Consider the following 57,671-nt stretch of genomic DNA (forward strand, 5'->3'; position numbering starts at 1 on the left):
TGCGCTCGCCTCGGGGGATGGACCGGATACTACGGAAAACCCGGCCCCGTCGTCATGCTTCAGGGCTGGCTCGAAATCCAAACCGCCAAGCGCGCCGTCCAAACCCTCGCCGCACACCTCAATGTGTGAATCTAGTAGCCCCCAAGGGAGAGGGGGCGCAGGGGCCGAAGCCCTCGGTAAGTCAGCTACCGCCGTTTGAACACCGGTGCCCGCTTCTCCTTGAACGCTGCCCGGCCTTCGCTCGCATCCTCGGTAGCAAAGCAGATTGCCTGAAGGTCGCGCTCGTAGCTGATGGCGTTGGCGATCGAGAGCTCCCAGGCGGCGCGGAGGTTCAGCTTCGCCGTCTCGGCGGCAATCGGGGCGCGTGAGGCAATGGTGGCGGCGAGGCGTTTGGCTTCGGCCAACAGTTCAGTGCGTGGCACGATGCGGGAGACGAGGCCCCAGCGTTCGGCTGTCGCGGCGTCAACGGAATCGCCGGTCATGATCATCAGCGCGGCATTGGACGGGCCCACCGCATGGGCGAGGTTCACCGCCATGCCGCCGCCGCCGATCCAGCCGAGCTTGATCTCCGGCGCCGCGAAACTGGCATTGTCCGATGCAATGCGGATGTCGCAGGCCATGGCGGTCTCGAGTCCGCCGCCGAAGGCATAGCCGTTCACGGCGGCGATCGAGGGCTTCAGCAGGGCGCGGATGGCGTCGCAATAATCCGGCCGGTTGCGGAAATTCCAGGCGCTGTCGTAGTCGTCGAGGGTGCGGATGTCCGAGCCGGCGGAAAATGCCTTCTCGCCGGCGCCGGTCAGCACCACGGCGCGGATGGCGTCGTCGGTGTTGAACTCGGTGGCCGCGGCAACCAGCGCCGCCGCCATTTCCGGCGTCATGGCGTTGAGCTTTTCCGGCCGGTTGATGGTGATGATGCCGACGAAGCCGTCGCGCTCGACGAGAATGTTCTCAGACATGGCTTGTTCCTGACTGAAAGATTGGCTGCCCCCTCCACCGGCTTCGACGGTCCCCCTGCGGTGAGGGCTTGGCCCTCATCCGGACCCCGCCCCGCGGGGGAGGATCACGGAGAGATCAGATGTCGTTCTCTGCCACTGCGCCCTTGGCCAGCAATTGTTCGATCGCTGCGTCGTTGAAGCCGGCTTCGAGCAGCACGTCGCGGCTGTGCTGGCCGACCACCGGGGCGCCGCGTTCGACCGTCGATGGGGTCTTCGAGAACCGGATCGGGAAGCCCGGGGTTTTCACATGGCCTTCGGTCGGGTGGTCGTACTCGACGAAGGTGCCGTTGTGCTTGATCTGTTCGTCCTCGACCAGGTCGGCATAGCCATAGACCGGGCCGCACCAGATGTCGGCAGCGCGCAGCAGCTCAAGCCATTCGGCCGTGGTCCTGGTCTTCAGCCGGTCGCGGGTTTTGGCAAAGATCTCGTCGCGCTTCGTCCAGGTGTCGACCTCGTCGTCCATCGTAAGGAAGCTCGGCTCGCCGATGGTCTGGCCGAGATTGGCCAGCTTGGGGAAGGCGACGATGATGAAGCCGTCGGAGGTGGCGAAGGCGCCGTAGGGGGCGCGGATATAGACATGGGCATGCGGCTCGGCCGAGCGCACCTGCGGCTTATGGCCGACGGTGAACACCGAGAGTTCCTGCATCTGGATAGTGGTGATGGCGTCGAGCATGTTCACCTGCACCAGCTGGCCCTCGCCGGTGCGCTCGCGATGCAGCAGCGCTGCAAGCGCGCCCTCGAAGGCGGTGTAGGCAGTGATGCCATCGACCAGGTACAGCCCCGCTGCATTGGGCGGTTCGCCCTCGCGGCCGGCCGACAGCATGGCGCCGGACATGCCCTGCAGCACCAGATCCTGGCCGGGCCGGTTGAGATAGGGGCCATCCTCGCCATAGCCGGAGATCGAAACGTAGACGAGGCGCGGATTGATCTTCGACAGCGTCTCGTAGTCGACCCCGAGGCGCTTGGCGACGCCCGGCCGATAGTTCTGCAGGAACACGTCGGCAGTCTTCACCAACTCGAGCAGCACAGCCTTGCCGTCCGGGTCCTTGAGGTCGACGGCCAGCGAACGCTTGTTGCGGTTGAGCGACAGGAACGAGACGTTGACCTTGTTGCCGCGCGCCCCGCCGGCGGCGGTGTGGCGCTGCCACTCGCCGGTCACCGGCTCGACCTTGACCACGTCAGCGCCGAGATCGCCCAGCCGCTGCGCGGCGAACGGGCCGGCCATGGCGATGGAGCAATCGAGAACGCGGTAGCCGGAGAGGATGCCCATGGGGTTAGTGCCTTATGCTTGAATCAGCTGGTGTGTGTCGTTGGGTATGAGCGCGGGGCACACCCCCACCCAGCCTCCCCCGTCGAGGGGGGAGGTGTCCGGCCGGTGTGACAGGCACGATCGAGCGCCAAGCACGGAGCGGCACCTCCCCCTCGACGGGGGAGGTTGGGAGGGGGTGCGCCGCACGCGCGAACCTTCCAGTCAGCACCGTCATGCTCATTCACATCAATGCATGTACCAGCCGCCATCCACATGGATGGTCTGGCCGGTGATGAATGACGCCGCGTCGGAGGCGAGGAACATCAGGATGTTGGCGATGTCGGCTGGCGCGCCGCGGCGCTGCAGGGCCTGGGCTTCATAGATGCGCCTTTCGTAGGCGGCGGGGTCGGGGTGGATCTTTTCGGCGTCGGTGGGGAAGGCGCCCGGCGCCACGGCGTTGACGGTGATGCCGTGCTTGCCGAACTCGCGCGCCCAAGAGCGGGTGAGGCCGACCAGCGCCATCTTCGATTGCACATAGGGCGTGAGGTCCGCCCAGCCGCCCGAAATGGTCACCGACGAGATGTTGATGATCCGGCCACGCTTCGTCGTCTTCATGTGCGGCAGCGCCACCTGGACGCAGACGATGCCGGCATCGACATTGATGCGCTGCACGAGCTGCATCTCTTCGATGCTGTAATCCTCGAACGGCTTTGAGGGATAGATCGCGGCGTTGTTGATGACCACGTCAAAGCCGCCGAGCTCGGCGGAGAGTTTTTGCAGCCCGGCGCGCAGCCCGGTGAGGTCGGCGAGATCGAGCTTGGCGACCGTCAGGCCGCTAAGGCCCTGGGCCGCTTGCAGCAGCGCGGCAACCTTGTTCGTGTCGTTGTCGATAGCGACGACTTTTGCGCCGGAACGCAGCAGCTCGAGCGTCGTTTCGAGCCCCAGCCCGCCGGCCGCGCCGGTATAGAGGATGGTCCTGCCCTTGAGCGAGCCGAAGTGGTCAGCACCCATCAGCGGCCGCCGATCGTCAGGTGGTTGCCGGAGGGCAGCGGATATTCACCGTCGGGTTGGCCGCCAATGGCGCGAATGCGCGCTTCGCTGGCGGCGATATCGGCCGCGCCGTCGAGGATACGGAAGGTGCTGTCGTAACGGCGCTCCTCGCCATGCTGCAGCCAGATCATCTCGCCGCGCTCGCGGGCGGCGTTGTTGCCGAGCACGTGGTTGGTGGATGGCTCGATGCCGAGGGCATATTGCCCGGCCTGCAGGTTCTGCCATTCGTAGAGGCAGGGGAACTGCGCCTTGCTGGTTGCGACCTCGAAGCCGAGCCCAAGACGATCGTTGACCAAGGCAACGAATTGCTTGCCTTCCGCATCGGTGGCGAGTTCGTGCTGCCAGACCTGCTCGTGGAAATCGAGCTTTGGGGCACTGAGGGTGCGGTAGCCGACCCCCTGCTTGCGGTAATCGTTGCCCGCGTGGGCCGCCCACACTACGTCATCGATCGGCGCGAGGTAGCGCGAGCCTGCGTCGAGCACCGGGTGCCCGACATTGATGTGGTAGCAGTACATGTGAGGCGTCCTGTAGAAGCCGTGGTTGACCACCCGGTCGCTGATCCGGATTGCGTTGCCGCCAACGTCGGCCTCGATGCGGCGGATCAAATGCAGGTCTTCGCCGAACACCGCCGATTGCTGCACGATACCCTCGGCCCACAGCACGCACGCGTCGCCATCCCACTCCTCGCCATAGCCGGTGAGCTTTGCCGGAATGGTGCCGACACGGCCGTGCAGCGAATGGCTGACAGTGGCCTTGGGCGAATAGACATAGCTGTCGGCCGGCACCTCGTTCATGAACAGGATGTGGTCGAGCCCGCAGGTGACGAGAAGCCCCGAGAACGAGCGAGCCCAGGCGAGGCCGCCTTCGCCCTCGTATTCATGAAGGCCCGGGTGGCGGAAGCCGGAAGGGGAGTTCCAGCCGATCGCCTGGCCCTTGAACTCGCAATCGGCGATATCGAGGGCGCGGTCGACCAAAGCAGTGAAGCGGAGGCCCGAACCGGTGCGGAACTCGAGCATGCGGATGCCGCGCTCGACTCCGTCGCTCAGTTCCATCAGCCGCACGCCGGCGAACTGGCTGAGCATGCCCGAGCGCTCGGCGATCTCGCGACGGGTATAGGTCCGGCCGTTGAGCGCAACCATGAGTAGGTCCTCAGTCGAGATGGTAGATTTCGGGGATCATGCTCCACCACTCGCCGGGGGAGGCAGTGTCGAGCGGCGCCTGGCACAGGTCGGTGAGGGCCAGCCACTGTTTGGTGATGGCCTTTTCGCCCAGCACCTTCATGTCGGCCTCGTAGTCCGACCCGGTATATTCCCAGTAGCCGAACAGCAGCATTTCGGGTTCGCGCAGGTAGATCGAGTAGTTGCGGATGTTGGCCGCGCTCAGCGCTGCGTTCATCTCCGGCCACGGCTCGGCGTGCAGGCGCTTATACTCGGCGAGCTTTTCCGGCTTCACGCCGATCACCATGCCCATGCGCTGGACCATGACCTACTCCTTGGTACCGCCGGCGGTCATGCCGGAAACGAGGTAGCGCTGCGCGAACAGGAAGACGAGCAGCACCGGGGCGATGGCGAGCAGTGTCGCCAACGCCAGCGCCGAGAGCGTGATGGTGGTCGACGCCGCATTGGTGGGGTTGAAGGCCGGCACGTTCGACAGCAGTTCCGCGAGGCCGACCTGGATCGGCGCCTTGCGGCCAGGCAGCGTCACATAGGGCAGGAAATAGTTGTTCCAGTTGCCGGTGAAGCTGAAGAAGCCGACCAGCGCGATCACCGGGGTCGACAGCGGCATGGCGATCTTCATGAACACCTGCCACTCGCTCGCCCCGTCGAGGCGCGCCGCCGAGAGCAGGTCGCGCGACACCGCGGTCGAGAAGTAAATGTAGGTGAGGTAGACGCCGAACGGATAGAACGAGAACGGCAGGATGGCTGACAGCGGATTGCCGATCAGCCGCACCGCGCTCAGTTCGAGAAAGATCGGCAGCACCAGCGCCGTCGACGGGATCAGCATGACGATCAGCGTCACCACCAGGAGGAGCTTGCGGCCGCGGAACTCGGTCATCGCCAGGGCGTAGCCGGCGGGGATCGAGATGCAGAGGGTGATCACCAAAGCGGCGACGCAGTAGAACACCGAGTTGCCGATCCAGGTCCAGATCAGCCCGCCCTGGAAAGTCATGAGACTCTGCCAGTTGCTCAGCAGGGTTCCGATATCGCCAAGGGCGAACGGGGCTTCGAGCAGCAGCTGGCGATCGGTCTTGGTTGGCGCGATCAGCAGCCAGCAGAGCGGCACGACGAAGAACAGCGCGAAGACGATGAGGATCAGGATGCCGAAGGCGCGGCCGAGCCAGGCGCCGGGCGTCAAGTCCTTCATGCGGGTACCGACGATTTCGGAGTTAGGCGCGCTCAAACAGGCCACCCTTGAAAACGAAGTAGATGGAAAGGGCGACAGCGACGGCCAGGAGCACCAGCGAGATCGCCGCCGAGCCGTTGAAATCGTTCTGCTTGAAGGCGTAGAGGAAGGCGAGCTGGTTCAGCGAATAGTCCTGCCCGACCACGCCGCGGCTCGCCTGCGCGAGGACGCGCGGCTCGACGAACAGCTGGGTGCCACCGGCAAAGCTCATGATCACCATGTAGGCGATCCACTTGCGCATCAGCGGGATCTGGATCGACCAGGCGATCCGCACCGGGCCAGCGCCATCGACGCGGGCGGCCTCGATCACGTCCTTACTGATATTGTTGAGCGCGCCATACATGATGACGATCCAGCCGCCGGCGCCGGTCCAGAAGGCGATGACGGCGAGGACGATGGGCAGGCGGCTCGCGTCCACGGCGCCGACGAAGCTCTGGATGCCCAAAGCCTGCAGCAGCCACGACACCGGGCTGACGGTGGGGTCGAGCACGAACAACCAGAGCATGACGCTCGAGGCGCCGGCCAGCGCGCCTGGGATGTAATAGACGAAGCGCATGGCGCCGGAGAACCACTTGAGGCCTATCGAGTGGACGAGGATGGCGAGGGTCACCACCAGCACCACCAGCAGCACCAGCCAGACGATGATGAAGATGCCGACATGCTCGACCGCCGGCCAGAACCGGTAGTCCTTGAACACCTTGAGGAAATTGTCGAAGCCGACGAAGGCGCCCTTCTTGGTGAAGGCGAGATAGATGGCATAGAGCGCCGGCAGGATGCCGAAGGCGATGAGGAACAGCGCGTAGGGCGTGGCGAACAGCACCCCGATACGGCCCTGGGCGCGCTCGACGCTCATGCCTTTCTTCGGGCCCTCGAGGGCGACGGCAGCAGTGGCAGCGCTATGGTCAATCGTGCTCACTTGGCGGCTCCAGGCACTAGACAGACGTCACTTGGGGTGGATGTGGCAGGACCTATCCCACCCACCAGCTGTCATCCCTGCGAAAGCAGGGACCCAACTCGCATCCCGCGCGGGCGGTGACATGGGTCCCTGCTTTCGCAGGGATGACATCGAGGACAAACGGAATGCGTCGATGCAGACTGCCAGGAGCGCTTCTGCGCGCCCCCGGCGAACTCAGGCTCAGACTCACTCCACCGTGTAGCCGACGACCTGGGCTTCGTTCTTCATTTCCTGCTGCCAGTCAGCCGACAGCTCGGTCATGGTCTTGCCGGCGGCGAGGCCGGGAGTGATGACCTTGGCCCAAGCGGTCTCGGGGGAGAAGTTGGGGTAACCCCAGCCGTTCCAGACGCTCGAGGCGGCGGTCTGGATAGCGGCCTTGAAGTCGCCGGCATAGAAGCCGCTCGCCGCCTGCGCGTCGAGCCAGGCATCGGCCGCCGCCTGGTAGGCGGGGAGACCGCCGGTGCCGGCAACCTTGGGGTCGGACGTGACGAACTTGAGGAAGGTCTTCACTGCCTCGGGGTTCTGGGTGTGGCTCGAGGCATACCAGACGCCGCCGCCGACATTGCCGGTGACCGCAGCGCCATCGGCCCATTTCAGCGGCGGCGCCGCGACCCAGTCGCCGGCCTTGGCGTTGACGCCGCCGGGGTTCTGGAACAGCGCGCCGGCGTACCACGCCGCGCCGGGGATGGCGACGAGCTTATCGGCGGTGGCGACGAAGTTGGCGCCGAACAGGCTGTCGAGCGTCAGGGTCTTGTTGGCCACCATATGGTCGATGAGGTTCGACACCTTCACCGAGTTCGGCGCCGCGGTGTCGGACTTGAAGGTCTCACCCTCGAGCTGGAAGATCGGCGCTTCGCCGCTCCAGTAGTAGACGTAGGGGCCGGGGAAGGCGTCGCCGATGGCGCCGAGGAAGTAGCCCGGGTGTTCGGCGGCGAGCTTGTCGCTCAGCGCCTGGTACTCTTCCCAGGTGGTCGGAGCGGCGTAGCCGAACTGATCGAGCAGCGTCTTGTTGTACCAGAACAGCACCGGCGCGAGGTCGTTGCGGAGGCCATAGACCTTGCCGTCGACGGTCACCGGATCGAGGGCGCCAGGGGTGAAGCCATCGAGGAAGGCCTGGTCGAGGAAGCCCTCGTTCAGCACCTGGGCGAAGGCCTGGGCGCCATTGTTCTCGCGCGCGGCCCAGGCAGCGTCGTTGTTCTGGGTGGAGAACACCACGTCCGGCCAGCCTTCATTGGCCTGGTCGGCGAGGCTGATCTTGGTCTGGAAGGTGCCCGAGGCGCCCGAGGAGCCGTCGTCGAGCACGAGGTTGACCGGCACTTCCGGATGCGCGGCGATGAACGCCTCGACCGCCGGCTGACGGGTGGCGTCGGCCCAGACGGTGATGGCACCGTCCTGGGCGAGGGCGGCGCTGGCGACGAGGATCGCCGAGAGCGCCACGGTGGTGCGCAGAAGATTCATAAGGATGTCTCCTCCCTGGATGACTGTAGATCGTTGGCTGTCAGGCCGCGCGCAGCGGCTTGGCGACGCGCGGATTGAACGGGGCTTCGCCGAGCTCGGAGCGCGGCAAGAGATTGGGGCGGGCCCAGTCGCGACGGGCGGTTTCGTTCAGGACCAGGCCGTGGCCCGGGCGATCGGGGGCGTAAGCCCAGCCGTCCTTGATCTCGACCGGCTGATCGACCAGATGGTCGAAGTTCTGGAACGAGTATTCGAGCCACTGCACTTCGGGCAGGGCGCAGGCGGCGTGGATGCCGACCTCGAGGAAGGTATTGCCGAGGCTTACGGGCACGCCGCGATCGGCGGCGAGCCAGCCGATCCGCATCACGTCGGTGACCTGGCCATGGACGTTGAGGATGTCGGTGGCGTCGGCTTCCATCAGCAGGCGCTTGCCATGAGCATCGAGATATTCGCCCGAGTTGATCAGCGTCCAGTTGGCCGCGTCCTTGAGCATTTTGAGGCCGGCATAGTCGTTGCGCAGGATCGGATCCTCGACCCAGAGCAGTTCGTGGCCGGCGTCGCGGATGGCGGTGAGCTTCACCAAAGCTTCCTTGGCGCCCCAGGCCTCGTTGGCGTCGATCATCACCAGGGCATCCTTGCGGACCACCTGTTTGAGGGTGTTCAGGCGGTTGAGATCCCAGTCGAAGTCGGGGTTACCGACCTTGATCTTGAAGGCGCGGTAGCCGATCGCGTCGGCATGGGCGAAGAAACGGGCGAACTCGTCGTCCGAGAGATGGTAATCGAGGCCCGAGGCATAGGCTTCGACCTTGTCACGGCGGCTGCCAAGCAGCTGGTGCAGCGGCAGGTTCACCTGCTTGGCGGTGAGATCCCATAGCGCCACCTGCAGCGCTTCATGGAAGGGCAGGGTGTAGGCGCGCTGGTTGCCGCCGCGCGGCCGCCCGACGCGGTGCACCAGGCCGGCTGGTGGCTGGCCCTCGAGGCCAGCCCAGACTTCCGAGCGGAATACCCGCTCGATCTCGGCCTGATCGGGCAGCGGGAAAAACAATGTCTGGATAAACCCCAGCCCGACCGCCCCGGTATCGGCAATCAGTTCGAGCGCCGCTATGTTCACGTCATCGGCGCGGACCTGGCTGTCGCCGATGACGCGGTCACGGGCAAACTGGAAACGGGTAATGCGGAATTCCGAAATGCGCATAGGCTGGCGATCTCTGATCGACTAACATGGACATCTGATATATCAGACGATGACGCTAATAGACCAAGGGAGGCAGGCGCACAAGTGGCTGTGAATGGGGATGCCGATATCGGTTTGGCGGAGGCGCAGCCGGCTGGGCGGCTGAGCGATCTGGCCTATACGCGGATCCTGGAGAACCTGTTCGATCGGCGGCTGCCGGCAGGCGCGTTCGTCTCGCAGAACGACCTGGTGAAGCTGCTCGGCATCCCGGTGGCGCCGCTGCGCGACGCGCTGCGCACGCTCGAGGTGGAAGGCATTCTCACCATCCATCCGCGCTCCGGCATCCAGTTCGTCAAGCCCGGGCTCGAGCTCACCAAATCGACCTACCAGTTCCGTACCATCATCGAACGCGCCGCGGTGCGGACGTTCGCCGAGCTCGGCGACGAGGACCTGATCCGCGACCTGGGCGACCGGCATCGCGCCGCCGCCCGGCACATCGAGGCGTCGGGGCTGACGGCCGACGTCATGGAAGAGATCGAGGCGCTGGAGAAGCTCCTGCATAACTCGATCATCGCCATTTTGAGGAACGCGCTGATCGAGACCAGCTACCGGCGCATGCACACCTATCTCAGACTGGTGCGGCTCGACCGCAAGCTCACGGCACCCCTGGCGCAGCGCTCGATCCGCGAGCACCTCGAAATCATCGAGGCCTGCGAAGCGCGCGACCCCGACCGCGCCGAAGCGGCGCTGGTGGCGCATTTCAACGCGGCGCTGCAGCGGCATCTGGGGATGTTCGTTTGAGGGGGTGGCTTGTCGCTCGTCGCTTCGCTCCAAGCGCGCATCGCTTTGCGATGCGATACCCCTCATCCGGCGCTGCGCGCCACCTTCTCCCTCAAGGGGAGAAGGCGATCACCTCCGGCATCTCAGTCAGGCCTTCTCCCCTTGAGGGAGAAGGTGGCCGAAGGCCGGATGAGGGGTACGCGGTGCGAAGCAGCGCCGATCCGAGCGGAGCGAGGAGCGACTAAGCGGCAAACGTCCGGTGGGTCGAGCCCTGGAAATGCGCTTCCATCGCGGCGATCGCACCGGCGACGTCGCGCTGCTCCAGCGCCGCGATCACCCGCATGTGCTCATCCACCGTATCCACCAGGTAACCGCGGAAGCCGGGGCGGCGGTGGACGCGTTGCGCCATGCGGATGTTCTCCTGCAGGCGCTCGTGGGTATCGAGGATGGCGCGGTTGCCGAGCGAGGCAACGATCTCGCGGTGCATGCGGCCATCGAGTTCGAGGAACGGGATATGCGCCGCCTCGAACGGGCTGCCGTCGGTGAGGCTGATGCGGCACTTCTCGTGGTTCGAACGCATGTCGGCCAGCCAGGCCTCCGAGACGGTGTCGCCGAAGCTCTTCAGTGCGAAGATCTCGATCATGATGCGGAACTGGTAGTTCTCGCGGATGAACGCCACCTCCGGATAGACGATCTTGATGCCGGCCCGCGGCTTGATCTCGACCAGCCCGAACTCTTCCAGCAGCACCAGCGTTTCGCGCAGCGGCGACAGCGACAGCCCGAGCAGCTCGCAGAGTTCGGATTGGGTCACCACCATGCCGGCTTCGAGCGTGCCGTCATTCATCGCCTTGCGGAAGCGGCGGTACCCTTCGTTGTCGTTGCGGACGTCAGACATGTTCACCGATGAATAGGTCGAGAGGCGTGTTCGGACTTTAGTATATCAACAGGCGATTTGAAAATCTCAGCAGAACGCCAGAGAACACAGGTTTCTGCGGAAGTTGCAAGCTACCAGATCGCCTCATGAGCGTGGCGCTGGGCGCTGTGAGCGAGAGTCGATGCCTTGACTTGAGATATCATTGGCGCTCAATAATATCTCAACGGAGGGGTCTCATGAAACTGGTGACGGTGTCGCGCTCGGCGAAGAGGGGCTGCTAGTGGCCGCGGTCGAGCTCAGGAACGTCCGCAAGTCGTTCGGAACGGTCGACGTCATCAAGGGCGTCGATCTCAGCATCGACAAGGGCGAGTTCGTGGTGTTCGTCGGCGCCTCGGGTTCGGGCAAGTCGACGCTCCTGCGGATGATCGCCGGGCTCGAGACGGTGAGCGATGGCGACATCCTGATCGACGGCGACGACGTGACCTTCGCCGAGCCGTCGGAGCGGGGCATCGCCATGGTGTTCCAGTCCTACGCGCTCTATCCGCACATGAATGTCTACGACAACATCGCCTTCAACCTGAAGCTGGCGCGGTTCGGCAAGGACGAGATCGACAAGCGGGTCAAGGAGGCGGCTCGCATCCTCCGCCTCAACGAGCTGCTCAGCCGTTCGCCGGCGCAGCTGTCGGGCGGGCAGCGCCAGCGTGTCGCCATCGGCCGCGCCATCGTGCGCAACCCCAAGGTGTTCCTGTTCGATGAACCGCTGTCGAACCTCGACGCGGCGTTGCGCGTGCAGATGCGGCTCGAGATCGAGCGGCTGCACCGCGAGCTCGGCACCACGATGATCTACGTGACGCACGACCAGGTCGAGGCGATGACGCTCGCCGACCGGATCGTGGCGCTCGACAATGGCCGCATCCAGCAGGTCGGCCCGCCGCTCGATCTCTATGCGCGCCCCAACAACCTGTTCGTTGCCGGCTTTATCGGCTCGCCCAAGATGAACCTGTTGCCGGCCAAGGTGCTGAGCTCGGCAGGAGGCAAGGCGACCTTTGGGCTCGACGCCAGCAAAGCCACGCAACTGGATCTCGCCGCCAATGGCGCCGGTGTCGGCGATGCGGTGACGCTCGGGGTGCGGCCAGAGACGCTGCAAGTGGTGCCCGCGGGCGCCACGGTGCCTGCCGGGCTCACGGCGCTGCCGGCCAAGGTCGAGTCGGTCGAGCGGCTCGGCAACATCACCTACGCCTATCTCGATGGGGGAACGCCGGAGGTGATCACCGTGCAGGTGATGGGCCATTCCGACCTCGAGCCGGGGCAGGAGGTCCAGGTCGGGTTGCGGTCCGACCAGGTGCACGTATTCGACGCAGCTGGCGCCGTCATGGCGTCGGCAGTCGGCAGGTAAATCCGGCGCCAGAGCTGGACACAAAGGAGGAGAGACTATGCTTCGTACAAGGACCGCCGCGCTTGCCGGCGGCGTCGCGCTGAGCCTGATGGCCGGCGCCGCGATGGCCCAGGATGCGGTGACGCTGAATGTCTGGTCGGACACGCCGCGCCTCACCATGTTCGATCTCTACGACAAGACGCACGACAACGTGACGCTCAACGTCACCACCGTGGCGCCGGCCGACCTGATCGCCAAGATCCAGCTGGCCCTGCAGGCCAAGAGCGAGATCCCCGACGTGATCTTCATGTCGGATATCGGCTACACCGCGCAGCTCTCGACCCGCCGCTCGAACTACCTGCTCGATCTCACCGACAAGGTGCCGCAGGCGCTGCAGGACGAGTTCTACCCGAACGGCAACTCGCCCTGCCATGTGAACGGCAAGCTGCTCTGCATGCGCAACGACCTGGCGCACATGATCGTCTGGTACGACAAGCCGGCGATGGAAGCGCTGGGCAAGGCCGTGCCCACCACCTGGGAGGAGTTCCAGAAGCTCGGTGAAGAGCTGGCGCCGCAGGGTCTCAGCCTCGGCACCGGCGTCGAGGCGTTCCCGCTCTACGCCATGCTGGTGTCCGACGGCTGCGACATGGTGATGCCGGTCGAGGGCAAGGAAGACACGGTCAAGATCGACTTGACCACCGAAAAGTGCCTGAAGCCGGCGCGCATGGTCGACGCCATGCTGAAGAATGGCAGCCTGACCAAGGTCGGGCCGTTCGAGCCGGATTTCGTAGCGCTCGCCAAGGGCGGCAAGATCCCGCTGATGATCGGGCCGACCTGGTTTGGCGAATACGTGATCAAGCCGACCTATGAATGGCCGGCCGGCAAGCTCGCCGCGGCGCTGCCGCTGAAGTGGGACGACCAGAGCCAGCCGCTGACCTGGAGCTGGGGCGGCGGTACCTATGGCGCCTGGAAGGACACCGCGCATCCGGCAGAAGCCGTCGATCTCGTGACCTGGATGTCGACCGACGTCGCCAACCAGACCGCGGCGGTGACGCTGCCGGGGCACCGGCCGTCGGCCGAGGCCTGGGGCGCGCGTCTCGCCAGCGACGCCTATTATGCCGATCCGAACGTCTTCAAGGTGGAAGCCGATGCGGCGGCGTTCAGCCACCCCGGCTATGTCAGCCTCCGCTTCTCGGTGAGCGACGCGATCGCCAAGGTGGTGGTGCAGCCGCTTGCCAGCGGCGGCACGGTGGAGGGGGCGTTGCCGGCGCTGCAGACCGAACTCACCAACCTCGCCAAGCTCAACGGCTACCAGGTCGAGTAACCAATGAGACCGGCCGGGCGCCTCGCGCGTCCGGCCGACCGGAGCGCTTTCAGGGAAAGTTGCAGACTTTTCCGGTTCGAAAGCGCGACAAATCAGAGACTTGGAGCATGTCGCCGATCTCAAAGAAGCGGTGACGTGCTCCAGTTCAGGGGAAATGATGAGCGCGACGGCAATGGCAGGGGATGTGAGGGCGGTGGCGGGCGACCGTGCCCGCAAGGCCAGGCAGAAGGCACGGCGCGATACGCGCATGTCGTATCTGCTGCTGGCCCCTTACTTGCTGCTCCTGTTGATGTTCGGGCTGTTCCCCATTGCCTATGCCTTCGGGCTCAGCTTCTTCGACACCATCGAGATGGTGTTCTGGGGTTTCACCAATTACCAGTTCGTGTTCGACGATTTCCGCGTGCCGGCGAGCGTCGTCAACGTGCTGGCCTTCGTCGCCATCTGGGTGACGCTGACCATGGTCGGCGTGGCAGTGCTGTCGCTGATGCTCGACAGCATCAATCGCAAGACCGCCAATACACTGAGGACCATCTATTTCCTGCCTGGCGCCGTCACCTCATCGGCGATCGTTGTGCTGTGGCTGTTCGTACTCGACCCCTCGGTCAGCCCGTTCCAGCCGGTGATGCACACTTTGGGCTGGGGCACGCGCGCCGACGTGGTGTCGGGCATCGGGCTCGCCGGGGTGTTCGCCATCATGGCGTATTTCTCGGCCTCGGGCGGCTGGATCGTGGTGTTCGGCGGGGCGCTGTCGAGCCTTCCCACCGAAGTAATGGAAGCGGCGCGCATCGATGGCGCCAACCGCTTCCAGCTCGCTACCCGGATCAAGCTGCCGATGATCTGGCGCTCCCTCGTGCTGATGGGGATTTTGAGTTTCGCCGGCGGCCTGCAACTGTTCGTCGAGCCGCAACTGATGGGGCTGGCCGGCCCGCAGTTTGCGCAGAACGACTGGTCGCTGAACCAGATGGCATTCCAGTACGCCTTCCGGATGGGCGATTTCGGAGCCTCGGCGGCGCTCAGTACGCTGCTGGTCGGAGCCTCGATCGTCATCGCGCTGGTGATCGTTTTCGCCACCAAGTTCTACAAGATCGATTGAGGGCGCAATGAGCACCAGGACGGCACCGCTGCGCATCAATCCCGGCCGCTTCGTCGTCTTCGCGACGCTGGCCTTCGCGGTGTGCTTTTACGGCATTCCGCTGCTCTGGCTGTTCATCGCCGGCACGCGCTCGGAATCCTCGCTGCTGACGCAGTCGCCGTTCGCGCTGGGCGATTGGGACTCGTTCGTCCGCACCTGGAATAACCTCACCACCTACAACAACTTCCAGATCCTGACCTGGACGGTGAACTCGCTGATCTACGTGGTGGGTGGCGTGCTGCTGTCGCTTATCGCCTGCATCCCCGCTGGCTATGCGCTGGCCGCCTCGGAGTTTCCCGGGCGCAGGCTGGTGCTGATCCTCACGCTGATCGCCATGATCACGCCGTCGACCGCGGTGGTGCTGCCGATCTTTCTCGAACTCAACATGCTGGGGCTCAGCAACACCTATGCCGGGCTGATCCTCGCCTCGGGCTTCTTCCCGTTCGGCGTCTATCTCACCTATGTCTACTTCTCGACCTCGCTGCCCAAGGGCGTGATGGATTCCGCCCGGGTCGATGGCGCCAACCGGTTCCAGCTGTTCAGCCGCATTGCGCTGCCGCTGGCCCGGCCGATCATCGCGCTGGTGGCGTTTTTCAGCTTCCTCGGCATCTGGTCGAACTACTTCCTCGCCTTCGTGCTGCTCAGCGACGACAAGCTCTACAACCTGCCGGTGGGGCTGACGGCGCTGGTGTCGGGCTCGGGTGCGCTCAGCAACCTGCCGTCCAACGACGTGCCGATCAAGAAGCCCGAGGTGGTGCTCGCCGCCATCCTCGTGGTGCTGCCGGTGCTGCTGATTTTCATGGCCGCGCAGCGGTTCGTGCGCTCCGGCACGCTGTCGGGCGCGGAAAAGGGTTAGCGGCGGGCACCGCAGGCCTGGCAAAGCCAGTTCTGCCGGGTCCGCACAAGCAATTGTCTATGGAGGACTGAATGCAGATCACGGGATTCACGGCATGGCTGGTCGAGCATGAGCCGGGCCCGAAGTTCATCTGGCGCGACGGCATTCCCGGCTCGCACGGTGACATTCCTCGGGGTTCCAAGCCGCACAAGGCGGTGATCCGGATGGAGACCGATGCCGGGATCAACGGGGTCATCGAAATGGGCCGCGGCGAGGCGGTGATCGACCTGGTGCGGCGGCGCTATCACGAGTTCATCGGCGAGAACCCGCTGCTTACCGAGCGGATGTGGCGGCTGATCTGGGAACTCGATCGCATCGAGGAGTTCCACATGCGCCATCTCGGCATGCTCGACATGCTGTGCTGGGACGTGAAATCGCAGCACGCCAGGATGCCGATCTACCAGATGCTGGGCGGCGACGACCGGGTGGTGCCGGCCTATGCCTCGACGGTCACCTGGCCGACGATGGACGAGTACGAGCGCTACATCAAGATGAGCCGCGATGTCGGCTTCAAGGCGTTCAAGCTGCATGCCTGGGGCGGCCCGGTAAAGCGCGACATCGAGCTGTGCAAGAACCTGAGGCAATGGGTCGGGCCCGATGCGGACCTGATGTTCGATGGCTCGGCCGGCTGGGACTATGTCAACGCGCTGGAGTTCGGCAAGGCGATCCAGGACCTGGGGTTCCTCTGGTACGAGGAGCCGATGCGTGAGTTTCACCTGGGCGCCTATACCAAGCTCTGCGAGAAGCTCGACATCCCGATCCTCGCCGCCGAAACATCGGATGGCGTGCATGGCAACATGGCGACCTGGATCGAGAACAAGGCGCTCGACATGACGCGCGTCTCGACCTTCTACAAGGGCGGGTTCACCGGCTCGATGAAGGTGGCGCATCTCAGCGAAAGCCACGGCATGCGAGCCCAGGTGCACGGCATGGGGCTCGAGAATGCGCAGATCTGCGCCGCCATTTCCAACAACGACTATTACGAGCAGCTCGTGATGAACGAGGAGCAGATCAAGGGCCTCGACAAACTCGGGCCGCTCTCGATCGTCGATGGCAACCTGACAGTCAACGACGAGCCGGGCATCGGCTACGCGTTCGACTTCAAGCAACTGGATGAGACGGCCCTTACGAAGGTCTCAGTCACCGAGCGGTTGACGCCGCGCGGGGCCGAGGTACCATGGCACTGATATATCAGACTAAGTAACTGAGCTATCATCAGGGAGGAGAAACTCATGACGGCCAAGTTCGACAGACGATCAGTCCTGAAGCTGGGCGGCGGTATGCTGGCGGCTTCGGCGCTGTTGCCGCACCAGGCGTTCGCCCAACAGACCGCGATCAACTACTGGCACACCTTCACCAGCCAGTCGGAAGCCGCCGGGCTGCAGGCGGTGCTCGACCTGTTCAAGGCCGCGCATCCCGACGTCGCGGTGACGCCCGAAAACATCCCGAACCCCGAGTTCATGGCCAAGATCACCGCGGCGGTGGTGGGCGGTAGCCGTCCGAATGTCACGATGGTGGCATCCGAGCGCTTCGAGGACCTGCTCGCGATGGGCGCGCTCAGCGACATGACAGACCGGATTGCCGGCTGGGAGCGGCGGGCCGACTTCGACGACAAGCGCTTCGCCTCGATCACCAAGGACGGCAAGACCTACGGCGTGCCGGGCTTCACGTTCGTCGACTGGGGCTATTACCGCAAGGACTGGTTCGACGAGGCGGGCCTTGCCGCGCCGACCACCTATGACGAGTTCCGCGATGCGGCCATCAAGCTTACCGATGCCAGCAAGGGCCGCTTCGGCTTCGGCCTGCGCGGCGGCCCCGGTGGACAGAACTTCGTGGTCAACGTCATCGAGGCCTTCGGCTCGCCGGTGAAGAAGGAAGACGGCTCGATCGGGCTCGACCGCGATATCGTCATCAAGGCGCTCGACTGGTATGCGGGGCTGCTGGTCAAGGACAAGGCGGTGCCGCCGAGCGCCGCCAATGATGGCTTCCAGCAGGTGATCAGCGGCTTCCAGACCGGGCAGACCGCGATGATCTGGCACCATACCGGCTCGTACCAGGACATTGCGTCCAAGCTGAAGCCAGGCGTCGAGTTCGGCACGTTCGCCATGCCGGCTGGCCCGGCCACCCGCGTGGCGCGCCTCGCCTATGCCTATAACTGCATCACCAACGACGAAAACGCCGACGCCGCCTGGGAGTGGATCAAGTTCTGGGGCGAGCCGGATGCCGCCGTCGCCTTCCTGGAAAAGACCGGCTACATGCCGGCCTCGACGGTCGCGGCGCAGGACGAGCGCATCGTCGGCAACCCGATGTACAAGGCCGCCGCGGATACGCTCGGCTTCGGCATCCCGCAGCCGAGCTTCCCGGGTGCGGCCGGCTGGGCGCAGAACACCGTGCTGCCGGCACTGCAGCAGATCCTGATCGGCCAGGCGACGCCCGACCAGGCTGCCGACCAGATCATCGAGGGGTTGGCGGCGGCCATCGCCTGATGCATGGCGGCCGGCCCCCGGCCGGCCGCCTTCTTCCCCGACCCGATCAACGCGCTAAGGAGCCCTGATGAGCCGAGGCCGTGCCATGGCTGCCCTGCCGCCGCCGCGCTCCACCTGGGACGCGATCAATCCGTTGCGGATGCTCGGTGAACTGAGCGAGACGCGCTACTGGATGTATCTGCTGCTGCTGCCGAGCGCGCTGCTGATCACCGCGATCGTGCTGTTCCCGACCGTTTACGGCTTCCAACTGAGCTTCACCGAGATGCGGCTCAACCGGCCCGCCGGTAACGGCGCGTTCGTCGGGCTCAAGCATTACCAGCGCATGCTGGCCGATCCGATCTTCTGGCTGTCGCTGCGCAATACCGCCGTGTGGGTGACCTTCTCGATCGTCATCGAATTTGTCGTCGGCCTCGTCGCCGCGCTGGCGCTGAACCGCAACCTGCCGGGCGGCAAGATTCTGGCCGTGCTCATCCTCGTGCCCTACTTCCTGCCCAACGTGGTGGCGGGCAACATGTGGGCGCTGATGCTCGACAGCCGTGTCGGCGTCGTCAACGACATCCTCGTCAATATCGGCCTGCTCGACAGCTACAAGGCGTGGTTCGCCGATCCCAACACCGCGATGGCGACGGCGATCTTCGTCGAAGCCTGGCACAGTTTCCCGTTCTTCACGCTGCTGATCATGGCGGGCCTCAAGGGCATTCCAGCCGATCTCTACAAGGCCGCCGATATCGACGGGGCAGGAGCATTCGCGCAACTGCGGCTGATCACGCTGCCGATGCTGCGCACCATCATTGCCGCGGCGGTGATCCTGCGCGTCATCGGCCTCGTCAACTCACCGGACCTGCTGCTGATCCTGACCCAGGGCGGGCCCGGACGGTCGACGCAGGTGCTGTCGCTTTATGCGTTCCAGAACGCTTACTCGGATTTCAACTTCGGCTACGCGGGGGCGCTGTCGGTGGTGATGTTCGTCCTGCTGATGCTGTTCGCCTGGGCCTATATCCGGCTCAGCAAGGTCAACCAGGACTAGCGCCATGGCCCAGACCCGCACCGGCTCCAACCTCATCTGGAACATTGTCAGCTACGCCGTACTGATCGTCTTGGCGCTGCTCAGCATCGGCCCGCTGCTGTGGATGCTGCTGACCTCATTCAAGGTCGACGACGACATCGTCACGCGCACGATGGTGTATTTCCCCACCCGCTTCACACTCGAGAATTACATCAAGCTGTGGAACCAGTCGGGCTATCCGGTGCTGGTGATCAACAGCCTCGTCACCACCACGCTGACTGTGGCGATCTGCCTGTTCACCGGCACCATCGCTTCATACGCCTTCTCGCGCTTCAACTTCCCCGGTCGTACGCCGCTGATGCTCGGTTACCTCGTCGTCCGCATGTTCCCCGCCGTGCTGATGATCATCCCGCTGTTCATCGTGATGCGGAACCTGGGGCTGTTCGACACCAGCCTCGGTCTTGCCGTGGCGTATACCAGTTTCCTCCTGCCGCTGTTCGTCTGGATGCTGAAGGGCTTCTTCGACGCGGCCCCCAAGGAGCTGGAATCGGCGGCGCGCATCGATGGGTCGACCCGCATCGGGGCGATGTTCCGCATCGTCATTCCGATCGCTCGCAACGGGCTGGTCGCCACCTGCGTGTTCGTCGCCATCGCGGCGTGGAACGAATACCTGTTCGCGCTGATGCTGACCTCGAGCACGGGCTCACGCACCTGGCCGGTCGGCCTGCAACTGATGGTCGGCGAGTTCCAGTTGCCCTGGGGCATGCTGGCCGCCGGCGGCATCATTTCCATCCTGCCGGTGATCGTTCTCTTCGCGCTGGTGCAACGCGTCATGGTCGCCGGCATCACCGCCGGCGCAGTCAAGGGTTAGCGGCAATGGCCACGTTATCGATCAAGGGCGTCCGCAAGAGCTTTGGCGCGGTCGAGGTGCTGAAGAACATCGACATCGAGCTGGAGGATGGCGGTTTTCTGGTGCTGCTTGGACCATCGGGTTGCGGCAAGTCCACGTTGCTGTCGATCATCGCCGGGCTCGAGCCGAGTTCGGGCGGCGACGTCATCATCGGCGAGCGCAACGTCAACGATGTGCATCCCAAGGATCGCAACATCGCCATGGTGTTTCAGTCTTACGCACTCTACCCGACCATGCCGGTGCGACGGAATATCGGCTTCGGTCTCGAGATGCGGAAGGTGCCTGCGGCCGAGCGGGATGCGGCGGTGCAGCGGGCCGCCGAGCTGCTGCAGATCGAGCACCTGCTCGATCGGAAGCCGGGCCAGCTGTCGGGCGGGCAGCGGCAGCGCGTGGCGATGGGCCGCGCCATCGTGCGCGATCCCGACCTGTTCCTGTTCGACGAGCCGCTCAGCAACCTCGATGCCAAGCTGCGCGTCGAGATGCGCACTGAGATCAAGCGGCTGCATGACCGGCTCGGCACCTCGATCGTCTATGTCACGCACGACCAGATCGAGGCGATGACGCTGGGCACCAAGGTGGCGGTGATGAAGGGCGGGGTGATCCAGCAGATCGCCGATCCGCAGACGATCTACGAGAAGCCGGCCAACATGTTCGTCGCCGGCTTCATCGGCTCGCCGACGATGAACTTCCTGTCGGGGACGCTCGAGCGGTCCGGCGGAACTGCTGTGCTGCGGCATGGCGAGGCGATGCTGGCGCTCCCCGGGCTGGAGCAGGATGTCGGCGCCTATATCGGCAAGCGCGTCGTGGCGGGCATCCGGCCCGAGACCTTCCATCCGGGCGAAGGACAGGGAACGCTTACCGGCACCGTCGACGTGGTGGAGCCGACCGGACCCGACACCATGGTGATCCTCAGCATCGGCGGACAAATGCTGACGGCGCGGCTCGGCTCACGCGACCGGCCGAAGCTTGGCGACACCATGACGCTCGCCGTCGATACGGCCGCGATCAACCTGTTCGATCCCGACACCGGCGACCGCATCTGATCGCGCAATCCAGAGGGCCAGACCATGAAGGACCTGCGCATCAAGCGCCTGACCGTTCACCAGTACAAGTGGACGCGGCGCGACCTGACAGGCGACTATAACGGCTTCAACCACGTCTATCTCAAGGGTGGCAAGGTCGAGTTCACCGACTATGTGCTGACCATCGAGACCGAGGGCGGCATTACCGGGGAGTATGCCGGTGGCGTCGGGGTGTCGTACGCCCAGGTGGCGATGGCGGCGCAATACCTGATCGGCAAGAACGCGCTCGAGCGCGAGTTGATCTGGAACGACCTGAAGCGCGCACTGCGCAAGCACGACAAGTTCGGCATGGGGCCGATCGACTGCGCGTTGTGGGACATTGCCGGCAAGGCCGCCGGCCAGCCGGTCTATCAACTGCTGGGCGGCTGGAAGAACAAGCTGCCGGCCTATGCCTCGACCTTCCACGGCGACGACAATGGCGGGCTCGACAGCCCCGAGGCGTTCGGCGACTTCGCCTTGCAGTGCAAGGAAATGGGCTACCCGGCGTTCAAGATCCACGGCTGGGGACATGGGCCGATCGCGCGCGAGGCGGCGGCGGTGCTGGTGACGCGCAAGGCGGTCGGCGACGGGATGGATCTGATGATCGATCCCGGCTGCGAATACGAGAACTGGGGCGATGCGCTGAAGGTGGGCAAGGCCTGCGATGAGGCGAACTATTTCTGGTACGAGGATCCCTACAAGGATGGCGGCATCTCGGCCTATGCGCACAAGCGGCTGCGGCAGTTCATCAATACGCCGATCCTGATGGGCGAGCACATTCGCGGGATCGAGCCGCGGGTCGACAACCTGATCGCCGAGGGCACCGATTTCGTCCGCGCCGATGTCGACTACGATGGCGGCATCACCGGGGTGATGAAGCTGGCGCATGTGGCGGAGGGCTTCGGTCTGGACGTCGAAATCCACGCACCCGGGCACGCGCCGCGGCACTGCATGGCGGCGATCCGCAACACCAACTACTACGAACTCGGCTTGGTGAACCCCAAGGTTGCCGGCTGGAAGAGCCAGCACCAGATCCACGCCGACGACTATTCCGACGATCTCGACGCCGTGGACCGGGATGGCTGCGTGCCGGTGCCGCAAGCCCCCGGGCTCGGCGCCACGCTCAACTGGGACTTCGTCAACAAGCACTCGACCGGCAAGACGGTCTACGAGTAGTCAGCATGACCGATAGTTCGAACCTGCCCGCCATCGCGGCGGCCGATATCCTTCCCTTGCCCGAATGGGCGCTGCTGCAGCGGCAGATATTCGCCGTGCTGAACGAGGCGGCGATCGAGTTTGCCGACCGTTACACCCGGGCCGACGGCACCTTGATCTGGCGCGATCGCTGGCCGGGGATGGATGGTTCGGACGACCCCTATGAGGGGTTCATGAACATGCCGCTGTTCTACGCGCTGGGCGGTTCGGAGGAGGTCTACAAGCGCTCGCGCACCATATGGGACGGCATCACCTGGCAGTGGACCGAGTATGGACAGATCCACCGCGAGTACGACGCCTATTACGACTGGATGCACCACGGCGAGAGCAACCTGTTCTTCTATTTCTTCGGTCTCGCCGACCCATCGGTGCCGAAGGACCGGCAGCGCACCCGGCGCTTCGCCGGCTTCTACAATGGCGAGGATGCGGAAGCGCAGAACTGGGATGCCGAGAAGCGGCTGATCCGCTCGCCGATCACGGGCAGTCGGGGACCAAGGTTCGAGCAGACCGCTGAGGATTGGTCGACGCATCGCGAGATCCTCGACGACTACCTGCCGCCGTTCGAGGACCTGCCGGGGATCGACAAATACGGCATGAAGACGCCGTGGTCGGACGATGCGACCTATGCGGAAATCCTGAGCCGCATCAACCAGCGGCAGTCGCGTGGCGACGTGCCGCTGAACCTCGGCGCAACTTCGCTGCTGACGCATGCCTTCGCCTATACCGGCGAGGAGAAGTACCGCACCTGGGTGCTGGATTATCTCGCGGCGTGGGAAGAGCGCACGGCGCGCAATGGCGGGATCACGCCCGACAATATCGGGTTGAGCGGCGAGATCGGCGAATACAACGACGGCAAGTGGTGGGGCGGCTATTACGGCTGGCGCTGGCCGCACGGCTCGTTCTCGCTGCTCGAACCGCTTTGCGTCTCGGGCGTCAACGCGGCGGTGCTCACGGGCGACATGCGGCACCTTCAGCTCGCTCGCTCGCAGCTCGACATGCTGTGGGGGCTCAGGCGCGAGGAGGGCGGCCAGCAGCTGGTGCCGAACCGGCACTATGATGAAGGCTGGCGCGACTATCGCCGCTGCCACCCGATGTATGGCGTCTATCTGTGGAACGTCTCGATGGCCGAGGAGGACGCCGAGCGGGCCGAGCGCGGCTGGGCCGGTGAGCTTTTCGATGCGGTGAACCCTGCATATCACGGCTATGGCAAGACCAATGGCGGCCATATGGGGTTCAACGGCAATACCGCGCAGTGGTTCAGGTTCATGCGCGGCAACGACCCCGGTTATCCCGAAGCGGTGCTGAAGGCCGACCTCCAGACCATCACCGAGCAGATCGCCAACTATCGCAAGCCCGAGAATGACCCCGAGACGATGGATCACTACCGGGAGTCGATGACCATCCACATGTGGCAGCAACTGACGCCGATGGTGGTGGAAGCACTGACCCAGCTAACGCTGGGCGGGCCGATGCACGTCTATCACGGCGGGCTGCAGGTGGCGCGATTCCGCTATTTCGACGCCGCGGGCCGACGGGCTGGGTTGCCGCAAGGTGTGGCGGCGCTGGTCGATGGGTTGTGGGACGATGGCGCGACGCTGACGCTGGTCAACACCGACGCGGTGCATGCCGCCGAAGTGGTGATCCAGGGCGGGGTGTTCGGGGAGCACGACATTACGTCGGTGGCGTTGGGCGATGCGGCGCCGGTGACAGTCGGCGGACGGTGGCTATCGGTGAAGTTGGCGGCTGGAGCGACGGCGCGGCTGGCGCTCGGGATGCGGCGGTTCGCCAATGCACCGAGTTATGATACGCCCTGGGTGCGGGCGGCCGACGGGCCGGCGCCGTTGCTGGGGCGGGAGCCCTGATCACCTCTCCCTCGGGGGAGAGGTCGGCGCGCAGCGCCGGGTGAGGGGGCCTTTTTCCACGCTCGGTGCTTGCGGCAAGGCCCCCTCACCCTGACCCTCTCCCCCAAGGGAGAGGGGACGCTGGGAGCACACTCCGTGCAGTCCGGTAGCTCTACCCACCGGCCGTCATCCCGACGAAAGTCGGGACCCAGTGCTCTGAGCGTTCAGCCAAACGCCAAGCTCGCCGACCTATCAGCGATGGACGGATCGTGTCGCGCGGAGCCAACGTTCCGAGCCGTGGGTCCCGACTTTCGTCGGGATGACGATCGAGTTTGTGGGTTCGGCTGGCGCTAGGGCGAGGCCTCACCCCCGCCGCTGCGCCAGGTAGATGTGCTCGCACGCCAGCACCGTCTCGCCGCGCTGGTTGAGCACCCGTACCTGTTCCGTCACCCGGCCGTACTGAGGACGCTTCGGGTCATCGTCCAGCCCGGCAATGGTCAGCTCGGTGTGAATGGTGTCGCCGATGAATACCGGCTTCGGGAAGCGCAGGCGTTCGTAGCCGTAGGTGAAGGCCAATGGGTTGATTTCGGTGGCGGTGAGGCCGATGCCGATGGCGAAGGTCATGGTGCCGTGGGCGATGCGCTGGCCGAACTCCGAGCCCTTCATGAACTCGGCGTCCATGTGGTGCGGGAAGAAATCGCCGGTATGGCCGGCGTGAACGACGAAGTCGGTCTCGGTGATGGTGCGGCCGCTGGTTTTACGGACCTCGCCGACGACATAGTCCTCGAAGTGGCGTGGGCGCTCCATCAGAAACTCTCCCGGAACAGCCGATCGAGATCGGCGAGGATGGTCGCGGGCGCCTCGTGCGCCCGCAGGCCTGCAGTCAGCCGTTGCGAGGCGGCGTCCTGGAACGCCATGTAGCCGTGGTGGCGCGGACGGACATAGGCGCCCTCGAGGGTTTTGCGGGTGCCGCGATAGAAGTTGCCGGTGGCGGCGTTCACCGCATCGTCTTCCCAGGCGGTGGCATGGCCGGGCTGGCCGCCCGAACTGGCGTACAGGGTGCGCTGCACCTCCGCCGAGGCGACCCAGTAGGCATAGTCGATGGCGGCGTCTCGGTTCCGCGAGAAGGCGGAGACGGCGATTCCCGTGCCGCCGAGGGCCGAACCTTTGGCGCCCGGCATCGGGATATCGGCAAAGGTCAGCTGCTGCGGGCGGAAACCCGGCATGGCGTAGCTGACATAGCCGTAGCCGAGCGGCATCAGGGCCAGCGTGGCATCCGGACGCGCCATGGCCTCGGAGGCGGCGATGGGGTCCATGGCGAAGTCGGCGGGGTCGAGGTGTCGTGCAACCTCGGTCAGCATTTCGATGGCGCGGATGCCGGTATCCGTGTCGACCAGCGGGCCGTTCTCGACTGCGCAGGGATGGCCGAGATTGGCAGTGAGGGTGAAGAAGCTCATCATCGAGTGCGGCGGCAGCAGCGGGAAGGCGACGCGCCCGGCCTTGGCGAGCGCGACGACGTCATCCCAGCTTTTCGGCGCATCGATCAGATCGGCCCGGTAGGCCATGACTTGCGTCGCGGCATCGATGGGGAACGCCCATTGATGCCCGGCATAGGCATAGCTCGGGTAGGACGCGCCGACAGAGCCTTCGGCCAGCGCCTGGCGTTCGGCTTCGCGGCCGGGGACATCGAGCGGGGCGAGGCAGCCTTCTTCGACCACCTGGCCGACATGCGGATGATCGATGACGATCATGTCGTACTGGCGGGCCAGTTGCTCGACCGGGAAGGACTCGAAATCCTGCAGGCTCCGCTTGTCCCATTCGATAGTCATGCCGGTCTCTGCGGCCCAGGCTTTGGCGGTCGCCACCATCGGGTCATAGCCACGGGGGTGGCTCCAGGTCATGCCCTTGAGGGTCGTCAAAGTCCGAACTCCTTGCGTATCGCTGCGCTCTGCTCGCCGATCAACGGCGCAGCGCGGTGCGTCTGAGGGCGCTGGCCGTCGATGCGGAGCGGCGAGCGGGTCGTGAGGATGGAGACGCCGTCATCGCGCGTGACGGTCTGCAGCATGTCGAGCGCCTTGAACCCCTCGCTTTCCATCAGCTCGTCCCATTCGAGCACCTTGGCGCACCAGATATCGGCGGGTTCGAGCACCGCGAGCCATTCGGCAGTGGAGCGGGTCGCCAGCCGCTGAGCGATCAGGCGCTTGATCTCGTCACGGGCGCTGAACCAGCTCTTCGGATCAGGGGCGAAAGCGTCGAGTGCCGAGAGCTCGAGCAGGTCGCGGATCTTGCCGAGCGGCGTCATGGCGAGAGCCAGCCAGCCATCGGCGGTGGGGTAGACGCCGTAAGGAGCGGACAGGTAGGCGTGGGCGGAGCGGAACTCCGAGCGCTTCGGCTTCCGCCGGCCATCGTTGAGGTGCGTGGTCAGCACCTCGAACTGGAAATCGACCAGCGCTTCGAGGAGGCTCGTCTCGACATGGGCACCCTGGCCGGTCCGGCCCTGCCTGACCAGCGAGGCGAGGATACCCTGCGCTACGGCGGCGCCGGCCAGCATGTCGGCGATGGCAAGGCCGAAAGGCACCGGGCCCTGGTCGTGGTCGCCATTGAGCCACATGACTCCGGAGCGGGCCTGCGCCAGCAGATCCTGGCCCGGACGCTGCACCCAGGGACCGGCTTCGCCATAACCTGTTATGGAGGCATAGACGATGCCCGGGTTGATGGCTTTGACACGGTCATAGTCGAGGCCAAGCCGATCGATGACGCCGGGGCGAAAGTTCTGCAGCATGACATCGGCCCGGCCGATGAGCTTTTTCAGCGCGGCAATGTCAGCCGCGCTCTTCAGGTCGAGCGCCAGGCTCTCCTTACTGCGGTTGATGGCGTGAAAAATCGTCGAGTCACCGCCGATCTCGGTGTCACTGAGATAGAGCCGGCGGCTGAGGTCGCCGCCATCGGGGCGTTCGATCTTGATGACGCGGGCGCCCAGATCCTGGAGCCGCAGCGAGGCGTAGGGGCCGGAGAGGAACTGGCAGAGGTCGACAACCAGAACGCCGTCGAGGGGGAGGGTCATGGAGCGGCTCTTACTGAGGTAGCGGGCTTGGCTGCTGACTCGAAGGCGGCTTCGGCCAGCGCCATGGTGTGCCAGGCGTCTTCGACCGAGGAAACCAGCACCGGGTCTTCGCCGGCGGCATAGCGCTGCAGGTTGCTCATCGTGCCGATGAAGGCGTGCGGGAACCATTTTCCCTCAAGCGGCACCTGGGTCCAGTCCGCTTCACCGCGTCGGGTGAGCCACAGTTCGTCCGGCTCGCCCTCGGGATAGTTGAGCAGCAGCCCGAGTTTTACCAGCGCGGCGCCTTGGGTGCCCTCGAAGCGGAAGCTCGCATCCTGGAAGCGACGGCCGAAATCGTGGTTGTGGTTGATCGAGAAGGTCACGCGCTGATCGGGCGCGAAATCGAACAGTGCCGAAGTACGGGTCTGGGCGAGCGCGGTCGAAGGGTGACCCAGGGTGCGGGCATGGACACCGCCGGGGTTGCCAAGCAGCGCCCGGAGCATATCGAGATAGTGGATCGAGTGCACCGCGATCTCGACCCGCGGCATGCCGTTGAGAAACGGGAACAGCTGCCAGGGGGTGACGAGGTTCAGGTGTACCTCGACATCGATCAGCCGGCCGAGCCAGCCGCGCTCGAGCGCATCGGCGATGGCCAGCATCATGGGCGAGAAACGAAGCTGGAAATTGACTGCGGCTTTCAGCGACTTGGCGCGGCAGAGCTCGAGGATTCTGGTCGCCTCGGCGAGGTCGCGGCCCATCGGCTTTTGCAGCAGCACGGCGGCGCCGTCGGGCAGCCCGGGCAGCACGTCGAGATGGGCGGCGGGCGGCAAGGCGAGATCGTAGACCGCATCGGGCGTCGCGATCGCCTCGTCCAGCGTACGGAAAGCGCGGGTTTTCCACTTTTCGGCGACGGCTCGGGTGCGCTCTGCGTCCAGGTCGAAGACGCCAGCGACTGGCAGCTCCGCGAGCTGATAGGCCGGCAGGTGGGCATCGGTGACGATGCCGCCGGCGCCGATGATGACGATCGGCTTGGGCACGCTGGGCCGGGGCCAGCTTTGCCTGAGCTCTCCGACTTCGATGGTCACCTGCTCCTCGCTACGTCATTCTTATGTGAATGGGTATTTCACAAGTGGGCCGATGGGGCAACGCTGATATATCAGGCCCGGCGGGTTGACGACGTGAAGAAAACTTCGCGGGTGCGCATGCTTGACCTCCCATTTACTCTTGCCGGACGATAATGGGGGGCCGCAGAAGCGGCTATTACGCGTTCGTCGACAGCCAGTTAGGCGTGTGTCGTGATCGTGGATGCCGCATTGTCGCCTCATAGTCGCCGCCCTTTGGCGGTTGCTTGGCAGCGCGGCATTTCATGGGAAGTGTCCCATCGTGATGGGAAGTGTCCCATCGTGATGGCAAAGCCATTGGGCAACGGCGGGTCAGCCGGCGTTCACTACAGCAGCCGCCCGGCCTCGGGCGGAGGTGAACGCGTCGGCAGCCGAGGGCAGGGGTAGTCGGGACTGTTACAGCGGCGGGTGAAATTCGGTCTGGCCATGCTGGCCCTGGCGCCATTGCTCGTGCCGGGGGCATCGGCGTTCGAGTTCTTCGGCATCAAGCTGTTCGAGGATCAGAGCGAGATCGACGCCGACGCGGTGATCGGCGATCCGCAAACCTATACGGCAACCCTTGAAACCACAGCGACCGGCGACGTGGCGAACGCTATCCGCGGCGCTTCGGCACTGTTGGCAGATCAGGGCGCGCCGGCTTCGGGTGCGGCGGGGCTGCTGGCCAAGGCGCGCAGCGACTATCGGCGCATTCTCGCAGCGCTTTACAACCAGGGTTATTACGGCGGCGCCATCAGCATCCTCGTCGGCGGCAAGGAGGCCGCCAACCTGGCGCCCGATACCGAATTGCCCGAGCCGGTGGCGGTGGTGCTGAAGGTCGATGCCGGGCCGCTGTTCCGCTTCGGCAATGTGCAGATCAGCAACCGTGCACCGCTTACCAGCGAGGCAGGCGATGAGGTGGAACAGCCGGAAGTGGCAGGGTTCGGTGCGGGGCTCGTGGCCAGGGCCACGGTGGTCGGGCGAGCCGAGCAACTGGCCGTCGATGCCTGGCGTCAGCAGGGTTACGCCGAGGCGGCGGTGGTCGACCGGCAGGTGATTGCAGACCATCAGAGCGACACCGTCGACGTCACCATTGTCGTCGCGCCTGGCCGGCATGCGACGGTCGGGCCGATCGGGGTCAGCGGCACCAACCGCATGGATCCGGAGTTCGTGGCGCAGCAGACCGGGCTGATCGCCGGTCACGATTATGACCCCGATGATATCGCGCGGGCCGAGAAGCGGCTGGCGCGGCTCGACGTGTTTCGCGCCATGCGGATCGAAGCGGCGGGCGCCATCGGCAATGACGGCGTGCTGCCGTTCAACGTTATCGTCGAGGAGCAGGCGGAACGCCGCTTTGGCGTCGGCGCCACCTACTCGACCGTCGACGGGCTCGGTATCGAAGGCTTCCACTTGTGGCGCAACCTGTTCGGGCGGGCCGAGCGGCTCAGGCTCGATGCCAAGGTTGCCGGCATCAACTGGCCGATCGCCACCGAAGAGTTCGACTATGCGTTCGGCGGCACCTTCACCAAGCCGGGCTTCCTCAACCCCGACAATGATCTCGTCGCCGCGGTCTCGGCCGAGCGCAGCGTGTTGCCGGCCTATACCGAAACCTCGGCGTCGGCGCGGGTGGGGCTGACGCAATACCTGTTCGACCAGCTGACGCTCGATGGCTCGGCCTATTACGAGCGCTCGCTGTTCGAGGACGATTTCGGCACCCGCAATTTCTCGATCGCCGGCCTCAGCGGCGGGCTGATCTGGGATGCGCGCGACAACCCGCAGGATGCCACCGAAGGGTTCTACGTCAATGTGACGGCCGAGCCGTTCTATGAGTTCTATTACGGTAATCCGGCGTTCCGGACGACGGCCGAAGTGCGCGGCTATCTCAGCGTCATGGCCGACAAACAACTGGTGCTGGCGGGCCGCGCCAAGGTCGGGGCGCTGGTCGGGCCTGCAATCGATGAACTTCCGCCCGATCGGCTGTTCTTTGCCGGGGGCGGCGGCTCGGTGCGCGGCTATGCGTTCAAGGGCATCGGCGTCGATGGTCCTGGTGATACGGTCACCGGCGGCAAGTACCTGATCGAGGGTTCGCTCGAGGCGCGCTACAAGGTCACCAACGATATCGGCATCGTCGCATTCGTCGATGGCGGCTATGTCGCGGCAGACGAACTGCCGGGGCTGGACCAGCTGCGCGTCGGCGTCGGTGCGGGCGTCCGCTACTATACCGGGCTCGGGCCGCTGCGGCTCGACGTGGCGGTGCCGCTCAACAAGCGGCCCGGCGATCCGGACTACGCCCTCTATGTCGGCATAGGACAGGCGTTTTGAAACGGGTCCTCACCACCGGCATGATGCTCGGCTTCGGCCTCCTGGCCGCGATGCCGCTGGTCGCGCAAGACCAGGGCCAGATGAATGCCGAGCAGCAGAAGGACTGGTTCGTCGGCTTCGTCGAAGGCCAGTTGTCGACGCCGGAGCGGCAGATCCGCATCTCCAATATCGATGGGGCGCTGTCATCGAACGCCTCGATCCGCGAGGTCACCATCTCCGACAAGGAGGGGGTGTGGCTCAAGGTCAACAATGCGGCGATCGACTGGGACCAGGGAGCGCTGTTCACCGGCCGGCTGCTGGTCAAGGCGCTGACTGCCGACAGCATCGAATACCTGCGCAATGCCATTCCGAGCGGCGATCCGAACCTGCCGGCGCCGGAAGCCGCGCCGCTGGCGATCCCGGATTTTCCGGTGGCGATCCAGCTCGACAAGCTGAGCGTGCCCAAGGTGACCTTCGGCGAGACCGTCTTCGGGCTCGGCTCGGAGATTTCGGTCGACGGCAATTTCCGGCTCGAGGGGGGTTCGCTCGATACGGCCCTCAACATCGTCCGGCTCGACGGGCCTGGCGGCAAGCTGGATCTCTCCGTCGCCTACAAGAAGGCCGACAACAGCATCGATCTGGGGGTGACGCTGACCGAGCCGCCCAACGGCATTCTGGCGAACCTCCTCAACATCGAAGGCAAGCCCGAGATGGCGCTGGCGGTGAACGGCTCCGGCCCGGTCGCCGACCTCAGGACCACCATGACGCTCGATGCCGGCGGCACCCGGGCGCTCGAAGGCCTCGCAACGATCGTGCAGAAGCCGGAGGGCATGGCCATCGACGCCGACCTCGGCGGACCGATCGGCGTGCTGGTGGCGCCGGCCTATCAGGCATTCTTCGGGGCAGAGACCTCGCTCAAGGCTTCGGCGCTGCTGCGCTCGGCCGGCGGCGTCGAGATCTCCGGGGTGAAGCTGAGCGGCGGGCAGCTGGGACTCGAAGCCTCGGGCGCCACCACGGCAGATGGCTTTCTCAGCCGGTTGAACCTCGCGGCGACGATCGCCGACCCGCAGGGAAATCGGGTGATCCTGCCGGCGCCGGGCGCGGCGACAACGATCGACCGCGCGGCGCTGAAAGTCGATTTCGGCGGAGCGGGCAGCGATGACTGGTCGGCCGACCTCGTCGCCAACGGGTTCGCCAATGGCGGATTGCAGGCGGAAGAGATCACGCTCCGCGGCAACGGCATCGCCAGCAATCTCGAGGATCCGGCAAGCCGCCGGCTCACCTTCAATGCCGACGGCATGGTCCAGGGCATCGTTTCGGCCGATGCCGACGTGCAGGCGGCACTGGGCGACAGCGCCGGGCTCGGGCTGGCGGGCCTGTGGAATGCCGGCGAGCCGTTGCAGCTGGCCCAGTTCCGGCTGGTCGGCAAGGCGCTGACGCTGGGCGCTGCCGGGACCTTCGATGACAACGTGTTCGACGGGCAGCTGGCGATCGCCACCAGTTCGATCGCGCCGTTCTCGGGCGTCGCCGGCCGCGACCTCGATGGGGCGATGAAGCTGACCGCGACCGGTACGGTCAGCCCGCTGATCGGCGGCTTCAACCTCAATCTCGATGGCACAGCGCAGGACCTGGCGCTCTCGGAGCCGGCGCTCGACCAGGTGCTCACGGGCACCGTCAAGCTCAGCGGCCGGGTGGCGCGTACGGCAGAGGGGCTGGAGGCCGAAGCCTTCCGCATCGCCAACGACAATGTGCAGATCGCTGCCGATGGCAGCTTTGCCACCGGCGCCGCGGACTTCACCTTCAACGCCGCGCTGGCCGACCTGGCGCTGCTTTCCGACCAGGCCAAGGGCGCGTTGACCCTCACCGGCACGGCCAAGGGCAAGGGCGTCATCGCGCTCGATGTCGCCGCCAAGGTGCCGAGCGGTGTTCTGGCCGGCAAGACGCTGTCGGATGCGGCCTTCGGCTTCACCGGACAACTGGCCGAGGACGGCACGCTCACCGGGCAGCTCAAGGGCGATGCCTTCCTCGAGCGGTTCCGCGTGGCGCTGGGCGGCGATGTCGCCGTCGACGCCAAGACCAAACGACTGAGCGGGCTGCGCTTCGAGGCTGGCCCAACGCTGATCAGCGGTGATGTGCTGCAGGATGCGGATGGGTTGCTGACCGGCACGCTGAAGCTTGCTTCGCCCAACATCACGACCGCTGCGGCGCTGTTGCTGCTCGATGCTACCGGCAGCGTCGATGCGACAGTCGCGCTGATGCCCGATGGCGGCAAGCAGAGCGCCGAGATTTCCGGCTCGGTCGCCAAGCTCGCCGCCAATGATGTGTCGATCGGTGCCGCCGAAATCCGCGCTTCGGTGTCGGACCTGTTCGGCGTGCCGGCGATCGACGGCACCGTCAACGGGCGAGCCGTCGCGGCGGGCGGTATCACCGTCGATACGCTTGAGGCGCAGGCTTCGCGCACCGGCGAGGCGACCGCGTTCGATCTCACCGCGGCGCTGGCCAATCGCACCAATGTGGCACTGGCCGGCAACCTCGCGCCGCTCGGCAAGGGCTATCGTCTGGCGCTCGATCGGGCCGAGCTGACCCAAGGCCAGCTCCGCGCACGGCTGGCTCAGCCGACGGCATTGGCGATATCAGGTGATACCGTCAGCCTTGATGCGGTGCAGTTCGATGTCGGCGGGGGGCGGATTTCGGCCACCGGCAGCGCCGGCTCGAGCCTCGATATCGCGCTCGATGTCAAAGCCCTGCCGCTGTCGATCGCCAATGCCATTGCCCCGGAGCTGGGGCTTGCGGGCACGCTCAACGGCAGCGGGCGGATCACCGGTTCGGCCAGTGATCCCAATGCCAGCTTCAGCATTGCCGGCTCGGGTATTTCCGCTGCGGCGATCAGCGAGTTCGGCATCACGCCGATGCAGTTCGACGGGCGCGGCAGCTTTGCCAAGCAGACTCTGGTGCTGGAAAGCGCTTCAGCGCAGGGCGCCGGCGGACTGCAGCTGACAGCCAGCGGCCGGGTGCCGTTCAACGGGCGCGGGCTTGCGGTCGAGGTGCAGGGCTCGGCCCCGCTGGCGCTGGGCAACCGCTTCGTTGCCGATCGCGGCGGCCAACTCAGCGGCACCGCCAACCTCAATGCCCGGGTCAGCGGCAGCCTCTCCTCGCCGCAATTCGCCGGCACGGTTTCGACCAGCGGCTCGGGCTATATCGACCCGGCGCTGAACTTGAGGCTGGTCGACATCACCGGCCGGGCGAGCCTTGCCGGCAACCGCATCAATATCGACAGCCTGACTGCGGGGCTCGCTACCGGCGGATCGCTGTCGGTCGGCGGCTCGGTCGGGCTTGGCGCCGGCAACCCGGCCGATATCGCGGTGCGGCTCAGCTCGGCCCGCTATGCCGATGGCAACCTGTTCGTCGCCACCGTCTCAGGCGACCTGGCGCTCAGGGGCCGGCTCGACGCCAGCCCGATGCTGTCGGGCAATGTGATGATCGAGAAGGCCGACATCACCATCCCCGACTCGCTCGGTGGCGCCGGCACGCTGATCGACGCCAAGCACATCGATGCCCCGAAGCCCGTACTGGTCACGTTGAAGCGCGCTGCCGTCACCACCTCCGGCGCACCGATGCCGCAGCGGCGGCCCTCGGTGGTGCAGCTCGACGTCAACGTCAGCGCGCCCAACCAGATTTTTGTGCGCGGGCGCGGGCTCGATGCGGAAGTCGGCGGCTCGGTGCGGCTCACCGGCTCGGTCAACGATATCCGTCCGGTCGGCGGCTTCCAGCTCAATCGCGGCCGGCTGGCTATTCTCGGCCAGCGCGTCACCTTCGAGGAGGGTTCGGTGACGCTGGTCGGCGATCTCGATCCGTTCCTCGATTTCACCGCTCGCACCGAAGGCGACGGCATCACGGTGTTCGTCAACGTCACCGGCCGCGTCTCGGAGCTCGATATCGGCTTTAGCTCCAACCCACAGTTGCCGGAAGACGAAGTGCTGTCCCGGCTGTTGTTCAAGCGCTCGATGGGCGAGTTGACGCCGATCCAGCTGGCGAAGCTCGCCGGCGCTGCGGCTGAGCTGGCCGGCGGTGGTGGCGGCTCATTGGTCGACTCGCTCCGCGCCAAAGCCGGGCTCGACGACCTGGATGTGGTCACCAACGAGGATGGCAGCCTCGCCGTACAGGCGGGGGCATACCTGCAGGACAACATCTATCTGGGCGTCCAGGCCGGGGCGGACGGCAACTCGCGGGTGACGGTCAACCTCGACATCACCAAGGATATTCGCGCAAAGGTTTCGACCGGGACGGACGGGGATTCGAGCGTGGGTGTGTTCTACGAGAGCGACTATTAGGGTGGTTCCTTCGCCTCGAATGGGCACGATCGCAATCCAAACTCGATGTCATCCCTGCGAAAGCAGGGACCCATCGCACCGCCCGCGCCTGCCGATCGTTGGGTCCCAGCTTTCGCTGGGATGACAGCCGGTGGCTGTGGTGGATCCAGCCCCGTGCACGAATGACGGGGTGGATGCGGGACCAGCGCGTGCTCACAATCTTCCCACCAAAGTCGAAGTAAACACTAACATGTCAGTGCTTGCGCAAACGTTTGCGACCAAGTAGCCTTCCTCTAGCCCGCGGATGAGGAAAACAACCCGCGTCGGGCGCTCAGAGGAGGATAGATTCATGGATAGACGCAGTTTCCTGTGGTCTTCGGTGGCGCTGGGCGCGCTGGCCGTTGCTGCTCCTGGTGCCTTCGCCCAGGACAAGCTGACCATCCTGGGCTCGGTGCCCAGTCTCGGCTTCCCGTTCTTCGTGCATATGCTGAACCAGATCAAAGTTGAGGCTGAAGCTCAGGGCGTCAACATCATCGAAAGCGACGGCCAGAACTCGGCGCCCAAGCAGACGGCCGATATCGAGGCGGCGATCGTCCAGAAGGTCAATGCCATCGTCATCTCGCCACTCGACGTCAACGCGCTGGCGCCGGCGATCGAGCAGGCGGTGCAGGCCGGCGTGCCGGTGGTGACGATCGACCGCCGGGTCGACGGCGTCGAAGGCATCCTTGCCCATGTCGGCGCGGACAACGTCAAGGGCGGCGAAGCCGAAGCGCAGGCGATGGTCGCGGCGTTCCCTGATGGCGCCAAGATCTTCCACCTGCAGGGCCAGCCCGGCGCCGGCCCGGCGATCGACCGCAACAAGGGCGTGCACAACGTGCTCGATCCGGTCAAGGACAAGTACCAGATCATCTTCGAACAGACCGCCAACTTCGCCCGCGCCGAAGCACTGTCGGTCACCGAGGCGGGGCTCGCCGCCAACGGCAAGCCCGATGCGATCATCTGCGCCAATGACGACATGGCGCTCGGCGCCATCGAGGCCTGCGCCGCCCGCGGCTTCACCGATGTGAAGATCTATGGCTTCGACGCCCTGCCCGAAGCGCTGGTCGCGGTGCGCGACGGCACCTTGGCCGGCACTGTCGAGCAGTTCCCCGGCGAGCAGTCGCGCACCGCGGTCCGCATCGCGGTGGCCTATGCCAAGGACAAGACCGAGCCGGCCGAAAAGCTGGTGCTGCTGACCCCGGTGGTCATCGGCAAGGACAATCTCGACAAGGCCGAGCGCATCGGCGAAGCCGGGTAAAGTTCCTCCCGCCAACTGGCGCGCCGGCGGTCCGATGTGCAAGCATCGGCGCCGCTGGTGCGCCAGAGGGCATCTGGAGTGCCTTCAGGAAAAGTTGCAGACTTTTCCTGTTCGAAAGCGCGACCATTGAAGACGACCATGGGAGGGGACCGATGGCTGCCGTCGCCGCCGCGGAGCAACTCGCGCCGCCACTGCTCGAAGTGGTGGGCGTCTCCAAGCACTTTGCCGGCGTCATTGCCCTCAACGATGTGTCGCTCGAAGTGCGGCGCGGAGAGATCCTCGGGCTCCTGGGTGAGAACGGCGCGGGCAAGTCGACGCTCCTGAAAATCCTGTCCGGCGCGCAGCCGCCGACCGGCGGGCGCATCAGCTTCGATGGCGCCGACTATCGGCCGCAGAGTCCAGATGCGGCCAAGCGCGCCGGCATCGTCACCATCTACCAGGAGCTGAGCCTGATCCCGACGCTGTCGGTGGCCGAGAACATCTTCATCGGCCGCGCGCCGCTCGGCGCCTTCGGCATCATCGACTGGCGGCGGATGCGGCGCGAAACCACCGGGATCATTGCCCGGGTGGGGCTGACGATCGATCCGGATACGCCGGTTTCGGCCCTGTCGGTGGCCGAGCAGCAACTGGTCGAGATCGCGCGGGCGTTGTCGCTCGAGAGCCGGCTGATCATCATGGACGAGCCGACCTCGGCGCTGACCGAGACCGAGGTCAGCCAATTGCTGCGGATCATGAAACAGCTGCGCACCGAAGGTGTCGCCATCATGTTCGTGACGCATCGGCTGGAGGAAGCCTCGGCCATCTGCGACCGCATGACGGTGCTGCGCGATGGGCGGCTCGCCGGGCATCTCAACCGCACCGACAAGCCGATCCCGATCCCCGAGATCATCGAGAAAATGGTGGGGCGGGCGGCGTCCGAGCTCTACGCCCGGCCGACGCAGCGCAACGCTGCCGGCGCCGTGCGGCTCAGCGTGCGCGGCCTCCGCACCGTGCGCGACCCGGAAGCGCCGCACGCCATCGTGCTCGACGGCGTCGATATCGACCTCAAGGCCGGCGAAATTCTCGGCGTCGCCGGGCTGGTTGGTTCCGGCCGCACCGAGCTGGCGCGCGCCATCTTCGGGGCCGACCGGATCGCGGCAGGCACAATGACGCTCGATGGCAAGGCGATCGCGCCGGCCTCGCCCGCCGATGCGATCGAACTGGGCATCGGCCTCGTACCGGAGGATCGGAAGCACCAGGCGATCTTTTCCATGCTGGGCATCCTGCAGAATTTCTCGGTGGCGGCGCTCAGGGCTTATTCCAACGGGCTCGGGCTGATGGCCGAGGGCAGGGAGCGCGCGGCGCTGGCCGAATACAAGAAGGCGCTCTCCATCCGTATGGCGTCGCCGGAGCAATCGATCGACGGGCTGTCAGGCGGCAACCAGCAGAAGGTGATCCTCGCCCGCTGGCTGGCGCGCGACCCGAAGGTGCTGATCGTCGACGAGCCGACGCGAGGCGTCGATGTGGGCGCCAAGGCGGAAGTGCACCAGATCCTGGTGCAACTGGCGGCGCGCGGCATCGCGGTGATGGTGATCTCGTCCGAGCTGCCCGAGGTGCTGGCGGTGAGCGACCGGATCGTCACCATGCGGCAGGGGCGCATCACCGGCGAGATGCCGGCAGTGGACGCGACGGAAGAAAAACTGATGGCGCTGATGGCGCTCGACCAGCGGCAGGGGGAGACAGCATGACCACGACAACCGAACCCGCCGAAAAGAAGGGGCCGAACAGCTTCGGCATCCTGAAGCGCTTCGGGCCGCTGCTGTTCCTGTTGGCGCTGGTGGTGGTGTTCACGGCGCTCAAGCCGAGCTTCATCGACCCGATCAACGTGTTCAACATCCTGCGCCAGATCTCGATCACCGGGCTGATCGCTTTGGGGATGACTTTCGTCATCCTCACCGCCGGTATCGACCTCAGTGTCGGCTCGCTGCTGGCCTTCTGCGGCATGGTCGCCGCGGTGGTGGCTAAGGGCGGCACGGCCAATTCGATGTCGCTCTCGGCAGGCGGCGGGCAGGGCTTCGGCTGGTTCGCGGCGCTGCTCGCCGCGGTCATCGTCGGCTCGGTGGCGGGCGGCGTGCAGGGGTTGGCGATCACCCGATTGAAGGTGCCACCGTTCGTGGTGACGCTGGGCGGGCTCACCATCTTTCGCGGCCTGACCCTGACGCTTTCCAATGGCGGGCCGATTTCGGGGTTCGACGCCTCGATGCGCTGGTTCGGCACGGGCCTGGTCGGGCCGGTGCCGGTGCCGGTGATCATCTTCGCCATCGCGGCGCTGCTTTGCCACCTGGTGCTGCGCTACACCCGCTATGGCCGAGCGGTCTATGCAGTGGGCGGCAATGCCGAGGCGGCGCGGCTTTCGGGCCTGCGCGTCGATCGCATCCTCATCTCGGTCTATGTCATCGTCGGGTTCTTTGCCGGGCTCGCGGCGTTCGTGCTCTCGGCACGGCTCAACTCATCGGAGGCAGTGGCTGGTATCGGCTATGAGCTGACGGTGATCTCTGCCGTGGTGATCGGCGGCACCTCGCTGTTCGGCGGCATCGGTAGCGTTGGTGGCACGGTGGTGGGCGCGGCGCTGATCGGGGTGCTGCAGAATGGCTTGCAGTTCAACAATGTCTCGTCCTACACGCAATCCATCGTCATCGGGCTGATCCTGATCGTCGCCGTGGCCTTCGACCGCTGGCTCAAGTCGAGGTCACGCAGCTAGGGAAGCCTCACCGGGAGCCGCAATGGTCACCATCAAGGACGTTGCCAAGCGCGCGAACGTCTCGTTCACGACCGTCTCCCATGTGATCAACAAGACCCGCCCGGTAAGCGAGGATGCGGCCAGCCGGGTCAACACGGCGATCGCCGATCTCGGCTATTTCCCGTCTGACGTGGCCCGCGCCCTGCAATCGAGCCGGACCCGGACTATCGGGATGATCGTCACCACCACCTCGAACCCGTTCTTCGGCGAGGTGATCCGCGGCGTGGAGCGCGCCTGCTTCAAGCACGGCTATACGCTGATGATCTGCAACACCGATGACGTGGCGACCAACCTCGTCGCCTATATGCGGACGCTGTTCACCAAGCGGGTCGATGCCATGGTGGTGATGACCACCAATGCCAGCCCGGAATTCTTCCGCCGGCTCGGGCAGATCAAGCGGGTGCCGGTGGTGGCGATCGATGCGCCAGCCGACACGGTCGCCTCGGTGTTTTCCGATGACTCGCTGGAGGGCGGGCGGCTGGTGGGCGCGTATCTCGCCGGGGCCGGGTTCCAACGCATCGTCTGCGTCTCGGGACCGGAGAGCCATCCACGCATGGCCGACCGGATCACCGGGCTGACCGCCGGGCTCGCGGCGCACGGCATTTCGCTTACCGGTGACTGGCTGGTGCGCACCGACCTCACCATGGATGGCGGGCTGGCGGCAGCACGCGAGATCCTCGGGCGACCGGGGCCGCGGCCCGATGCGATCTTTGCGCTCAGCGACATCATGGCGATCGGCCTGCTGCACGGCCTGCACGATGCCCGCGTCGATATTCCCGGCGAGATCTCGGTGGTGGGCTATGACGACATCGAGTCGGCGGCGCATCTCTTTCCACCGCTGACCACGGTCCGACAGCCAATCGCCGATATCGGCGCCAGCGCGGCGGAAGCGGCGATCAACCACCTCGACCGCGGCGTGCCGCTGCCAAGCAGCACGCAGCTGAAGCCCGAACTGATCTTCCGGCAATCGGCGCGGCGGCTGGTCGGGGCCGGTTAAGGCCCCCTCACCCGCCGCTGCGCGGCGACCTCTCCCCCCAGGGAGAGGTGGGGGCATCATCGTGCCACATCGTCACCTCTCCCTTGGGGGAGAGGTCGGCCGCAGGCCGGGTGAGGGGGCCTTTTTTTGCAGGATGCCGCCAAACTATCCAGCACCCAAGACACTGCACCTCCATCGCAAAATGCTCTAGCTTCGCGCCATGGCCGAGCAGAAACTACGCAGCTACCGCGGGAAACGCGACTTCTCCAAAACCACGGAGCCCGCCGGTGGCGCGGTGGCGTCCGGCAGTACGCGCTTCGTCGTGCACAAGCATTCGGCCACCGCCGACCACTATGACCTCCGGCTCGAGCATGATGGGGTGCTGCTGAGCTGGGCGGTGCCGCGCGGGCCATCGCTCAACCCGGCCGACAAGCGGCTGGCGGTCCACACCGAAGATCACCCGATCGAATATATCGACTTCGAAGGGGTGATCCCCGAGGGCGAGTATGGCGGCGGGCCGATGATCGTCTGGGACACCGGCGACTGGGCGCCGATGGAGGATGTCGACGCCGGCCTCAGGAAGGGCGGTTTCAAGTTCCGGCTATGGGGTGAAAAGCTGAAGGGCGGCTGGATGCTGACCAAGCTGAAGGGCCGCCCTGGCGACAACGACAAGGAAAACTGGCTGCTGTTCAAGGAGCACGATCCGGCCGTCGATACCGAGACCGATATCCTTGCCGAGCGCCCCGAGAGCGTGAAGTCGGGATTGACCACCGAAGAGCTGCTGGAAGCGGCGAAGCCGAAGCCGGTCAAGGCGATCAAGGCCACCAGCCTCGACGGGGCAGTGAAGGCGCCGCCGCCCGAGCAGGTGGAGCCGCAGCTCGCCGCCTCGGCGAGCGAGCCGCCGCAGGAGACGAAGGCCTCTCAGTGGGTGCACGAGATCAAGTTCGATGGCTACCGCACCATCGCCCATGTGATCGACGGCAAGGTGAAGCTGATCACCCGCAGCGGTATCGACTGGACCAAGCGCTATGGCGACCTGCCCAAGGAGTTCGCCAAGCTGCCGGTGAAGCAGGCGATCATCGACGGCGAGATCGTGGTGCTCGACGAGCGGGGCATCTCGCGCTTTTCGGCGCTGCAGGATGCACTGTCGGAAGGAGCAGGCAGCAAGCTGCACTTCTATGCCTTCGACCTGCTCTATCTCGATGGCTACGACCTCAGGGGAGTAGGGCTCACCGACCGCAAGCAACTGCTGTCGCAGATGCTGGGCGGGCACATCAGCGGGCGTTCGGCGATCCAGCTCAGCGACCATGTCGAGGGCGATGGCGATGCCCTTTACGAACGGGCCTCGGAGCTGGGGCTCGAAGGTATCGTCTCGAAGCGAACCAATGCCACCTACCAGTCGGGGCGAACCAGCACCTGGGTGAAGGTCAAGGCCAAGCCGGTCGGCGACTTCGTCATAGCAGGTTATACCGTGTCGGCGGCGGCCGAGGGGCTGGCGTCGCTGGCGCTGGCCGAGTTCGTGGATGGCGAGCTCGAGTACCGCGGCAAATGCGGCACCGGGTTCGATGCGGCGATGCTGGCGCAACTGCACCGACGGCTCGAACCGCTACGGGATCCGGCGCTGAAACTCGAGGGGGCACCCAAGGACATCATCTGGGTGCAGCCGGTGCTGCGCTGCAAGGTGCACTATGCCAACCGCACCTCGGATAACCTGCTGCGGCACTCGGTGTTCAAGGGCCTGATCGAGACCGAGCTGACGGCGTCGGCGGCGCCGCGGCAGCGGCTGATCACCGATGCCGACCTCGCCTCGATCTCGATCACCAATCCGACGCGGCGGCTGTTCGGCAAGAGCGGACCGACCAAGCTCGACATCGCCGTCTACTATGCGGCGGTGGGCGATTTCATGCTGCCGCACCTGTTCAACCGGCCGGTGTCGCTGTTCCGCTGCCCGACCGGGTTGCCGAAGGATTGCTTCTTCCAGCGTCACGCCTTCAAGGGCATGCCGCAAAGCATCAACGTATTCGAGACGCAGAACTCCGACGAGGAGGACAAGACCTACCTCACCATCGAGGATGCCAAGGGCTACCTGGCGCTGGCGCAGTTCGGAGTGGTGGAATTCCACGCCTGGGGCAGCCACCTGACGCATCTCGAAAAACCCGACCGGGTGACCTTTGACCTCGACCCCGGAGAGGGCATCGAATTCCGCGAAGTGGTGGAGGCGGCAGTGCACCTGCGTGGCGAGCTCGAAGCGTTCGGGCTGGTGCCGTTCGTCAAGACCTCGGGCGGCAAGGGGCTGCATCTGGTGGTGCCGATCGAGCCGACGCAGGCCTGGAAGCAGGTCCACGCGGTGACGGGCGAGATGGCGGCGACGATGGCGAAGACCGCGCCCGATACGTTCGTTACCACCATCGGGGCGCAGAACCGCAAGCGGCGGATCCTTATCGATATCCATCGCAATGCCCGCAGCGCCACGGCGGTATCGCCCTATTCGCTCAGGGCGCGCACCAACATGCCGGCCTCGACGCCCCTCGACTGGCGCGACCTCGAAAGCATCGACGCTCCGGTGGATTTGAACTACTCTACGCTTCCGGGATTATTAACCACGTCCGGCGATCCGTGGGCCGAGATTAACCTGTCAGCCCGGCCTCTGCCTGCATCATCCAAGGGTGGACGTAGTACGCGCGCGTAGGAGACGAAGGTGGCACCCAGGGCAAGCTGGAAGGGCTATATCAAGCTGAGTTTGGTCAGCTGTCCGGTGAAGATGTATCCGGCGACGAGCGCCTCGGAACGCATCACCTTCAACCAGCTGCACAAGGACACCCATAACCGGATCAACATGAAGCCGGTTGATCCTGAGCTCGGTCTGGTAGAGCGCAGCGACCTCGTCAAAGGCTACGAGTACGAGGACAAGCAGTACATCATCATCGACGAGAGCGATCTCGAAGCGGTGCGGATCGAATCCAACCACACCATGAACATCGAGGCCTTCGTCGACGAAGACGAAGTCGACGTCATCTACCAGGATGCGCCCTATTATCTGGCGCCGGACGGGGCGATGGCGGAGGAGACCTTCGCGGTGCTGCGCGAAGCGATGCGGCAATCGGGCAAGCTCGCCATCGCGCGGCTGGTGCTGACCAACCGCGAGCGGGTGATCACCATCGGAGCGCGCGAGAACGGCATGTTCGTCACCGTGCTGCGCAACCCCAGCGAAGTCCGCGGTACGGCCGAATACTTTGGCAACATCCCCGAGGTGAAGCCGGACCAGGAAATGCTCGATCTCGCCGAAAAGCTGATCGAGCAGAAGGTCAAGGCGTTCAACCCGAAAGACTATGAAGATCGCTACGAAGTGGCGCTGATGCAGATGATCCGCGAGAAGCTCAAGGGTCACAAGCCGATCATCGCGGCAGCGCCTGAGCGCGGCAATGTCATCAACCTGATGGATGCGCTGAAGGCGAGCCTTGGACAGGCCAAGCCCGCCGCGCCGAGCAAGGCCAAGGCCGAACCCGCCGAGAAGCCGGCGGCGAAGAAGCCGACGCTGAAGGAAGCGGTAGCGGCTTCGAAGGCGGCAGCGGCAAAACCGGCGGCGGCGAAGAAGAAGGCGTAAGGGCTCGTATACGTGCTGTCTCTCGATGAGGTCTGCGCGTTCGTGAAGGAAGAGCTTCGCACCGGACGAGCGGTACTGCCCGACTCGGAGCTGTATTGCAGTTTCGGCTGCGCTGAGGAGGACGCCGTCGATCTGCTCGTTGCATTGCAGGAACGTGTGGGCATCGAGTTCCCGGACGAAGCCTTCGAAGGGTATCGAGAGTTCGCCGGCTCCTGGTGGGAAACGCTGTACTTGAGATGGCGGAAGCGGCGGCTGCGGCGGGGTATTACACCGAGATACCTTCACCGCCTGATCGAGGCGGGAGGCCAAGCCGTAGTGTCGGCTTTGTAGACCTAGCAAATCACCGCCACGAGCCGTAGAATCACCTGATGCGGAAATCGGACAGCACCATCGGTATCGTGGGAGCGCTCAGTGCGTTTCCGCGACGGCTGGCGGCGCGCGCGATGGGAACCAAGGGCACGCGGCTGCGGCGGGGCCTGACCCGCCACACCGGCACTCTGGTGCTGGGCCGCACATTGCTCGACAAGCTGTCGGACGCCGAGATCGAAGCCAAAGTCGCGAGCTTGCGCGAAACCGATGCGTCGCTGATCAGCGAGAACGGGTTTCTGCGCTGGCTGGGGCTGTTGAGTGCGCCCGAGCAATCCAACCTCAGCCGGCAGTCGCTGCTCGATCAGAGCAAGCTCGATGCCCGCGCCTTTGACCTGCTGGCGCTGTTCGATGCGTTCGAGCATCACGCCGAACCCTTCTCGTTTCGCGACCTGATCCTGTCGCGCAAATATGCCGGGCTCCTGGCCAGTGGCGCTACCTGGGGGGCGATTGCGCGTTCGGTGCATCGCTCCGGGCCGGTGCAGTCGCTGACGGCAATGTCGCTGCACCCGAGCGGTCCGAAGCGCATCCGGGCGCTGATCGGCGACCAGCCCGCCGAACTCGATGGCCAGCGCCTCTTGCCGCTGGAGCCGGTAGAGGACGAGTCCGAACAATATTTCGAGCTGGCCGAGGCGGCAGAGGCGGCTGGGCTCTATGCCGAGGCGGCCGTGCTCTACGGGCACTGCCTGTCGATCGACCCCAATGACTCGGTGGCGGCCTATAACCGCGGCAACTGCCTCAAGGCCGCCAACGACAATTCGGAAGCGGCCGCTTCCTACATGCAGGCGATCCGGCGCGATCCGGATTTCGTCGAGGCCTGGTTCAACTATGCCGGGTTGCTGCGCGAGGAAGGCAAGATCGCGATCGCGCGCCAGCACCTCGCGACGGCGATCGAGATCGACCCCGACTATGCCGACGCGATCTACAATCTCGCGACGCTCGAGTATGACGCGGGCAACCTCGGCGAAGCGCGGCGCTGGTGGGTGCGCTATCTCGAACTCGACCAGGACTCGGAGTGGGCGAAGACCGCCTCGCGCGGCATCGCCTATGCGGACCTTCACACACGGAAATCGGCTGGCTGATGACGACGGGTGTTCGCGGAACTCTCCACCCCGGAGAGGTTGCCATCCTCCACGGAGTCATTCCCGCGAAAGCGGGAACCTCTGTTTTGGTGCAACCCGCACCGCCGCAAACTGAGGTCCCCGCTTTCGCGGGGATGACCCGGTGGGTGGGAACGAAATCGAGGGTCGTTGCGGTAGTGGAGCGCGGTATCTGATAATGACCAGTTTTCTCTTCGACGGCCCGGAAGATGCGCGGGTCACGATCCTGTTGGCACATGGCGCCGGCGCGCCGATGGACTCGGCCTCGATGAACGCCACCACCAAGGCGCTGGCGGCGGCCGGCTTCCGGGTGGCGCGCTTCGAGTTCGGTTACATGGCCGGCCGCCGGACCGACGCGGGCAAGAAGCCCCCACCGAAAGCCGAGACGGTGATGCCGGAATATGTGGCGGCGATCGACGATCTCGGGCCGACCACCGGGCCGCTGCTGATCGGTGGCAAATCGATGGGCGGGCGCGTGGCCAGCATGATCGCCGATGCGGAATTCGAAGCGGGGCGGATCGCTGGGCTCGTCTGCCTCGGCTATCCGTTCCATCCGCCGGGGCGACCGACTCAGCTCAGAACCAAGCACCTGATCGGGCTGAAAACTCCGGCGCTGATCTGCCAGGGGACGCGCGACGAGTTCGGCGTGCCGGACGAAGTTGCGACCTACGGGTTGTCGCCGACGATCGAGGTGAAGTGGCTCGAGGATGGCGACCACGACCTGAAGCCGCGCAAGGCGATATCGGGCTTTTCGACCGCCGATCATCTGAAGACGGTGGCCGACAGCATCACCACGTGGGTCGGGCGCATCGCGCCTTGAAGGTCGCAACGTTCAACATCAACAATGTCAACCGGCGGCTCGACAACCTCCTGGCCTGGCTGGATGAGGCCGAGCCCGATGTGGTCTGCCTGCAGGAGCTGAAGGCGCGCGACCATCAGTTCCCGGCGACGGCGCTGGCCAATGCCGGCTATGGGGCGGTGTGGCGGGGCGAAGCGAGCTGGAATGGCGTCGCCATTCTCGCCAAGGGGGTCGAGCCGGTGCTTACGCAAGAGTCGCTGCCGGGCGACCCCGAGGACACGCAGGCGCGCTACATCGAGGCAGCGGTGAACGGGGTGGTGATCGCCTCGCTCTATGCGCCGAACGGCAACCCGCAGCCGGGGCCGAAATTCGACTACAAGCTCAGCTGGGGCGAGCGGCTGATTGCGCATGCCGCCGAGCTGTTCGACAGCGGCGTGCCGGTGGTGCTGGCGGGCGACTACAACATCGTCCCCGAGCCCCGCGATATCTACGTCACCACGTCGTACCGCGACAACGCCCTGGTGCAGCCCGCGAGCCGCGAGCAGTTCCAGCGGCTGCTCGAACAGGGCTGGACCGACGCGTTGCGGAAGAAATTCCCCAACGAGACGCTCTATACGTTCTGGGACTACATGCGGAACCGCTGGCCACGGAACGCCGGGCTCAGGCTCGACCATATGCTGCTCAGCAAGCAACTGGTGCGCAAGCTCGCGGCTGCGGGGATCGACCGCGAAGTGCGCGGCGAAGATGGCGCAAGCGATCATGCGCCGGTGTGGATCGAGCTGAAGGTGTAGCTCCTCTCGGAGGTGGGCCACGAAGAACGGTGCGGGAAGCATACCCCCCACCCTGTCCCTCCCCCGCAAGGGGGGAGGAGACCAAAACACTGCCGCTAGTGAGAGCGTCTCCCTCCCCCTTGCGGGGAGGGGACAGGGGTGGGGGTGCTCTTTCCGCGCCGGTGGTCGAGGCGTTGGCTCTCGCTCGCCAGACCTTTAAGTTGACTGCAAACATCAGAATTAGTAGCGAGTTCCCCATTGTTTTGAGCGATGGGTTTGACGATGGCGCCGCTGAAGCTGATCAAGGGAACGGTTGTTCGCAGCAGCATGGTGACATCGGGCATGGTGCGAGTGACGCTGGGCGGGCCCGACATCCAGGCGCTGAAATCGACTGGCGTCGGCGACGAGTATGTGCGGCTGTTCTTCCCCGATCTCGAGACCGGCGAGCTGGTGCTGCCCGAGGTGGATGCGCAGGGGTTCTGGAAGTATCCCGCGGGCAAGAAGCCAGCGCATTGCGAGTGCTACACCATCCGCTACTTCCGCGACGGCGAGATCGACCTCGATTTCGTGGTGCATGAGCATGGCCGGGCCAGCGAATGGGCGCAGGCGGCAAAGCCTGGCGACGAGATCGTGCTGCGCGAGCCCTATGGCATCTACGAAGCGCCTGCCGATGCCGACTGGCAGCTGTTCGTCTGCGACGCGACGGGCCTGCCGGCGCTGGGCCGGCTGCTCGAGGGGCTCGATGAGCACGTCGAAGCGCGGGTGATCGTCGAGGTGCCGGACAAGAGCCACGAGCAGCAGTTCGAAAGCAAGGCCAAGCTCAAGATCGTCTGGCTTTATGGCGCCGGCAACGGCGTCGCGGCGAGCCAGCTCGAGGATGCCGTGCGGTCGATGAGTTTCCCTGCCGATCGTTCGGTCTATGTCTGGGTGGCGTCGGAGGCCAAGACCGTGCGGCCGATCCGCAAGTACCTGCGGCACGAACTGAAGTGGCCGGCGACGCGCTACTCGATCACCGGCTACTGGACCGACAAGCTGGCCGAATGGGAGCGCAACTGGGGTGCGCTCGATCCGGCGGTGAAAAAGCAGATCGACGACCTCTGGCGTTCGGGCCGCGACGCGCAGGACGTGCGCGACGATGTCGAAGCGGTGATGGAGAAGTTCGGGCTTTAGGCGGGCACCGAAGGCGCAGTCAGGCGCCCTCCCCCGCAAGCAGGAGAGGGAGTCCCGACTGCAACTTCAGCTCAACCTGCAAAACTCCGGATTGCCGTCGTCACCGCCTCGGTAATCCCCGGATCGCTGAGCGAGTGGCCGGCATTGTCGACCACCCGCACTTCCGCGTCAGTCCACACCGTCGCCAGCGCATGGGCGGTGCGGGGTGGGCAGAGGAGGTCGTAGCGGCCTTGTACGATGACCCCGCGGATGCCGGCGAGGCGGTGGGCGTTGGCCAGCAGCTGGTCGGGCGCCATGAAGCTGTCATGGCTGAAATAGTGCGCTTCCATCAGCGCTGTCGCGGGGATGCGGGATGAGGGCGAGAAATCGAGCCGAGTCATTGTCGGACGCACCTCGGAGAGGATGCGCTCGGTATCGCCATAGGCACGGGCGGCCGGGCCGTGGATGGCAGGATCGGGATCGAGGATGCGTTGGAAATAGCTGTCGACCGGCGAGTGGCGCTCCTCCGGGGTGAGGAGGCTCAGAAAATCCGCGTAGAGCGCGGGATAGAAGGTCGAGAGGCCGGTGCCGAAGGCCCATTCGAGCTCGGCGCGGGTGCCGAGGAAGGTGGCGCGCAGCACGATGCCGAGGACCCGCTCGGGGTGCGCCTCGGCATAGGCGAGGGCGAGCGTGGCGCCCCAGGAGCCGCCGACCACCAGCCAGCGCTCGATGCCGAAATGCTCGCGGATCCGCTCCATGTCGGCGACGAGGTGCGCGGTGGTATTGGCCTCGCGCGAGCGCGCCGGGGTGGAGCGACCGGCGCCGCGCTGGTCGAACAGCACGGCACGAAAACGGGTGGGGTCGAACAGCTGGCGATGCGCTGGCTGGCAGCCGCTGCCGGGGCCGCCATGCAGGTAGACTGCTGGGATGCCGCCGGCGGCGCCCACGGTTTCGACGTAGAGTTCGTGGCCATCGCCGACGGGGAGCCGGAGGGTGGTGAGGGCGGTAGGGGAAAGGTCGTCCAACGGCACGAAGAATCGTCCTCGATCTGCGAACACACTCAGCCGGTGGGTGTGGTTAGCACGGAGCCAGCGCTTTGGCTCCCGGAACATGCCTCACACTTCCTGCCGGTCCGGCTCCAGCGTGCCACCGGCGAAGTTGCGGTAGATGTAGCGGTTCGTTCCGGTAGCAGACTCCTGTTCCGCCGTCCTGAAGATCTCGTGGTGGCGTGGCGAGAGGCTGCAGGCGGGGTCGGTGTTGGCGGCGCTGCCGGTGAGGGCGAAGGCCTGGCAGCGGCAACCGCCGAAATCGTGCTCCTTGAAGGCACAGCTCTGGCATGGTTCGGGCATCCAGCCGGTGCCGCGATAGCGGTTGAAGGCCTCGGAGTTCTGCCAGATCCAGGCAATCGAGTGGTTGGAGCGGACGCTCTCGAAATCGAGCTCGGTGATGCTTTCCGCCGCATGGCAGGGCAGCACCTTGCCCGCCGGCGTGATGTTGAAGAACTGCCGGCCCCAGCCGCCCATGCATTTCTTCGGACGATCGGCGTAGTAGTCGGGGACGACATAGTCGATGTCGAGGATGCCCTTCAATCGCACTGAAGCGTCCTCGACGATGCGGGTGGCCTCGTCGATCTGGGCGATGGTCGGCATCAGCGCGGCGCGGTTCTTCAGCGCCCAGCCATAATACTGGACGTTGGCGACTTCGATACGGTCGGCGTCGAGTTCGACGGCCATCTCGATCATGCCCGGCAGCTGGTGCAGGTTCTGCCGGTGCATCACCGCGTTGACGGTGAGCGGCAGGCCGAGCTCGCGGGCCCAGCCGGCGGCTTCCAGCTTCTTCGAGTGCCCTTTGAAGCCGGCAATGCGGTTGGCGAGCTCGGGCTCGTTGCCCTGGAAGCTGATCTGGATGTGGCAGAGTCCGGCATCGGCCAGCGCCGCCATCCTGTCACGGGTCAGCAGCACAGCCGAAGTGATGAGGTTGGAGTAGAGCCCGAGGTCGCTGGCGTGCCGGATCAGCTCTGCGAGGTCCTTCCGCACCGTCGGTTCGCCACCGGAGAAATGCACCTGCAGCACGCCGATCTCGGCGAGTTCGGTGAGCACCTGCTTCCATTCGTCGGTGCTGAGTTCGTTGCCGGCCCGCTCCATCTCGATGGGGTTGGAGCAGTAGCCGCACTGCAGCGGGCAGCGGTGGGTGAGTTCGAGCAGCACGGCGAGCGGGATGCCGTAGGTTTCGGCAACGGAGCGCTCTTCGAGAATGGCGAGGCCATCAGTCTGGTCGGCGAAGACCGGGCTGGTATCGAGCAGGGTCGGGCTCACGGGGTGGCCTTTCGGGCCTCGACGACGAAGCCGGAGCCGGCGAGATCCTGCAGCATGGCGATGACGTCGGCGCCGATTTCTTCGCGCGGCGCGGCATAGGCGGCGGCCAGCTGGTCGATGATGGCGGCGACGCTGCGCTGGCCGTCGCAGAGCTGCAGGATCTCGACGGCGATCTCGTCGGGCGCCATGACGCGCTCGGGCACCAGCAGCACCCAGCGCTGGCGCGCTTCGTCGTAGCGAAGGCGAGTCCCGCGGGCGAGGCTGGGGATGCTGTCCTCGGCAACGATCAGCCGGCGCCGGGCAGCCGGAGCGGTGGCGGTGTTCATGGTGCTGCCGGAACGAACGCGCCGGGCGGTAGGTGCCCCTCGACATAGGCGTGGTAGAGCGCGTCGAGCTGCGCCCAGAGCACATTGGTCTTGAAGATCAGCGCGTTGCAGACCAGCTGACGCTCGTAAGGCGTCCTGGCGTGCTGCTTGACGTAGTTCAGCGCGAACTCGGAATCGCGCGGCGCCTGGGTGAGGCGGCGGCTGAAATAGCTCATCACCTCGGGGTTCACGAAGTCATAGTGCTTGAGCATTCCCGAGATGCGCTCCTCATGCAGGTTCGGCGCGAACAGCTCGGTGAGCGAAGAAGCGATGGCTTCGAGTGGCGATTTTTCGCGCACGAAATGCACATAGGCTTCGACGGCGAAGCGGGTGGCGGGCAGGATCCCCTCGGCGCTTTCGACATACTCGGTATTGAGGCCAAGCCCCTCGGTCAGCTTGATCCAGCGCTCGATGCCGCCTTCGGTGCCGATATCGCCATCATGGTCGGAGATGCGGTGGCGCCATTCGATGCGAGTGTCACGATCGCGGAAGCGCGAGATCACCACAGCGTCTTTGATCGGGATGGTCGACTGGTAGTAGTAGCGGTTGAGCGCCCAGGCCTGCACCTGGCCTTTGTTGAGCTTGCCGCCATGCAACAGGCCATGGAACGGGTGCAGGCTGTGGTAGCGGGTGGCGCCGATGAAGCGCAGCTGCTCTTCGAGTTGTTCCGGGGTATCGAGCGGCGCGTCGGCCGGGACCGAGAAGGCGGTGAGTGCAGTCATAACGTGATCTCCATCCCGTCGGCCGGGATCTGCCAGCCGGCCCGGGCGAGGGCCCGACGCTCGGGCGAGCCGGGCATCAGGGCGGGGTTCGAATTGTTGATGTGGAGGAAGAGCTTACGCTCGATGCCGAGGTTCTCGAGGGCGGGGAGCGCGGCGGACATCGCCATGTGGCCCATGCGCTGGCCGGTCTTCTGGCTGAGGCCCAGGCGGATCATCTCGTCGTCGGTGAACAGCGTGCCGTCGAAGAAGACGAGCTTAGCGCCGCGCAGGTGGCATTCGACCTCGGGAGTGAGGGCGGCGCAGGCAGCGAGGAAGACCAGGCTCTCGCCCCTTGCCTTGTCGCGGATGACCAAGCCGAGCGTATCACCCTCTTCGGTGGCGCCGGTCTCCTCGACGAACAAGGCGGCCTTGCCGGGGGCAACGAACGGCAGGATTTCGAGGCCGGACGGTGAACCGTCGGGCAGGGCGGGTTCGAACGCTACATCCGCCGCGATGGCGACGCGCGGCACCAGGGCCGGCTTCAGCACATTGAAAATGGAGTTCTGGGCCAACAGCGAAAGTACGCGCTGGTGGCCGTAGAGGATGAAGGGCGAACCCTCCCGGAGCGTCAACAGGCCGGTGATGGCATCGACTTCGCCATTCGAGAGGATGACGCCGGCGATCGGGCTGTGGCGGAGGGCGCGCGGATGCAACGCCGGGGTGGCGGTCAGCTGCTGGCGGAGATCGGGCGAGGCGTTGATCAGGAACCAGTGCTCACCATCGGCGCTGACGGCGATCGAGGCTTGCGTGGCCCTGAGTTCGGCGTGGCTGGTGCGCGCGGCAAGGCAGTTGTCGCAGCCGCAATTCCATTGCGGCACCCCGCCACCCGCCGCGGTTCCAAGGACAATAATGCTGAGCATGAGGCCCGTCCCCGCGGCAGGATCGACGTCGTTACTTGCGAGTCGCGCAAGCGTACATGTTGATTTCCATGCTCACCGGCACTTCGACCAGCTTGGGCTTCTTCCAGGACTTCATTCGAAGTTCTCCTCACGATTCACGGCTTGGTGCCGCGCGGAGGAGTGTCGGGGAGAATGGTGGGGCCCGCACTCTATCATGCTGATAGATATGGCCTATTGGTTAGAATTCGGAGAGAGCGGCGCGATCGAGGAAGGGCGGGGTCGCGCGGATACCGGGGATGGCAAGCGCTTCGCCGGTGGCCTGCAAAGCGTCGATCAGGGTCGCGTAGGGCTCCTGCCGCCGGTATTGCGAGGCGACCAGCGCGACGATACGGCGGGCATCGGCATTGATGCGGTAGAGCCGCACGCCATCGAGCGACGTGTTGCCGGTGACCGTCGAGAGCGCCGGGGCGAGGCAGATGCCGGAGCCGGCGCGGACCAGCCCGATAGCCACCTCGAAGCTGCGGCACTGGGCGACGACCCGATGCTCGGGCAGCATCTGGTCGTACCAATCGGCGACGCGCTTGGCGTGCTGGGTGCCGAAAATAAACTGGATCGAGCGGTTGAGCACGGCCCAGTCGGCAGGAGCCAGTTCACGCGGATCGGTGATGTCGTCGAGGTTCAACGTCTCGGGGACCACGAGGACATAGGGGTCTTCGATCACCGGAATTTTCAGGAAGCCGACGCTTGCGTCCGCCACCGAGTTGGCAGCGAGCAGGCCGATATTGACGCGGCGGCCGTAGAGCATTTCGAGGATATCGGCGGGAGCGCTTTCCTGGATGTCGAAATCGATGTCGGGGAACCTGCTTTGCGTCATGGTCAGCGCCTCGGGCAGCACCACGCGCAGCACCGAGTTGATGCCGGCGAGCCGGACGGTGACGCGATGGCCTCCGCTGAACTGGCCGAGCCCATCTTCGAGATCCTGCATGTTGCGAAGAATCTGCTCGGCCTTGGGGAGCAGGTAAGTGCCGGCCTCGGTGAGCGTCATCTCGTTGGAGTGGCGGCGGAACAGCCTTGTGCCGACAGTGGTCTCGAGTTTCGACAACTGTTGCGACAGCGAAGGCTGGGCGAGGCCAAGTTGCTTCGCCGCGCGGGTCAGGGTTTCGGAATGGGCGACGGCCCAGAAGATGCGGAGCTGGTGCAGCGTGATCTCAGGGCGACGCGCCCGCAGCGCCGCGCGCGGTCGGCCGGTCTGCAGCAGCGCGGTGAGATCCGCGGGGATCCGCTCTTCATTGTCGTCAGTCATCTCGCCAATCCTAATTGAGGGGACGGCTTAACGCGAGACGGCAGTCGGATGGGTAATGAAGAGGATTGGCGTGGGGGTATGGGCTCTCGACACTGATAGGGCGGCGCGGGAAGAGCACCCCCACCCTGTCCCTCCCCCGCAAGGGGGGAGGTGACCCTGTGGCCATTGCCTTCGTCCCATAGACACCGGTGTCAGTCGAAGCGTCTCCCTCCCCCTTGCGGGGAGGGGACAGGGGTGGGGGTACGTTTGCCGCACCGGCCCTGGTGACAAAAAGCTACAGCGTACCCTTGACCTTCAACTCGCGCACCGCATCCTGCATTGCAGCGAGCGTGTCGTTGATCACGCCGGCATCGTGCTCGCTGGAGAGGAACCAGGCGCCGCGTTCGAGGGCGCGGACGCCGCGATACATCAGGGCGGTGGTCAGTGCGATGTAGGCGGGGCGGTTCATCTTGGCGAGGTCGCGGAAATCGCGGGCCGGCTTGTCGAGGCCGAGCGCGACGTGGAAGACCTGCGGGAAGCCCACCACCGAGGCGGTGACACCGGCCGAAGCGAAGATTTCCCTGAAGCCCTCCTGCAGCGCTGTGCCGGAGGCGCCGATTTTTTTGTAGAGCGCCGGGGTCAGCGACTTCAGCGTCGCAGCGGTCGCCGCCATGGCGATCGGCTGGGCGTTGTAGGTGCCGCCATGGACGACGCCACCCGAGGTGAACATGTCCATCAGGTCGGCGCGGCCGGCGATCGCCGCCACCGGGAAGCCGTTGGCGATGGCCTTGCCGAAGGTCGAGAGATCGGGGCTGACGCCGAACAGTTCCTGCGCGCCGCCGGGGGCGAGGCGGAAGCCGGTGATGACTTCGTCGAAGATCAGGATGGTGCCGGTTCTGGTGCAGGCCTCGCGAACACCTTCGAGATAGCCGGCCATTGGGTGCACCGCACCCTGGTTGCACATCGCGGCTTCCATGATGACGGCAGCGATATCGCCCTCGGCGAGGCGCGCTTCGAGCAGTTCGAGGTTGTTCCAGGGCAGAACGACGAGCGTATCTGCGGTGTCCTTGAGCTGCCCCTTGGAGCCGATCACCGGGGTCGGCGCATCGGCCGGCCCGGCGGCGTCGAGGGCCGGGGCGGTCGACCACAGCACGTTGTCGAACCAGCCGTGGTAGTGGCCTTCGAACTTCAGGATCTTGGTGCGGCCGGTGGCGGCGCGGGCGAGGCGCATCGCGGCCTGGTCGACCTCGGAACCCGACGAACCGAAGCGCATGCGCTCGGCCGACGGCACCAGCTCACAGACGAGGCGGGCGGCTTCGGCTTCGATGGCGGTCTGGCCGGCGAACAGGATGCCGTTGTCGATCTGCGACTTCACCGCATCGACCAGGGCCTGCGGCTTGTGGCCGAGGATCATCGGACCCATGCCGAGGTAGTAGTCGATCAGCCTGTTGCCATCGACGTCGTAAAGGTAGGCGCCTTCCCCGCGCTCGAACACCAGCGGAGTGGGCGAGATGTTGAGGCGGAAATTGCTGTTCACGCCGCCGGAGATCCACTGCGAGTTGGTGCGGATCGCCTCGACGGACTTATCGAAGCTGAGCGGGCGTGACTGAGCGGCCGATGGTGCGGCGGGGGATGTAACGGTCAACGCGGGACTCCTCAATCTTCTAGGTCCAAGTGGCCCCAGGGCCCGAAAGTTGTAAATGGCTGCCGGTTTCGCGAGGCGAAAAAATGGGCAGGAAGCCGGTAAAGCCGGCAGGTAGAGCTTTTGCTTGTCGCGCTTTCGAGGTGGAAAGTCTCACAACTTTTCCTGAAAACGCTCCTAGGCTTTGCTGTTCTTGGCGACGGCTATGCAGTCGATCTCGTAACGCAATGCTGCACCAAGGCAATTGGTGATGGTGGTGCGGGCCGGGAACGGCGCCACAAAATATTCCGGATAGATGCGGTTGTAGAGCGCCAGGTCGGCATCGTCGCGCACGTAGTTGCGTGTCTGGACGACGTGGGCGAGGTCGCTGCCGGCATCCTCGAGCACCTTGCGCAGGTTCTCGATCGAGCGGCGCATCTCGCCCTCGAAACTGTCCGAGACGATCTTGCCGGTGGCGTCCACCGAGGCCTGGCCGGACACGAAGATCAACTCGCCGACTTTGGTGGCGGGGCTGAACGGCAGGTGCGAGCGCGGGGTATCCGGCGCGCTGGGGTATTCGATCATCAATATTCTCCTGGAGATCAGCTGATCGGGAAGACCGGCTTCCTGAGCCGCTGGTAGGGCAGGGTCGTTAAGGCGCTGGTGCAGGGGCCCGGCGTGGTGACGGTGTAGCTGCCCTTGGCGATCTTGTCGTAGGCGCGGCGATGGGCGACGGCTGCCTTGACGCCGATCACCGACAACTGTTCGGGAATGATGCCCTGCGAGCGGAACTGGCCGAGATCGAAGGGCGGGGTCTTGCGGCTCGAGAGCAGGATCTTGATGCCGTTGGCCTCGACCACGGCCGAAGGGCCCATATTGTAGTGGATGCCCTGCATGGCAGCGAGGTGGCTGTTGCGATCCTCGAGGGTGAAAGCGCCGTCGGAGCGGCTGACGAAGCTGACTTCGAGCTCCACCGGGCCGGGGTCGAGCCGGCTGCCCTTGCCGCCGATCGACAGCGTGCGCTTGTCGCCAGGCCTCGCGCCCTCAAGCGCGCGGACCGCGGCAGGGTCGGCAATGGCGATGGCGGCGTTGGTGATGCCGTGCCGGAGGAAGCCGCGCAGCACCGGAGTGCAGTCGCCGGGAGCGCCGCCGCCGATATTGTCGGAGGGCTCGACGATGACATAGGGGCCGCCGGGCAGGGCTTTAACCTCGTTCAGCGCGGCGTCGAGATCCCATTCGGTGGGGATGCCGAGTTCGCGCAGCTCGATGGCGAGGCTTTCCAGCCGGTCGAGGGCGGCATTGGCATCGGCGTCGCCCCCGGTGGTGGTGACCGAGAAGGCGACGCCGGCGTCGGGAATGTCGGAGAAGGAGTAGCCGGCGACGACGTTGACGGTCCAGATTTCCGGGTTCTCGGCTTCGATCTGGCGGGCCAGTCCCTCGAGATCGCGCATCGGGCGATCGGCGGTGCCGACGCCGGTGGGGGCCCAGATGATCGGCGCGTTACGGGCGACCATATGCGGCAGCACGCCTTCGCGCAGCGAGCGGGCGAGCAGCTGCGCCGAACGGATGGCGGACTCGTTGGCGTCGGTATGCGGGTTCTCGCGATAGGCGACGAGGCCGTTGGCGTTGGCCGCCATCGCCGCGGTGAAAGTGGCGTGCAGGTCGAACACGCCGAACAGTGGCAGCGTCTCGGCGCCGGGCACCCCGCGGATGCGCGCCAGCAATTCGCCTTCCGGGTCGACGCTCTCGGTAGTGACCATGGCGCCATGCAGCGCCAGCCAGATGCCGTCGAGTCCGCCATTGGCGAGCGCCGCTTCAAGACCGGCTTTCAGCTCGCTCCAGAACAGTTCGAACACTGCGTGGTCGGCGGTACCCGAGGGCAGGGCCGAAAAGTCGGCGACGGGGACCACCTCCCAGCCTTCGGCTTCGGCGACCTCGAGGAAGCCGTCGATGGTCGAACCGTCGCCGCGCCGCGCCGTTACCGCCTCGCCACGGTTGATGGTGAATGCGTCGAGCCCGGTGATCTCGTCGACGAACGTGTGGGTCTCGTGGAACAGGCCGGCGAGGAGGATGCGAGGCTTGGTCATCTGCTGAAGCTCGGATGCGGCGCGTGCTGGGTCATTTCGGCGGTGATCTCGGCGAGGCTGGCGACAAGGAGCTTGCCCAGCCGCTCGATGTTGTCGGGTTCGTAGCGGGCCGACGGGCCGGCAATGCTGACGGCGGCAATGGCATCGCCACCCGGCCCGAAGATCGGTGCGGCGACACAGGCGCTGCCCATCTCGTTTTCCTCGAACTCGGTGGCCCAGCCAAGGGTGCGGCAGCGCTCCAGTACGGTCTCGAGCGCTTCCGGGTCGGTGATGGTGCGGGCGGTCGCGGCCGGCAGGTCGCCGACCGAGTAAATGATCTTGCGGAAGTTGAGCGGCTGGTGGGCGAGGAGTGCGCGCCCGCAGGCAGTGGAGTGGTAGGCGGCTCGGGTACCCGAATAGGAGGAGACGCGCAGCGACTGGCTGCCCTCGAGGCTCTCGACGATCACCGCGTCGGTGGGGCCGGGCAGCGCCAGGTTGACCGTCTCGCGCGTCGTGGCGCAGAGGCGGATCAGATGCGGGCGGGCGATGGCGGCGATATCGAGCCGGCGCTCGACCGCCTTGCCGTAGACGAGGTGCTGCAGGCTCAGGCGATAGGCGCCGGCCTTGGCGTCGCGCTCGGTCAGGCCGACA

General features: G+C 65.4%; 50 protein-coding genes (1 of these 50 running past the window's edge). 25 read left to right on the forward strand and 25 right to left on the reverse strand.

The annotated features are described in order from the left end of the window. Positions 1–185: 185 nt before the first annotated feature. From VGV07_RS11420 to VGV07_RS11460, 9 genes are all read right to left on the reverse strand, one after another. Positions 186–956 carry an enoyl-CoA hydratase/isomerase family protein gene (locus VGV07_RS11420; protein ID WP_326868817.1) on the reverse strand — a complete coding sequence of 257 codons (771 nt, stop codon included), beginning with the start codon at positions 954–956 and terminating at the stop codon, positions 186–188. A gap of 115 nt (positions 957–1,071) precedes the next feature. Continuing rightward, positions 1,072–2,265: a CoA transferase gene (locus VGV07_RS11425; RefSeq protein ID WP_326868818.1), complete on the reverse strand. Its 1,194-nt coding sequence runs from the start codon at positions 2,263–2,265 to the stop codon at positions 1,072–1,074. 225 nt (positions 2,266–2,490) lie between these two features. Next, entirely contained in the window at positions 2,491–3,255 is a 765-nt protein-coding gene (locus VGV07_RS11430) for an SDR family NAD(P)-dependent oxidoreductase (RefSeq protein ID WP_326868819.1), read from the reverse strand. After that, a complete protein-coding gene (locus VGV07_RS11435) occupies positions 3,255–4,433 on the reverse strand; it encodes an aldose 1-epimerase family protein (protein WP_326868820.1) in 1,179 nt (392 codons plus the stop codon). Before VGV07_RS11435 ends, VGV07_RS11430 begins: the two co-directional genes overlap by 1 nt. A gap of 10 nt (positions 4,434–4,443) precedes the next feature. Beyond that, on the reverse strand, positions 4,444–4,776 hold the full coding sequence (locus VGV07_RS11440) for an L-rhamnose mutarotase (RefSeq protein ID WP_326868821.1): 333 nt from the start codon (positions 4,774–4,776) through the stop codon (positions 4,444–4,446). A gap of 3 nt (positions 4,777–4,779) precedes the next feature. Continuing rightward, positions 4,780–5,694 (reverse strand): carbohydrate ABC transporter permease, encoded by a 915-nt coding sequence (locus VGV07_RS11445; protein ID WP_326868822.1) that lies wholly within the window; start codon positions 5,692–5,694, stop codon positions 4,780–4,782. Continuing rightward, positions 5,681–6,613 (reverse strand): sugar ABC transporter permease, encoded by a 933-nt coding sequence (locus tag VGV07_RS11450; protein WP_326868823.1) that lies wholly within the window; start codon positions 6,611–6,613, stop codon positions 5,681–5,683. Before VGV07_RS11450 ends, VGV07_RS11445 begins: the two co-directional genes overlap by 14 nt. A gap of 225 nt (positions 6,614–6,838) precedes the next feature. Next, entirely contained in the window at positions 6,839–8,110 is a 1,272-nt protein-coding gene (locus tag VGV07_RS11455; protein ID WP_326868824.1) for an ABC transporter substrate-binding protein, read from the reverse strand. 40 nt (positions 8,111–8,150) lie between these two features. After that, entirely contained in the window at positions 8,151–9,302 is a 1,152-nt protein-coding gene (locus VGV07_RS11460) for a mandelate racemase/muconate lactonizing enzyme family protein (RefSeq protein WP_326868825.1), read from the reverse strand. Positions 9,303–9,386: 84 nt separating this feature from the next. Here VGV07_RS11460 and VGV07_RS11465 point away from each other — a divergent pair, with 84 nt between their 5' ends. Then, positions 9,387–10,082: a GntR family transcriptional regulator gene (locus VGV07_RS11465; RefSeq protein WP_326868826.1), complete on the forward strand. Its 696-nt coding sequence runs from the start codon at positions 9,387–9,389 to the stop codon at positions 10,080–10,082. 220 nt (positions 10,083–10,302) lie between these two features. Here the strand turns inward: VGV07_RS11465 and VGV07_RS11470 are convergent, their stop codons facing one another. Beyond that, positions 10,303–10,956: a GntR family transcriptional regulator gene (locus VGV07_RS11470; RefSeq protein ID WP_326868827.1), complete on the reverse strand. Its 654-nt coding sequence runs from the start codon at positions 10,954–10,956 to the stop codon at positions 10,303–10,305. Between the two features lie 259 nt (positions 10,957–11,215). Here VGV07_RS11470 and VGV07_RS11475 point away from each other — a divergent pair, with 259 nt between their 5' ends. The 11 genes from VGV07_RS11475 to VGV07_RS11525 all read left to right on the forward strand — a co-directional run bounded on the left by VGV07_RS11475 (position 11,216) and on the right by VGV07_RS11525 (position 24,201). Continuing rightward, positions 11,216–12,331, forward strand: a complete 1,116-nt coding sequence (locus VGV07_RS11475) for a sn-glycerol-3-phosphate ABC transporter ATP-binding protein UgpC (protein ID WP_326868828.1) — start codon at positions 11,216–11,218, stop codon at positions 12,329–12,331. A 37-nt stretch (positions 12,332–12,368) separates the two neighbouring features. Continuing rightward, the gene (locus VGV07_RS11480; RefSeq protein WP_326868829.1) at positions 12,369–13,634 is read left to right on the forward strand and encodes an ABC transporter substrate-binding protein; all 1,266 of its coding nucleotides are present in this window, start codon (positions 12,369–12,371) and stop codon (positions 13,632–13,634) included. 157 nt (positions 13,635–13,791) lie between these two features. After that, positions 13,792–14,727: a sugar ABC transporter permease gene (locus VGV07_RS11485; protein WP_326868830.1), complete on the forward strand. Its 936-nt coding sequence runs from the start codon at positions 13,792–13,794 to the stop codon at positions 14,725–14,727. Positions 14,728–14,734: 7 nt separating this feature from the next. Continuing rightward, positions 14,735–15,622 (forward strand): carbohydrate ABC transporter permease, encoded by an 888-nt coding sequence (locus VGV07_RS11490; protein WP_326868831.1) that lies wholly within the window; start codon positions 14,735–14,737, stop codon positions 15,620–15,622. 71 nt (positions 15,623–15,693) lie between these two features. Beyond that, positions 15,694–16,848, forward strand: a complete 1,155-nt coding sequence (locus tag VGV07_RS11495; protein ID WP_326868832.1) for an enolase C-terminal domain-like protein — start codon at positions 15,694–15,696, stop codon at positions 16,846–16,848. A 45-nt stretch (positions 16,849–16,893) separates the two neighbouring features. Continuing rightward, positions 16,894–18,147, forward strand: a complete 1,254-nt coding sequence (locus tag VGV07_RS11500) for an extracellular solute-binding protein (RefSeq protein ID WP_326868833.1) — start codon at positions 16,894–16,896, stop codon at positions 18,145–18,147. Between the two features lie 67 nt (positions 18,148–18,214). Next, the gene (locus tag VGV07_RS11505) at positions 18,215–19,174 is read left to right on the forward strand and encodes a sugar ABC transporter permease (protein ID WP_326868834.1); all 960 of its coding nucleotides are present in this window, start codon (positions 18,215–18,217) and stop codon (positions 19,172–19,174) included. A 4-nt stretch (positions 19,175–19,178) separates the two neighbouring features. After that, positions 19,179–20,024: a carbohydrate ABC transporter permease gene (locus VGV07_RS11510; RefSeq protein WP_326868835.1), complete on the forward strand. Its 846-nt coding sequence runs from the start codon at positions 19,179–19,181 to the stop codon at positions 20,022–20,024. A gap of 5 nt (positions 20,025–20,029) precedes the next feature. Next, positions 20,030–21,106: a sn-glycerol-3-phosphate ABC transporter ATP-binding protein UgpC gene (locus VGV07_RS11515; protein ID WP_326868836.1), complete on the forward strand. Its 1,077-nt coding sequence runs from the start codon at positions 20,030–20,032 to the stop codon at positions 21,104–21,106. Between the two features lie 24 nt (positions 21,107–21,130). Then, positions 21,131–22,300: an enolase C-terminal domain-like protein gene (locus VGV07_RS11520; RefSeq protein ID WP_326868837.1), complete on the forward strand. Its 1,170-nt coding sequence runs from the start codon at positions 21,131–21,133 to the stop codon at positions 22,298–22,300. Between the two features lie 5 nt (positions 22,301–22,305). Next, positions 22,306–24,201, forward strand: coding sequence for a hypothetical protein (locus tag VGV07_RS11525; protein WP_326868838.1), 1,896 nt, complete (start codon positions 22,306–22,308; stop codon positions 24,199–24,201). Positions 24,202–24,543: 342 nt separating this feature from the next. Here the strand turns inward: VGV07_RS11525 and VGV07_RS11530 are convergent, their stop codons facing one another. From VGV07_RS11530 to VGV07_RS11545, 4 genes are read right to left on the reverse strand one after another with little or no spacing between them, the layout of a single operon-like run. Continuing rightward, positions 24,544–24,987, reverse strand: coding sequence for a MaoC/PaaZ C-terminal domain-containing protein (locus VGV07_RS11530; RefSeq protein ID WP_414649940.1), 444 nt, complete (start codon positions 24,985–24,987; stop codon positions 24,544–24,546). Next, the gene (locus tag VGV07_RS11535) at positions 24,987–26,081 is read right to left on the reverse strand and encodes an extracellular solute-binding protein (RefSeq protein ID WP_326868923.1); all 1,095 of its coding nucleotides are present in this window, start codon (positions 26,079–26,081) and stop codon (positions 24,987–24,989) included. The genes VGV07_RS11530 and VGV07_RS11535 overlap by 1 nt, the downstream gene beginning before the upstream one ends. A gap of 14 nt (positions 26,082–26,095) precedes the next feature. Beyond that, complete coding sequence (locus tag VGV07_RS11540) at positions 26,096–27,244, reverse strand: CaiB/BaiF CoA-transferase family protein (protein WP_326868839.1); 1,149 nt, start codon at positions 27,242–27,244, stop codon at positions 26,096–26,098. Next, positions 27,241–28,308: a Gfo/Idh/MocA family oxidoreductase gene (locus VGV07_RS11545; RefSeq protein ID WP_326868840.1), complete on the reverse strand. Its 1,068-nt coding sequence runs from the start codon at positions 28,306–28,308 to the stop codon at positions 27,241–27,243. Before VGV07_RS11545 ends, VGV07_RS11540 begins: the two co-directional genes overlap by 4 nt. A gap of 444 nt (positions 28,309–28,752) precedes the next feature. Between VGV07_RS11545 and VGV07_RS11550 the strand changes: the two genes are divergently transcribed. The 13 genes from VGV07_RS11550 (at position 28,753) to VGV07_RS11610 (ending at position 47,792) form a co-directional block, all read left to right on the forward strand. Then, on the forward strand, positions 28,753–30,642 hold the full coding sequence (locus VGV07_RS11550) for an autotransporter assembly complex family protein (protein ID WP_326868841.1): 1,890 nt from the start codon (positions 28,753–28,755) through the stop codon (positions 30,640–30,642). Beyond that, on the forward strand, positions 30,639–34,952 hold the full coding sequence (locus tag VGV07_RS11555; RefSeq protein WP_326868842.1) for a translocation/assembly module TamB domain-containing protein: 4,314 nt from the start codon (positions 30,639–30,641) through the stop codon (positions 34,950–34,952). The genes VGV07_RS11550 and VGV07_RS11555 overlap by 4 nt, the downstream gene beginning before the upstream one ends. A gap of 328 nt (positions 34,953–35,280) precedes the next feature. Then, on the forward strand, positions 35,281–36,228 hold the full coding sequence (locus VGV07_RS11560; protein ID WP_326868843.1) for a substrate-binding domain-containing protein: 948 nt from the start codon (positions 35,281–35,283) through the stop codon (positions 36,226–36,228). A 152-nt stretch (positions 36,229–36,380) separates the two neighbouring features. Beyond that, a complete protein-coding gene (locus VGV07_RS11565; RefSeq protein ID WP_326868844.1) occupies positions 36,381–37,955 on the forward strand; it encodes a sugar ABC transporter ATP-binding protein in 1,575 nt (524 codons plus the stop codon). Continuing rightward, on the forward strand, positions 37,952–38,968 hold the full coding sequence (locus tag VGV07_RS11570; RefSeq protein WP_326868845.1) for an ABC transporter permease: 1,017 nt from the start codon (positions 37,952–37,954) through the stop codon (positions 38,966–38,968). Before VGV07_RS11565 ends, VGV07_RS11570 begins: the two co-directional genes overlap by 4 nt. A 22-nt stretch (positions 38,969–38,990) precedes the next feature. Beyond that, positions 38,991–40,004: a LacI family DNA-binding transcriptional regulator gene (locus VGV07_RS11575; RefSeq protein ID WP_326868846.1), complete on the forward strand. Its 1,014-nt coding sequence runs from the start codon at positions 38,991–38,993 to the stop codon at positions 40,002–40,004. 199 nt (positions 40,005–40,203) lie between these two features. Next, positions 40,204–42,672, forward strand: a complete 2,469-nt coding sequence (ligD, locus tag VGV07_RS11580) for a DNA ligase D (RefSeq protein WP_326868847.1) — start codon at positions 40,204–40,206, stop codon at positions 42,670–42,672. Positions 42,673–42,681: 9 nt separating this feature from the next. Then, positions 42,682–43,587 carry a Ku protein gene (locus tag VGV07_RS11585; protein ID WP_326868848.1) on the forward strand — a complete coding sequence of 302 codons (906 nt, stop codon included), beginning with the start codon at positions 42,682–42,684 and terminating at the stop codon, positions 43,585–43,587. 12 nt (positions 43,588–43,599) lie between these two features. Then, positions 43,600–43,917: an acyl carrier protein gene (locus VGV07_RS11590; RefSeq protein ID WP_326868849.1), complete on the forward strand. Its 318-nt coding sequence runs from the start codon at positions 43,600–43,602 to the stop codon at positions 43,915–43,917. Positions 43,918–43,955: 38 nt separating this feature from the next. Further along, on the forward strand, positions 43,956–45,035 hold the full coding sequence (locus VGV07_RS11595) for a tetratricopeptide repeat protein (protein ID WP_326868850.1): 1,080 nt from the start codon (positions 43,956–43,958) through the stop codon (positions 45,033–45,035). Between the two features lie 193 nt (positions 45,036–45,228). Continuing rightward, a complete protein-coding gene (locus VGV07_RS11600) occupies positions 45,229–45,873 on the forward strand; it encodes an alpha/beta family hydrolase (protein ID WP_326868924.1) in 645 nt (214 codons plus the stop codon). Continuing rightward, a complete protein-coding gene (locus VGV07_RS11605) occupies positions 45,870–46,643 on the forward strand; it encodes an exodeoxyribonuclease III (protein WP_326868851.1) in 774 nt (257 codons plus the stop codon). The genes VGV07_RS11600 and VGV07_RS11605 overlap by 4 nt, the downstream gene beginning before the upstream one ends. Positions 46,644–46,904: 261 nt before the next feature. Continuing rightward, on the forward strand, positions 46,905–47,792 hold the full coding sequence (locus VGV07_RS11610) for a siderophore-interacting protein (RefSeq protein WP_326868852.1): 888 nt from the start codon (positions 46,905–46,907) through the stop codon (positions 47,790–47,792). A gap of 71 nt (positions 47,793–47,863) precedes the next feature. Here VGV07_RS11610 and pip read toward each other — a convergent pair whose 3' ends face one another. From pip to VGV07_RS11665, 11 genes are all read right to left on the reverse strand, one after another. Then, positions 47,864–48,802, reverse strand: coding sequence for a prolyl aminopeptidase (gene pip / locus VGV07_RS11615; protein WP_326868853.1), 939 nt, complete (start codon positions 48,800–48,802; stop codon positions 47,864–47,866). Positions 48,803–48,886: 84 nt separating this feature from the next. Next, the gene (pqqE, locus tag VGV07_RS11620) at positions 48,887–50,086 is read right to left on the reverse strand and encodes a pyrroloquinoline quinone biosynthesis protein PqqE (protein ID WP_326868854.1); all 1,200 of its coding nucleotides are present in this window, start codon (positions 50,084–50,086) and stop codon (positions 48,887–48,889) included. Then, positions 50,083–50,412, reverse strand: a complete 330-nt coding sequence (gene pqqD / locus VGV07_RS11625) for a pyrroloquinoline quinone biosynthesis peptide chaperone PqqD (protein ID WP_326868855.1) — start codon at positions 50,410–50,412, stop codon at positions 50,083–50,085. Before pqqD ends, pqqE begins: the two co-directional genes overlap by 4 nt. Beyond that, positions 50,409–51,173, reverse strand: coding sequence for a pyrroloquinoline-quinone synthase PqqC (gene pqqC, locus VGV07_RS11630; RefSeq protein WP_326868856.1), 765 nt, complete (start codon positions 51,171–51,173; stop codon positions 50,409–50,411). Before pqqC ends, pqqD begins: the two co-directional genes overlap by 4 nt. Next, the gene (pqqB, locus tag VGV07_RS11635) at positions 51,170–52,072 is read right to left on the reverse strand and encodes a pyrroloquinoline quinone biosynthesis protein PqqB (protein WP_326868857.1); all 903 of its coding nucleotides are present in this window, start codon (positions 52,070–52,072) and stop codon (positions 51,170–51,172) included. Before pqqB ends, pqqC begins: the two co-directional genes overlap by 4 nt. A gap of 31 nt (positions 52,073–52,103) precedes the next feature. After that, the gene (gene pqqA, locus VGV07_RS11640) at positions 52,104–52,187 is read right to left on the reverse strand and encodes a pyrroloquinoline quinone precursor peptide PqqA (protein WP_055046352.1); all 84 of its coding nucleotides are present in this window, start codon (positions 52,185–52,187) and stop codon (positions 52,104–52,106) included. Between the two features lie 102 nt (positions 52,188–52,289). Further along, the gene (locus tag VGV07_RS11645) at positions 52,290–53,354 is read right to left on the reverse strand and encodes a LysR family transcriptional regulator (protein ID WP_326868858.1); all 1,065 of its coding nucleotides are present in this window, start codon (positions 53,352–53,354) and stop codon (positions 52,290–52,292) included. A 274-nt stretch (positions 53,355–53,628) separates the two neighbouring features. After that, positions 53,629–54,978 carry an aspartate aminotransferase family protein gene (locus VGV07_RS11650; RefSeq protein ID WP_326868859.1) on the reverse strand — a complete coding sequence of 450 codons (1,350 nt, stop codon included), beginning with the start codon at positions 54,976–54,978 and terminating at the stop codon, positions 53,629–53,631. Between the two features lie 174 nt (positions 54,979–55,152). Continuing rightward, positions 55,153–55,539, reverse strand: coding sequence for a RidA family protein (locus tag VGV07_RS11655; protein ID WP_326868860.1), 387 nt, complete (start codon positions 55,537–55,539; stop codon positions 55,153–55,155). A gap of 17 nt (positions 55,540–55,556) precedes the next feature. Then, the gene (locus VGV07_RS11660; protein ID WP_326868861.1) at positions 55,557–57,041 is read right to left on the reverse strand and encodes a M81 family metallopeptidase; all 1,485 of its coding nucleotides are present in this window, start codon (positions 57,039–57,041) and stop codon (positions 55,557–55,559) included. Beyond that, positions 57,038–57,671, reverse strand: partial view of an IclR family transcriptional regulator gene (locus VGV07_RS11665; RefSeq protein WP_326868862.1) — the 3' portion only. Its footprint extends 194 nt past the window's final position; the window shows 634 of its 828 coding nt (coding positions 195–828); its start codon lies off the right edge, out of view — the gene reads right to left on this strand; it ends in the stop codon at positions 57,038–57,040. The genes VGV07_RS11660 and VGV07_RS11665 overlap by 4 nt, the downstream gene beginning before the upstream one ends.

Origin of the sequence: Devosia sp. (assembly GCF_035944845.1) — a bacterium.
Lineage (GTDB): Bacteria > Pseudomonadota > Alphaproteobacteria > Rhizobiales > Devosiaceae > Devosia_A.

Excerpts from the sequence above, each read along its gene's own strand:
- VGV07_RS11560 (WP_326868843.1), top strand. The coding sequence starts at position 35,281 with ATGGATAGACGCAGTTTCCTGTGGTCTTCGGTGGCGCTGGGCGCGCTG.
- VGV07_RS11470 (WP_326868827.1), bottom strand. The coding sequence starts at position 10,956 with ATGTCTGACGTCCGCAACGACAACGAAGGGTACCGCCGCTTCCGCAAG.
- VGV07_RS11575 (WP_326868846.1), top strand. The coding sequence starts at position 38,991 with ATGGTCACCATCAAGGACGTTGCCAAGCGCGCGAACGTCTCGTTCACG.
- VGV07_RS11540 (WP_326868839.1), bottom strand. The coding sequence starts at position 27,244 with ATGACCCTCCCCCTCGACGGCGTTCTGGTTGTCGACCTCTGCCAGTTC.
- VGV07_RS11460 (WP_326868825.1), bottom strand. The coding sequence starts at position 9,302 with ATGCGCATTTCGGAATTCCGCATTACCCGTTTCCAGTTTGCCCGTGAC.
- VGV07_RS11455 (WP_326868824.1), bottom strand. The coding sequence starts at position 8,110 with ATGAATCTTCTGCGCACCACCGTGGCGCTCTCGGCGATCCTCGTCGCC.
- ligD (WP_326868847.1), top strand. The coding sequence starts at position 40,204 with ATGGCCGAGCAGAAACTACGCAGCTACCGCGGGAAACGCGACTTCTCC.
- VGV07_RS11535 (WP_326868923.1), bottom strand. The coding sequence starts at position 26,081 with ATGACCTGGAGCCACCCCCGTGGCTATGACCCGATGGTGGCGACCGCC.
- VGV07_RS11500 (WP_326868833.1), top strand. The coding sequence starts at position 16,894 with ATGACGGCCAAGTTCGACAGACGATCAGTCCTGAAGCTGGGCGGCGGT.
- VGV07_RS11655 (WP_326868860.1), bottom strand. The coding sequence starts at position 55,539 with ATGATCGAATACCCCAGCGCGCCGGATACCCCGCGCTCGCACCTGCCG.
- VGV07_RS11420 (WP_326868817.1), bottom strand. The coding sequence starts at position 956 with ATGTCTGAGAACATTCTCGTCGAGCGCGACGGCTTCGTCGGCATCATC.
- VGV07_RS11530 (WP_414649940.1), bottom strand. The coding sequence starts at position 24,987 with ATGGAGCGCCCACGCCACTTCGAGGACTATGTCGTCGGCGAGGTCCGT.
- VGV07_RS11565 (WP_326868844.1), top strand. The coding sequence starts at position 36,381 with ATGGCTGCCGTCGCCGCCGCGGAGCAACTCGCGCCGCCACTGCTCGAA.
- VGV07_RS11505 (WP_326868834.1), top strand. The coding sequence starts at position 18,215 with ATGAGCCGAGGCCGTGCCATGGCTGCCCTGCCGCCGCCGCGCTCCACC.
- VGV07_RS11515 (WP_326868836.1), top strand. The coding sequence starts at position 20,030 with ATGGCCACGTTATCGATCAAGGGCGTCCGCAAGAGCTTTGGCGCGGTC.
- VGV07_RS11520 (WP_326868837.1), top strand. The coding sequence starts at position 21,131 with ATGAAGGACCTGCGCATCAAGCGCCTGACCGTTCACCAGTACAAGTGG.
- VGV07_RS11440 (WP_326868821.1), bottom strand. The coding sequence starts at position 4,776 with ATGGTCCAGCGCATGGGCATGGTGATCGGCGTGAAGCCGGAAAAGCTC.
- VGV07_RS11645 (WP_326868858.1), bottom strand. The coding sequence starts at position 53,354 with ATGACTGACGACAATGAAGAGCGGATCCCCGCGGATCTCACCGCGCTG.
- VGV07_RS11595 (WP_326868850.1), top strand. The coding sequence starts at position 43,956 with ATGCGGAAATCGGACAGCACCATCGGTATCGTGGGAGCGCTCAGTGCG.
- VGV07_RS11610 (WP_326868852.1), top strand. The coding sequence starts at position 46,905 with ATGGCGCCGCTGAAGCTGATCAAGGGAACGGTTGTTCGCAGCAGCATG.
- VGV07_RS11660 (WP_326868861.1), bottom strand. The coding sequence starts at position 57,041 with ATGACCAAGCCTCGCATCCTCCTCGCCGGCCTGTTCCACGAGACCCAC.
- pqqC (WP_326868856.1), bottom strand. The coding sequence starts at position 51,173 with ATGACTGCACTCACCGCCTTCTCGGTCCCGGCCGACGCGCCGCTCGAT.
- VGV07_RS11480 (WP_326868829.1), top strand. The coding sequence starts at position 12,369 with ATGCTTCGTACAAGGACCGCCGCGCTTGCCGGCGGCGTCGCGCTGAGC.
- pqqA (WP_055046352.1), bottom strand. The coding sequence starts at position 52,187 with ATGAAGTCCTGGAAGAAGCCCAAGCTGGTCGAAGTGCCGGTGAGCATG.
- VGV07_RS11425 (WP_326868818.1), bottom strand. The coding sequence starts at position 2,265 with ATGGGCATCCTCTCCGGCTACCGCGTTCTCGATTGCTCCATCGCCATG.
- VGV07_RS11510 (WP_326868835.1), top strand. The coding sequence starts at position 19,179 with ATGGCCCAGACCCGCACCGGCTCCAACCTCATCTGGAACATTGTCAGC.
- VGV07_RS11525 (WP_326868838.1), top strand. The coding sequence starts at position 22,306 with ATGACCGATAGTTCGAACCTGCCCGCCATCGCGGCGGCCGATATCCTT.
- VGV07_RS11430 (WP_326868819.1), bottom strand. The coding sequence starts at position 3,255 with ATGGGTGCTGACCACTTCGGCTCGCTCAAGGGCAGGACCATCCTCTAT.
- pqqD (WP_326868855.1), bottom strand. The coding sequence starts at position 50,412 with ATGAACACCGCCACCGCTCCGGCTGCCCGGCGCCGGCTGATCGTTGCC.
- VGV07_RS11490 (WP_326868831.1), top strand. The coding sequence starts at position 14,735 with ATGAGCACCAGGACGGCACCGCTGCGCATCAATCCCGGCCGCTTCGTC.
- VGV07_RS11570 (WP_326868845.1), top strand. The coding sequence starts at position 37,952 with ATGACCACGACAACCGAACCCGCCGAAAAGAAGGGGCCGAACAGCTTC.
- VGV07_RS11485 (WP_326868830.1), top strand. The coding sequence starts at position 13,792 with ATGAGCGCGACGGCAATGGCAGGGGATGTGAGGGCGGTGGCGGGCGAC.
- VGV07_RS11495 (WP_326868832.1), top strand. The coding sequence starts at position 15,694 with ATGCAGATCACGGGATTCACGGCATGGCTGGTCGAGCATGAGCCGGGC.
- pqqB (WP_326868857.1), bottom strand. The coding sequence starts at position 52,072 with ATGCTCAGCATTATTGTCCTTGGAACCGCGGCGGGTGGCGGGGTGCCG.
- VGV07_RS11435 (WP_326868820.1), bottom strand. The coding sequence starts at position 4,433 with ATGGTTGCGCTCAACGGCCGGACCTATACCCGTCGCGAGATCGCCGAG.